The organism is Antarctobacter heliothermus, from assembly GCF_002237555.1.
Taxonomy (GTDB): Bacteria; Pseudomonadota; Alphaproteobacteria; order Rhodobacterales; family Rhodobacteraceae; genus Antarctobacter; species Antarctobacter heliothermus_B.
In genome coordinates, this window is the sequence record NZ_CP022540.1 from 1244601 (window position 1) to 1302271 (window position 57671).

At 61.4% G+C, this 57671-nt stretch carries 42 protein-coding genes, 1 tRNA gene and 2 pseudogenes (2 of these 45 cut by a window edge); 31 read left to right on the top strand and 14 right to left on the bottom strand.

The window, feature by feature from the left end:
- The 10 genes from leuB to ANTHELSMS3_RS05940 form a co-directional block, all read left to right on the top strand.
- Window positions 1-844: the 3' portion of a 3-isopropylmalate dehydrogenase gene (leuB, locus tag ANTHELSMS3_RS05895; RefSeq protein ID WP_094034072.1), read on the top strand. 260 nt of this gene lie to the left of the window's left edge; only the last 844 of its 1104 coding nucleotides appear in the window; its start codon lies beyond the left edge, outside the window; the stop codon is at window positions 842-844.
- Between the two features lie 193 nt (window positions 845-1037).
- The gene (locus ANTHELSMS3_RS05900; RefSeq protein WP_157733408.1) at window positions 1038-1304 is read left to right on the top strand and encodes a hypothetical protein; all 267 of its coding nucleotides are present in this window, start codon (window positions 1038-1040) and stop codon (window positions 1302-1304) included.
- A 110-nt stretch (window positions 1305-1414) separates the two neighbouring features.
- Complete coding sequence (locus ANTHELSMS3_RS05905; protein WP_094034074.1) at window positions 1415-2389, top strand: DMT family transporter; 975 nt, start codon at window positions 1415-1417, stop codon at window positions 2387-2389.
- 44 nt (window positions 2390-2433) lie between these two features.
- Window positions 2434-2510: transfer RNA gene (locus tag ANTHELSMS3_RS05910), tRNA-Pro, on the top strand.
- Window positions 2511-3358: 848 nt separating this feature from the next.
- A complete protein-coding gene (locus ANTHELSMS3_RS05915; protein ID WP_157733409.1) occupies window positions 3359-8686 on the top strand; it encodes a hypothetical protein in 5328 nt (1775 codons plus the stop codon).
- Window positions 8687-8914: 228 nt separating this feature from the next.
- Window positions 8915-9724 carry a hypothetical protein gene (locus tag ANTHELSMS3_RS05920; protein WP_094034076.1) on the top strand — a complete coding sequence of 270 codons (810 nt, stop codon included), beginning with the start codon at window positions 8915-8917 and terminating at the stop codon, window positions 9722-9724.
- Window positions 9721-11007, top strand: a complete 1287-nt coding sequence (locus tag ANTHELSMS3_RS05925) for a TolC family protein (protein ID WP_094034077.1) — start codon at window positions 9721-9723, stop codon at window positions 11005-11007. The genes ANTHELSMS3_RS05920 and ANTHELSMS3_RS05925 overlap by 4 nt, the downstream gene beginning before the upstream one ends.
- Window positions 11008-11038: 31 nt before the next feature.
- Window positions 11039-13174: a type I secretion system permease/ATPase gene (locus ANTHELSMS3_RS05930; RefSeq protein ID WP_094034078.1), complete on the top strand. Its 2136-nt coding sequence runs from the start codon at window positions 11039-11041 to the stop codon at window positions 13172-13174.
- Window positions 13171-14343 (top strand): HlyD family efflux transporter periplasmic adaptor subunit, encoded by a 1173-nt coding sequence (locus ANTHELSMS3_RS05935; RefSeq protein ID WP_094034079.1) that lies wholly within the window; start codon window positions 13171-13173, stop codon window positions 14341-14343. The genes ANTHELSMS3_RS05930 and ANTHELSMS3_RS05935 overlap by 4 nt, the downstream gene beginning before the upstream one ends.
- Before the next feature lie 46 nt (window positions 14344-14389).
- Entirely contained in the window at window positions 14390-15700 is a 1311-nt protein-coding gene (locus tag ANTHELSMS3_RS05940) for a BamA/TamA family outer membrane protein (RefSeq protein ID WP_254694858.1), read from the top strand.
- On the opposite strand, the gene ANTHELSMS3_RS05945 is transcribed toward ANTHELSMS3_RS05940, so the two are convergent.
- From ANTHELSMS3_RS05945 to ANTHELSMS3_RS05955, 3 genes are all read right to left on the bottom strand, one after another.
- Entirely contained in the window at window positions 15684-16925 is a 1242-nt protein-coding gene (locus tag ANTHELSMS3_RS05945) for a glycosyltransferase (RefSeq protein ID WP_094036959.1), read from the bottom strand. The two genes, ANTHELSMS3_RS05940 and ANTHELSMS3_RS05945, sit on opposite strands and share 17 nt — an antisense overlap.
- Before the next feature lie 138 nt (window positions 16926-17063).
- Window positions 17064-17702, bottom strand: coding sequence for a response regulator transcription factor (locus ANTHELSMS3_RS05950; protein WP_094034080.1), 639 nt, complete (start codon window positions 17700-17702; stop codon window positions 17064-17066).
- Between the two features lie 147 nt (window positions 17703-17849).
- Entirely contained in the window at window positions 17850-19898 is a 2049-nt protein-coding gene (locus tag ANTHELSMS3_RS05955; RefSeq protein ID WP_198319887.1) for a hybrid sensor histidine kinase/response regulator, read from the bottom strand.
- A 905-nt stretch (window positions 19899-20803) separates the two neighbouring features.
- Here ANTHELSMS3_RS05955 and ANTHELSMS3_RS05960 point away from each other — a divergent pair.
- From ANTHELSMS3_RS05960 to ANTHELSMS3_RS25935, 8 genes and pseudogenes are all read left to right on the top strand, one after another.
- Entirely contained in the window at window positions 20804-24166 is a 3363-nt protein-coding gene (locus ANTHELSMS3_RS05960) for a BapA prefix-like domain-containing protein (protein ID WP_094034082.1), read from the top strand.
- A 136-nt stretch (window positions 24167-24302) separates the two neighbouring features.
- Window positions 24303-25295: a response regulator gene (locus ANTHELSMS3_RS05965; protein WP_094034083.1), complete on the top strand. Its 993-nt coding sequence runs from the start codon at window positions 24303-24305 to the stop codon at window positions 25293-25295.
- Window positions 25286-25501: a hypothetical protein gene (locus ANTHELSMS3_RS25415; RefSeq protein WP_157733410.1), complete on the top strand. Its 216-nt coding sequence runs from the start codon at window positions 25286-25288 to the stop codon at window positions 25499-25501. Before ANTHELSMS3_RS05965 ends, ANTHELSMS3_RS25415 begins: the two co-directional genes overlap by 10 nt.
- A 620-nt stretch (window positions 25502-26121) precedes the next feature.
- The gene (locus tag ANTHELSMS3_RS05975) at window positions 26122-26388 is read left to right on the top strand and encodes a hypothetical protein (RefSeq protein WP_094034085.1); all 267 of its coding nucleotides are present in this window, start codon (window positions 26122-26124) and stop codon (window positions 26386-26388) included.
- Between the two features lie 12 nt (window positions 26389-26400).
- A complete protein-coding gene (locus ANTHELSMS3_RS05980; RefSeq protein ID WP_094034086.1) occupies window positions 26401-26727 on the top strand; it encodes an efflux RND transporter periplasmic adaptor subunit in 327 nt (108 codons plus the stop codon).
- 175 nt (window positions 26728-26902) lie between these two features.
- Window positions 26903-27508: pseudogene (locus ANTHELSMS3_RS25925) on the top strand (efflux RND transporter permease subunit).
- Window positions 27509-27519: 11 nt separating this feature from the next.
- On the top strand, window positions 27520-27594 hold the full coding sequence (locus ANTHELSMS3_RS25930; RefSeq protein WP_254694913.1) for a hypothetical protein: 75 nt from the start codon (window positions 27520-27522) through the stop codon (window positions 27592-27594).
- A gap of 41 nt (window positions 27595-27635) precedes the next feature.
- A pseudogene (locus tag ANTHELSMS3_RS25935) lies at window positions 27636-29086 on the top strand (efflux RND transporter permease subunit).
- 261 nt (window positions 29087-29347) lie between these two features.
- Here the strand turns inward: ANTHELSMS3_RS25935 and ANTHELSMS3_RS05990 are convergent.
- Window positions 29348-31147: an NAD(P)/FAD-dependent oxidoreductase gene (locus tag ANTHELSMS3_RS05990; protein WP_094034087.1), complete on the bottom strand. Its 1800-nt coding sequence runs from the start codon at window positions 31145-31147 to the stop codon at window positions 29348-29350.
- A gap of 145 nt (window positions 31148-31292) precedes the next feature.
- Window positions 31293-33053: a sigma-54-dependent Fis family transcriptional regulator gene (locus tag ANTHELSMS3_RS05995; protein ID WP_094034088.1), complete on the bottom strand. Its 1761-nt coding sequence runs from the start codon at window positions 33051-33053 to the stop codon at window positions 31293-31295.
- 249 nt (window positions 33054-33302) lie between these two features.
- On the opposite strand from ANTHELSMS3_RS05995, the gene ANTHELSMS3_RS06000 reads away from it, so the two are divergent.
- The 3 genes from ANTHELSMS3_RS06000 to arsH are packed head-to-tail and all read left to right on the top strand — an operon-like array spanning window position 33303 to window position 35456.
- Window positions 33303-33674, top strand: a complete 372-nt coding sequence (locus tag ANTHELSMS3_RS06000; RefSeq protein WP_094034089.1) for an ArsR/SmtB family transcription factor — start codon at window positions 33303-33305, stop codon at window positions 33672-33674.
- Window positions 33671-34708 (top strand): ACR3 family arsenite efflux transporter, encoded by a 1038-nt coding sequence (arsB, locus tag ANTHELSMS3_RS06005; protein WP_094034090.1) that lies wholly within the window; start codon window positions 33671-33673, stop codon window positions 34706-34708. The genes ANTHELSMS3_RS06000 and arsB overlap by 4 nt, the downstream gene beginning before the upstream one ends.
- Before the next feature lie 28 nt (window positions 34709-34736).
- Complete coding sequence (gene arsH / locus ANTHELSMS3_RS06010) at window positions 34737-35456, top strand: arsenical resistance protein ArsH (RefSeq protein WP_094034091.1); 720 nt, start codon at window positions 34737-34739, stop codon at window positions 35454-35456.
- Window positions 35457-35468: 12 nt separating this feature from the next.
- Here the strand turns inward: arsH and ANTHELSMS3_RS06015 are convergent, their stop codons facing one another.
- From ANTHELSMS3_RS06015 to ANTHELSMS3_RS06025, 3 genes are all read right to left on the bottom strand, one after another.
- Window positions 35469-36233, bottom strand: a complete 765-nt coding sequence (locus tag ANTHELSMS3_RS06015; RefSeq protein WP_094034092.1) for an SDR family oxidoreductase — start codon at window positions 36231-36233, stop codon at window positions 35469-35471.
- A 69-nt stretch (window positions 36234-36302) separates the two neighbouring features.
- A complete protein-coding gene (locus ANTHELSMS3_RS06020) occupies window positions 36303-37361 on the bottom strand; it encodes an ABC transporter ATP-binding protein (RefSeq protein WP_094034093.1) in 1059 nt (352 codons plus the stop codon).
- Between the two features lie 16 nt (window positions 37362-37377).
- A complete protein-coding gene (locus ANTHELSMS3_RS06025) occupies window positions 37378-38160 on the bottom strand; it encodes an IclR family transcriptional regulator (RefSeq protein WP_094034094.1) in 783 nt (260 codons plus the stop codon).
- Between the two features lie 126 nt (window positions 38161-38286).
- Between ANTHELSMS3_RS06025 and ANTHELSMS3_RS06030 the strand changes: the two genes are divergently transcribed.
- From ANTHELSMS3_RS06030 to ANTHELSMS3_RS06070, 9 genes are all read left to right on the top strand, one after another.
- On the top strand, window positions 38287-39537 hold the full coding sequence (locus ANTHELSMS3_RS06030; protein ID WP_198319888.1) for an ABC transporter substrate-binding protein: 1251 nt from the start codon (window positions 38287-38289) through the stop codon (window positions 39535-39537).
- 155 nt (window positions 39538-39692) lie between these two features.
- Window positions 39693-40595, top strand: coding sequence for a carbohydrate ABC transporter permease (locus ANTHELSMS3_RS06035; protein WP_094034095.1), 903 nt, complete (start codon window positions 39693-39695; stop codon window positions 40593-40595).
- A gap of 53 nt (window positions 40596-40648) precedes the next feature.
- On the top strand, window positions 40649-41497 hold the full coding sequence (locus ANTHELSMS3_RS06040; RefSeq protein ID WP_094034096.1) for a carbohydrate ABC transporter permease: 849 nt from the start codon (window positions 40649-40651) through the stop codon (window positions 41495-41497).
- A complete protein-coding gene (locus ANTHELSMS3_RS06045) occupies window positions 41494-43557 on the top strand; it encodes an alpha-galactosidase (protein WP_094034097.1) in 2064 nt (687 codons plus the stop codon). The genes ANTHELSMS3_RS06040 and ANTHELSMS3_RS06045 overlap by 4 nt, the downstream gene beginning before the upstream one ends.
- Complete coding sequence (locus tag ANTHELSMS3_RS06050) at window positions 43554-44453, top strand: 2-dehydro-3-deoxygalactonokinase (protein WP_094034098.1); 900 nt, start codon at window positions 43554-43556, stop codon at window positions 44451-44453. Before ANTHELSMS3_RS06045 ends, ANTHELSMS3_RS06050 begins: the two co-directional genes overlap by 4 nt.
- Complete coding sequence (locus tag ANTHELSMS3_RS06055) at window positions 44450-45055, top strand: 2-dehydro-3-deoxy-6-phosphogalactonate aldolase (RefSeq protein ID WP_094034099.1); 606 nt, start codon at window positions 44450-44452, stop codon at window positions 45053-45055. Before ANTHELSMS3_RS06050 ends, ANTHELSMS3_RS06055 begins: the two co-directional genes overlap by 4 nt.
- A 43-nt stretch (window positions 45056-45098) precedes the next feature.
- Complete coding sequence (locus tag ANTHELSMS3_RS06060) at window positions 45099-47006, top strand: beta-galactosidase (RefSeq protein ID WP_094034100.1); 1908 nt, start codon at window positions 45099-45101, stop codon at window positions 47004-47006.
- Window positions 47007-47228: 222 nt separating this feature from the next.
- Complete coding sequence (locus tag ANTHELSMS3_RS06065) at window positions 47229-47909, top strand: ABC transporter ATP-binding protein (RefSeq protein WP_094034101.1); 681 nt, start codon at window positions 47229-47231, stop codon at window positions 47907-47909.
- Window positions 47910-47946: 37 nt separating this feature from the next.
- Window positions 47947-49260, top strand: a complete 1314-nt coding sequence (locus ANTHELSMS3_RS06070) for an ABC transporter permease (protein WP_094034102.1) — start codon at window positions 47947-47949, stop codon at window positions 49258-49260.
- 17 nt (window positions 49261-49277) lie between these two features.
- Here the strand turns inward: ANTHELSMS3_RS06070 and cueR are convergent, their stop codons facing one another.
- The 4 genes from cueR to ANTHELSMS3_RS06090 form a co-directional block, all read right to left on the bottom strand.
- The gene (gene cueR / locus ANTHELSMS3_RS06075; protein WP_094034103.1) at window positions 49278-49667 is read right to left on the bottom strand and encodes a Cu(I)-responsive transcriptional regulator; all 390 of its coding nucleotides are present in this window, start codon (window positions 49665-49667) and stop codon (window positions 49278-49280) included.
- Window positions 49664-52132 carry a heavy metal translocating P-type ATPase gene (locus ANTHELSMS3_RS06080; protein WP_094034104.1) on the bottom strand — a complete coding sequence of 823 codons (2469 nt, stop codon included), beginning with the start codon at window positions 52130-52132 and terminating at the stop codon, window positions 49664-49666. Before ANTHELSMS3_RS06080 ends, cueR begins: the two co-directional genes overlap by 4 nt.
- Before the next feature lie 80 nt (window positions 52133-52212).
- Entirely contained in the window at window positions 52213-53397 is a 1185-nt protein-coding gene (gene rlmN, locus ANTHELSMS3_RS06085; RefSeq protein WP_094034105.1) for a 23S rRNA (adenine(2503)-C(2))-methyltransferase RlmN, read from the bottom strand.
- A gap of 144 nt (window positions 53398-53541) precedes the next feature.
- Window positions 53542-54069 (bottom strand): invasion associated locus B family protein, encoded by a 528-nt coding sequence (locus ANTHELSMS3_RS06090; RefSeq protein WP_094034106.1) that lies wholly within the window; start codon window positions 54067-54069, stop codon window positions 53542-53544.
- Window positions 54070-54237: 168 nt separating this feature from the next.
- Between ANTHELSMS3_RS06090 and ANTHELSMS3_RS06095 the strand changes: the two genes are divergently transcribed.
- Complete coding sequence (locus ANTHELSMS3_RS06095; RefSeq protein ID WP_254694859.1) at window positions 54238-55233, top strand: asparaginase; 996 nt, start codon at window positions 54238-54240, stop codon at window positions 55231-55233.
- Window positions 55234-55339: 106 nt separating this feature from the next.
- On the opposite strand, the gene serB is transcribed toward ANTHELSMS3_RS06095, so the two are convergent.
- Both serB and ANTHELSMS3_RS06105 read right to left on the bottom strand, forming a co-directional pair.
- Window positions 55340-56209 carry a phosphoserine phosphatase SerB gene (serB, locus tag ANTHELSMS3_RS06100; protein ID WP_094034107.1) on the bottom strand — a complete coding sequence of 290 codons (870 nt, stop codon included), beginning with the start codon at window positions 56207-56209 and terminating at the stop codon, window positions 55340-55342.
- 135 nt (window positions 56210-56344) lie between these two features.
- Window positions 56345-57671, bottom strand: the 3' portion of a protein-coding gene (locus tag ANTHELSMS3_RS06105) for a Y-family DNA polymerase (RefSeq protein WP_094034108.1). It continues 329 nt past the right edge of the window; the window shows 1327 of its 1656 coding nt (coding positions 330-1656); its start codon lies off the right edge, out of view; its stop codon occupies window positions 56345-56347.

The following is a 57671-nucleotide window of genomic DNA, read 5'->3' on the forward strand; positions in this document are numbered from 1 at the left end:
CAAACCAGAGCGCGGATTGCTGCGCCTGCGCAAGGAAATGGATCTATTCGCCAACCTGCGCCCGGCCCAGTGCTTTGACGCACTTGCGGATTTCTCGTCGCTGAAAAAAGACGTGGTGGCCGGTCTGGATATCATGATCGTCCGTGAACTGACATCCGGCATTTACTTTGGTGAGCCGCGCGGCATCATCGAAGAGGGCAACGAACGGGTCGGCATTAACACCCAGCGGTACACGGAATCGGAAATCGACCGGGTCGCACGGTCGGCGTTCGAGTTGGCGATGCGCCGGGGCAAAAAGCTGTGCTCGATGGAAAAGGCCAACGTCATGGAGTCCGGCGTGCTCTGGCGCGAGGTCGTGACCGAGGTGGGCAAGGATTACCCCGAGGTCGAGCTGTCGCACATGTATGCCGACGCTGGTGCCATGCAGCTGTGCCGCTGGCCCAAACAGTTCGACGTGATCGTGACCGACAACCTGTTTGGTGACCTACTGTCCGACGCCGCCGCCATGCTGACCGGCAGCCTTGGCATGTTGCCTTCTGCGTCGCTGGGCAAGCCGATGGCAAACGGCCGCCCCAAGGCATTGTACGAACCGGTCCATGGGTCGGCACCGGACATCGCAGGGCAGGGTAAGGCGAACCCGATCGCCTGTATTCTGTCGTTCGCAATGGCGCTGCGCTACAGCTTTGACAACGGGGACGAGGCCACGCGTCTTGAGGATGCGATTGAAAAGGTGCTGGCCGACGGTTTCCGCACCGCCGATCTTCTGGGCGAAGAAGGCGTTGACCCGATATCGACCACCCAGATGGGCGATGCCGTCATTGCGGCACTGGACGCCTCTTTATAAAGACGCGCTTTGCGCACTGGACGGCGGTGCAGCGGTTGGTCAGGCTGGTTCTGACCAACCGAAAGGATTCCTCATGCGCCGCCTTCTTTTGTCTGCTTGTCTCTTGGCCAGTCCTTTGGCCGCCCAGACAGTCCAGATCCTGCCTGGGTATTCCGATTTCCGACTTCCGGCGACACAGGTCGTTGATCAGCCCATGACCCTGATGATGAATTGGCTGCTGTCCTTTCCCGAAAGCGCCGAGGGGCGCCCCCAGATTGACCTGTTGGCGAAAGTCGAGGAGGGGCGTCTGGCGATCGTGTTCACCGACTCGGGCGGTGGTGACGATTCGGTGAAGGCAATCCAGCGACGGATGGAATTTCTCCAAACCGAAGACTGGAGATGGCGACTGGTGGCCTATGGCTTTCGGCAGCAATGCTGGCGTGGCGAATCCGACGATTGGACAGACCGCCCCTGCCCTTGAACAGGCTGCGAGACGGAAAAAGCCGCCGCCCCCCTTGCCATCGGTGCCCGTCCCGCATGTGATTGCGGTAACATGCGCCTCGGCACCGACTCTAGTTCACGGAATCCCCTATGTCCCCGAATGCCAAAGGCGCTGTGATGGCGCTGCTCGCTTTTGCTACATATTCGTTTCACGATGTAATCGTGAAATTGCTGGGGGCGAACTATAGCCCAGTGCAGATTGTGTTCTTTAGCGGACTGTTCGCCTTTCCTCTGGTGACCCTGATTCTGATCCGCGATTCTCAACCCGGAACCTTGCGACCGGTCCATCCGTGGTGGACGTTGACGCGGACTGTGTCCGCCGTGATCACCGGTTTTTCTGCCTTCTACGCCTTTTCGGTCCTGCCGCTGGCACAGGTCTACGCGATCCTCTTTGCCGCGCCGCTGGTGATTACCCTGCTGTCGATCCCAATTCTGGGCGAAAGGGTCGGCATACGTCGTGGCGCGGCCGTGATGGTCGGCCTGTGTGGCGTCCTTGTTGTGTTGCGACCGGGGGCCACGGACTTCAGCCTTGGGCACCTTGCTGCGTTGGCGGCGGCCTTTGCCAGTTCATTGGCCTCGATCATCGTGCGCAAGATCGGGCAGGACGAGCGCAGCGTCGTTTTGCTGTTCTACCCGATCCTGTGCAACTTTCTGGTCATGGGGGCGGCGCTGCCGTTTGTTTATGTGCCGATGCCGGCGATCGACTTGGGTGGCATGGCGCTGATGTCGGCGATGGCCTTTGCCGCCTCGGCGATGCTGATCATGGCCTACAAGTCTGGTGAGGCGGTGGTCGTCGCGCCGATGCAGTATTCGCAGATCATCTGGGCGGCCTTCACAGGGGCGTTTTTCTTTGATGAGTTTCCCGACAGGTGGACCATGGTAGGTGCTGGGATCATCATTGCCAGCGGCGTCTACATCGTGCTGCGCGAGGGGGGCAAATCACAGACCAACCGCCCGGTTTTGCGGTCGCGTACGCGGTTTGAGACCGGCATAATACCGCGCGTCCGGTTTTTCCGACGCGACCGGGGCGAAGGCTTGAAAGACAGCGGTCCCAAAGTCGATTGAGCCTTGCCAAAACACCGTGGCTCGGCTATCCCGCCCGCCACGGTCGGAGTGTAGCTCAGCTTGGTAGAGCACTGTCTTCGGGAGGCAGGGGCCGGAGGTTCGAATCCTCTCACTCCGACCATTTAGACAAGGGTCTCATTAGGCCCTTTTTTGTGGCGGGTGTTTTTTTTGACCCTATCTGCGAGTTGTATTGGTCGCAAGCTGGGTAAACTCGCGCGCCTCCATTGAAAATTCGAGTCACCACGATCTCGGCAAATGGGCCATCGCAACCTCCTTTAGAACTGCGTCGTTCCAATAGCGCATGCGGTTTTGGAGTGCGGTTCATGTTTCCTTGGAACGTGTCTTTCCTTGTTGTGCGGTCCCAAACTTTTGACAGCGTGCGGGACCGCAAGGAATGCGTCTTGCTCTGTCGGTATGGCGTCCTCGACCGGATTCTCAATTCCTCAGCGCGTTCGCCTCAAATTGACGAAAATTGGATCGTCTGGGACGTATGCTGCTTGCGATTTCTGATCGGTGCCAGCTGCAGACTGCTTGCCTGAACCTTGATGTCGGTCATTGTGCGCGGGTCCTTGAAATCGTTTTGCTTATTCCGTTGGCTTTGTCCCTTTTTTGCAAGGCAAGCCCAACCTGATACATACTAAAGAATGTGGACATGCTGGGTTGGGCTCTGTATGCATACGAAAGAGGGCTGTTCCGTAAGGTTTAGGCAATCGATTCTGTACGAGCTGTGATCCGAAAGTGGACCTTAGAGAAAGGAATGCCCAGTTGGGTGCCAGCAGGGATAAAAACGACTCGACGAGCAAACCGCTCGCGGTTGAGGGGTCGCAAGATCTGCCTTATCTGGCCCGCGATCGCGATGGCTCTGCTTCCACGCGTGTGGAGTCCGGCCAGTCCGGGATAGCAGCCATCTCCGGTGCGGTTGGAATGGGTCTGGCCACGCAGAGCGCAACTGCTGAGGGTCAAATTGCTTTGCAGGGCGCTCCCGTTGCGGATGAGGTGCCCCACAAGAAGGTAGCTCCGCAGTCCGGCTCCAAAGGACCCGACGGTGTCGGGGTCAAGGGTGACGCGGTCGGAGTAGGCGGCCATGATCCGTCGGAGTCGCTGGCAGGGCCTGATGTTGCGCGTCCTGCGCTGGAAGCTGCCGAGATAACCTCAGATGACACGATCGAGATTGATGTCGGCGCGGGACCTTTTCCATTCGCAGATGTGAGGGATGAAGACGATCCGACGCCGGTAGACATCGCAAGGGCCGCAGTGGCGGATGCGATCGGCGCGGTTCCTACTTCGAAAGCTCCGCTAGAGGTGGCCGCGGATGTGCCACCCGTAACCGGTACTGCCGACTTGGATCTCCTAGAAGAAGTTGAGATCGCATCGGTTCAATTGCCTAAAGCCGAACCGAAAACGAGTATCGAACCCATCGCCGACAAGGCGGACATCGTTGTGGGCGACGATGGCGTTCTGGACACGGTGACCGGTGACGGCGGCATCGTCGACGCGGTTGTCGGCGAAGACGGTCTGCTGGACGGAGTTGTTGGCGAGGATGGCCTCGTGGACAGCGTTCTGGACACGGTGACCGGTGATGGCGGCATTGTCGACGCGGTTGTCGGCGAAGACGGTCTGCTGGACGGAGTTGTGGGCGAGGATGGCCTCGTGGACAGCGTTCTGGACACGGTGACGGGTGACGGCGGCATCGTCGACGCGGTTGTCGGCGAGGACGGTCTGCTGGACGGAGTTGTTGGCGAGGATGGCCTCGTGGACAGCGTTCTGGACACGGTGACCGGTGATGGCGGCATTGTCGACGCGGTTGTCGGCGAAGACGGTCTGCTGGACGGAGTTGTTGGCGAGGATGGCCTCGTGGACAGCGTTCTGGACACGGTGACCGGCGACGGCGGCATTGTCGACGCGGTGGTCGGCGAGGACGGTCTGCTGGACGGAGTTGTTGGCGAGGATGGCCTCGTGGACAGCGTTCTGGACACGGTGACCGGCGACGGCGGCATTGTCGACGCGGTGGTCGGCGAAGACGGTCTGCTGGACGGAGTCGTTGGCGAGGATGGCCTCGTGGACAGCGTTCTGGACACGGTGACGGGTGACGGCGGCATCGTCGACGCGGTTGTCGGCGAGGACGGTCTGCTGGACGGAGTTGTTGGCGAGGATGGCCTCGTGGACAGCGTTCTGGACACGGTGACCGGTGATGGCGGCATTGTCGACGCGGTTGTCGGCGAAGACGGTCTGCTGGACGGAGTCGTTGGCGAGGATGGCCTCGTGGACAGCGTTCTGGACACGGTGACGGGTGACGGCGGCATCGTCGACGCGGTTGTCGGCGAGGACGGTCTGCTGGACGGAGTTGTTGGCGAGGATGGCCTCGTGGACAGCGTTCTGGACACGGTGACCGGTGATGGCGGCATTGTCGACGCGGTTGTCGGCGAAGACGGTCTGCTGGACGGAGTTGTGGGCGAGGATGGCCTCGTGGACAGCGTTCTGGACACGGTGACCGGCGACGGCGGCATTGTCGACGCGGTTGTCGGCGAGGACGGTCTGCTGGACGGAGTTGTTGGCGAGGATGGCCTCGTGGACAGCGTTCTGGACACGGTGACCGGTGATGGCGGCATTGTCGACGCGGTTGTCGGCGAAGACGGTCTGCTGGACGGAGTTGTTGGCGAGGATGGCCTCGTGGACAGCGTTCTGGACACGGTGACCGGTGACGGCGGCATCGTCGACGCGGTGGTCGGCGAAGACGGTCTGCTGGACGGAGTTGTGGGCGAGGATGGCCTCGTGGACAGCGTTCTGGACACGGTGACCGGTGATGGCGGCATTGTCGACGCGGTTGTCGGCGAAGACGGTCTGCTGGACGGAGTTGTGGGCGAGGATGGCCTCGTGGACAGCGTTCTGGACACGGTGACGGGTGACGGCGGCATCGTCGACGCGGTTGTCGGCGAGGACGGTCTGCTGGACGGAGTTGTTGGCGAGGATGGCCTCGTGGACAGCGTTCTGGACACGGTGACCGGTGATGGCGGCATTGTCGACGCGGTTGTCGGCGAAGACGGTCTGCTGGACGGAGTTGTTGGCGAGGATGGCCTCGTGGACAGCGTTCTGGACACGGTGACCGGCGACGGCGGCATTGTCGACGCGGTGGTCGGCGAGGACGGTCTGCTGGACGGAGTTGTTGGCGAGGATGGCCTCGTGGACAGCGTTCTGGACACGGTGACCGGCGACGGCGGCATTGTCGACGCGGTGGTCGGCGAAGACGGTCTGCTGGACGGAGTCGTTGGCGAGGATGGCCTCGTGGACAGCGTTCTGGACACGGTGACGGGTGACGGCGGCATCGTCGACGCGGTTGTCGGCGAGGACGGTCTGCTGGACGGAGTTGTTGGCGAGGATGGCCTCGTGGACAGCGTTCTGGACACGGTGACCGGCGACGGCGGCATTGTCGACGCGGTGGTCGGCGAAGACGGTCTGCTGGACGGAGTCGTTGGCGAGGATGGCCTCGTGGACAGCGTTCTGGACACGGTGACGGGTGACGGCGGCATCGTCGACGCGGTTGTCGGCGAGGACGGTCTGCTGGACGGAGTTGTTGGCGAGGATGGCCTCGTGGACAGCGTTCTGGACACGGTGACCGGTGATGGCGGCATTGTCGACGCGGTTGTCGGCGAAGACGGTCTGCTGGACGGAGTCGTTGGCGAGGATGGCCTCGTGGACAGCGTTCTGGACACGGTGACGGGTGACGGCGGCATCGTCGACGCGGTTGTCGGCGAGGACGGTCTGCTGGACGGAGTTGTTGGCGAGGATGGCCTCGTGGACAGCGTTCTGGACACGGTGACCGGTGATGGCGGCATTGTCGACGCGGTTGTCGGCGAAGACGGTCTGCTGGACGGAGTTGTGGGCGAGGATGGCCTCGTGGACAGCGTTCTGGACACGGTGACCGGCGACGGCGGCATTGTCGACGCGGTTGTCGGCGAGGACGGTCTGCTGGACGGAGTTGTTGGCGAGGATGGCCTCGTGGACAGCGTTCTGGACACGGTGACCGGTGATGGCGGCATTGTCGACGCGGTTGTCGGCGAAGACGGTCTGCTGGACGGAGTTGTTGGCGAGGATGGCCTCGTGGACAGCGTTCTGGACACGGTGACCGGTGACGGCGGCATCGTCGACGCGGTGGTCGGCGAAGACGGTCTGCTGGACGGAGTTGTGGGCGAGGATGGCCTCGTGGACAGCGTTCTGGACACGGTGACCGGTGATGGCGGCATTGTCGACGCGGTTGTCGGCGAGGACGGTCTGCTGGACGGAGTTGTTGGCGAGGATGGCCTCGTGGACAGCGTTCTGGACACGGTGACCGGTGATGGCGGCATTGTCGACGCGGTTGTCGGCGAAGACGGTCTGCTGGACGGAGTTGTTGGCGAGGATGGCCTCGTGGACAGCGTTCTGGACACGGTGACCGGTGACGGCGGCATCGTCGACGCGGTTGTCGGCGAAGACGGTCTGCTGGACGGAGTTGTTGGCGAGGATGGCCTCGTGGACAGCGTTCTGGACACGGTGACCGGTGATGGCGGCATTGTCGACGCGGTGGTCGGCGAAGACGGTCTGCTGGACGGAGTTGTTGGCGAGGATGGCCTCGTGGACAGCGTTCTGGACACGGTGACCGGTGATGGCGGCATTGTCGACGCGGTTGTCGGCGAAGACGGTCTGCTGGACGGAGTTGTTGGCGAGGATGGCCTCGTGGACAGCGTTCTGGACACGGTGACCGGCGACGGCGGCATTGTCGACGCGGTGGTCGGCGAGGACGGTCTGCTGGACGGAGTTGTTGGCGAGGATGGCCTCGTGGACAGCGTTCTGGACACGGTGACCGGTGATGGCGGCATTGTCGACGCGGTTGTCGGCGAAGACGGTCTGCTGGACGGAGTTGTGGGCGAGGATGGCCTCGTGGACAGCGTTCTGGACACGGTGACCGGCGACGGCGGCATTGTCGACGCGGTGGTCGGCGAGGACGGTCTGCTGGACGGAGTTGTTGGCGAGGATGGCCTCGTGGACAGCGTTCTGGACACGGTGACCGGTGATGGCGGCATTGTCGACGCGGTTGTCGGCGAAGACGGTCTGCTGGACGGAGTTGTGGGCGAGGATGGCCTCGTGGACAGCGTTCTGGACACGGTGACCGGCGACGGCGGCATTGTCGACGCGGTGGTCGGCGAGGACGGTCTGCTGGACGGAGTTGTTGGCGAGGATGGCCTCGTGGACAGCGTTCTGGACACGGTGACCGGTGATGGCGGCATTGTCGACGCGGTTGTCGGCGAAGACGGTCTGCTGGACGGAGTTGTTGGCGAGGATGGCCTCGTGGACAGCGTTCTGGACACGGTGACCGGTGATGGCGGCATTGTCGACGCGGTGGTCGGCGAAGACGGTCTGCTGGACGGAGTTGTGGGCGAGGATGGCCTCGTGGACAGCGTTCTGGACACGGTGACCGGCGACGGCGGCATTGTCGACGCGGTGGTCGGCGAGGACGGTCTGCTGGACGGAGTTGTTGGCGAGGATGGCCTCGTGGACAGCGTTCTGGACACGGTGACCGGCGACGGCGGCATTGTCGACGCGGTGGTCGGCGAGGACGGTCTGCTGGACGGAGTCGTTGGCGAGGATGGCCTCGTGGACAGCGTTCTGGACACGGTGACGGGTGACGGCGGCCTTCTGGGCGGTCTTTTGGGCGGCGTGTTGAATACAGTGAAGGGCGACGGCGGTCCGGTGGACGTGGCTCTGGGCGAGGACGCGCCGCTTGGCGCCGTTGTTGGCAGCGACACGGTCGAGACCTCAGTTGTGGACGACATCGAAAGTGTCGATGACGAAGGTTTTGTCGATACGCTGATCGCCTCTGACGGTGAAGAGGATATCCTTACCGGGTTGGTCGGGGACGATGACGTTTATGGAATAGATGTAGCGCCGGACCCCGTGGACAACGTAGACGACCTTTCGGCAGGCCTGCCTTGGCGGGGCGGATCGCTGGTCGATCAGGGTCTTCTGTCCGACACTGTCGCAACGGACGATGAAATCGACGGTCTGCTGAATGAGATCCTTGGCAGCGCGGTAGATGGCGATGTTTTGAGCAGCGGGCCGGGGACTTTCGACTTGCTGGTTGAGGAAACGGACCTTCCCGGGGATGCTATGGTCGACACCGGCGATTCCAGTCTACTGGGTGATACTGCGATCGACGATGCGATGTCGTCGTTGTTCGACACTGGCGAAAGCTTGCTTGGTGGTGGTTTGCTGGGCGGCGGATTGCTTGGCGGATTGTCGTCGCCGGATGACGAGAATGCCTAGAACCGGTGCCCAGCAGTCAGTTTGCTGGGCAACATGTGAATATTATGCAACTTTTAGGCGTAGATGTTTACAAGGGGGCTTGCAGCAAATAGTTCTATCGCGAACCATCCGTAAGCACGGGACGAAATTCGAACCAGAACGATCTAGAGGTGTGTAAACTTTGTTCTTTTTCGATGAGTTCCCGACTGGCCCTGACGTGATAGGTCTTGTTTCGTAGGGAGTGGCTGAATGTCTATCGAGCTGTCCGTGCGCGGAATAGGGCAAGATCAATCGCAATCGCTGGTTGTCGACACTGGAATTGCATTGTCGCGCGCGACAGAGATCACGCTCCCTACGGGTACTCCCGCCATTGTCCGGCATGAGAAGTTTGGTCGCGATCTTGCTGTTCAGTTCGAAGATGGACAAACGCTGCGCATCGAGAATTTCTTCGTTATGGATCCCGAGGGCGAGTTCAGCCGGTTCCTAGATGAGGACGGGGGTACGAAAGTCACAGGACTGATCGCTCCCGAACCCTCGATGGAAGACATGGGCGATGGGATCGAAGCGGATCCTGCTGGCGGGAGCGAAGGGGGTGACGCCACGCCGCAACACGCATTTGTGCCCGGCGCGGGCGACGATGGCGGTGGCGGATTTTTCGGCGAAAGCTCGACGATCCTTAGCGCCGGAGCGGGGCTGGCCGCGGGGTACGGCTCGATGAGTCTATTGTCTTCTGAAGGAGATGATGGCGATAGCGAAAGCCGCAGCGCGTCGACCGCAGCCGCAGTTCCAAGCGATGACGACGCCGGTTTGTTAGAGCAAGACCTAGAGGCGCTTCTGGGTGCACCGGCGGCCGAGGATGACCTGATGCTCGCCTTGGCAGCCGAACTCGAGAGCGCGGCTTTTGTCGACGACGCCCTAGGTGCGCCCGGTGATTTGGTCGCTCCCCTGCTAGATGGCGGCTTGGCCGGGCCGTTATTTGCAGAAACCTCTCCGATGCCGATCGAGATGCACGCCGAATCTGATCTGCTTCTGCCTCTGACCGCCGAAGGTGACACATGACGCCACGCCGCCCCAAAACAATCGCTAACAGCCTGGCCGCGCGCTGTGCCCGGCTGGTCGCGGCATCGGTGTTGGCCGCAGGCCTTTTGTCCGCCCCGGCCTTGGCGCAGATGTCGCTGAAAGAGGCGGCTCAACTTGCGCCAGAGTTGGATCCTAACGTGACCGCGTTGCGACAACAGGTTAGCAGCCGCACCCTTGGTATAAAACAGGCGCGCGACGGCTATTACCCTTCTGTCAGCCTGTCCAGCGACACCAGCACCACGGATGCGGACGGTCCGGGAATTTCTTTGACGATCTCGCAGGTTCTGTACGATTGGGGCTTGATCCGAAGTGAGATCAAGGCCGCGACGCAGGCACGCGTGCAGGCAATCTCTGATTTGAAGACTTCGGTCGAAGACCTTACTCTTTTAGTATCCGAGACTTTTCTTGACGTAGAAATCGCCCAAAATAAGATACAGCTAACGCGAGAGTACATGGCGTTCGCCAATCGTTTGTCAACTCAGGCCGAGGTCCGCGCCCGTGCCGGGTTGGGCGACAACGGTGAAGTGGCGAGAGCCCGGCTAGAAGTGGCGCGGGCGCAGGACCGGATGAACAGCCTGGTGGCCGACCGGGACATGAGCCTCGCCCAGATTTCCTTTCTGACGGGACGCAAGACGGTGGCCGTACTACCGCCCCCTGCGATCAATTATGCCCAGCGGTACAACAGCGCGGCAAAGATCCAGTCTGCTGTCCGCATTGCACCGGATTACATCGCAGGACGTGCCCGCGCGGCCGAGGCAGAGGCGAACGTCGATCGTGCCAAGGCCGCACGGCTACCGACCATTCAGCTGCAGGCGCAGGGCCGGACCGACCTGAACGGCGGGCGCACCAGCACGGCGTTGGGGTTGTCGGCGGGTGTCGATCTCAACGCCGGCGGTCTGGGAGGGCGTGCCATTCAGGTGGCGCGCGCTGACGCTGCTGCTGCGGCATCCTCCCTGCGCGGAATCGAGCGCCAGATGACCAACACTGCGCAGACCGCGCTGAAGCACATCGCGACTTTGCGGACGGCTGAACGGTCCCGGGTCACACAGTTGGAACAGGCCGCGCGCGTACTGGCGAACTACGAGGATCAGTTCGTAGCCGGGCAGCGAGAGTTGATCGATGTCCTGACCACGGGGCGCGATTTGTATGATGCAAGGATCGACCAAGTTGACACCTATGAAGAGCGAAAGCGGACAGAATATCAGGCTGCACGCGATCTAGGTGTGTTGGGCACACTGATCCTCGCCTCCAGCGGTTCTTAGGGGGCAAAATGTTGCGCGGGAAAGACCAAACATGAACGTCCACCAGCACTTTGACCCACTTGTCGACGGTTTGATCGAACTCTGCCGTGCGCAGGGTATCGCCACGTCGGCGGCACGTTTGACCGACGGGCTTGGTTGGTCGCCGGATACGCCGATGTCCACCGACATGGCCCCGCAGGCGCTGCGCCGTATCAACATGAGCTGCCGCGTCACCTCGGCACCGCTACGGTCATTTCCGAACCACAGCCTGCCTGTGCTGCTGTTCCTCAAGGATGGCCGGACCGCCGTTCTGGAGAAATGGGCTGAAGAGGACGCGCAGATGATTCTGCCCGAAACCTCGGGTGGTCGCGTTTTCTGGAGCAGGCAAGAACTGGCCGCTCAGCACGACGGGCGCATCCTCGTGTCCAAGCCGATCGACATCGTGTCGGACCGGCTGGATGAGCCGAACCCCAGTCGCTCCCACTGGATGACTGGGCCGTTGCTCAAGAACTGGTGGATCTATCGCGACGTCGTTTTCGCCTCATTTGCGGCGAACCTGCTGGCAATCGCCACGGCGCTGTTTTCGATGCAAGTCTATGACCGGGTCGTGCCCAGCAATGCATTCGATACCCTTTGGATTCTTGCAAGTGGCGTCGGGCTCGCCATCGTGTTGGAACTGATTCTGAGGACGACACGCGCCGCACTGGTCGACGTTTCGGGCCGCGATCTGGATTTGCAGCTGTCGTCGCAACTATTCGACAAGGTTGCCAATATGCGGCTGGCCCATAAACCGGCGTCGACCGGGGTCTTCGCCAACCAAGTTCGCGAATTCGCAACGGTTAGGGAGTTCTTTACCTCCGGCACCGTGACAGCGCTTTGCGATATCCCGTTTGTGGCAATTTTCCTTTTGGTGATCTGGTTCATCGGCGGGCCAGTCGCCATCGTGACTCTACTTGGGGTCATCATGACGATCGTTCCGGGCATGCTAATGCAGGGGCGTCTCGCCCGCGCCTCGCGCGAGAACGCAAGGGAAGCAGCGGCTTTGAACGGCCTCCTTCTGGAAACGATCTCCAACCTTGAGACGGTTAAGGCTTCGCGCGCCGAGGGCCGGCTACAGCGGTCCTACGCGCAACTTTCAGCGACCATGGCGAACACGGCGGTTCGGACCCGTGGTCTGACCACCACGATGACCCAGTTGGTCAGCGGCGTACAGAAAGTCACCTATGCAGGTGTCATTATCGCCGGCGTCTATCTTATAAGCTCTGGTGCTCTGACTGTCGGCAGCCTGATCGCCTGTACGATCCTATCAAGCCGCACCCTGACGCCTATGGGGCAGGTGGCTGGCTTGCTGGCCCGTTGGCAGCAGGTCCGTGCGGCGTTGGAGGGACTGGACCGGATCATGGGATTGCCCCAAGAACGTCCCGCCGACCGACATTTCGTGCGCGCCTCCGACCTTCACGGAGAGTTCAAGTTGGAAGACGTGGTCTTTCGCCACGATCCGGCGGCCCCTCCAGTGGTCAATATCCGAGAATTGCACATCAAACCCGGAGAGCGGATCGCGCTTTTGGGCGGAAACGGTGCAGGGAAGTCCAGCTTCATGCGGCTCATTGCCGGGTTGGTCGATCCGCAGGAGGGCTCTGTCCTTCTCGACAGTCTTGCGCTCAGCCAGATCGACCCGATCGACCGGCGTCGCCAAATCGGCTATCTGCCACAATCGGTGGCGTTGTTTCAGGGTACGCTGCGCGACAACCTTCTGCTGGATCACGGCCTGCATTCCGACGACCAACTGCTAGAGGCGCTGGACGCCGTCGGGCTGGGTGCCTTCGTCCGCCGCCATGTCCGGGGGCTGGATCTTGTGATCCATGGCAACGGCAACGTTTCGGGCGGTCAGCGCCAGGCCATCGGCCTTGCGCGGATCCTGCTTCAAGATCCCAAGATCGTGTTGCTGGATGAACCCACTGCCGCCTTTGACCACATCACCGAAAAGCAGGTCATTACGCATCTGAACACATGGCTCGAAGGCCGCACGGCGATCATCTCGACCCACAAGCGCGAGTTGCTTGCCCTGACCCAACGGACACTGGTTCTGAAAGAAGGCAAGATCGCGCGCGACGGTGATCTCTTGCAGATCCTGAACAAGGCTCGCTCCAATACGGTCCAGAAAACGCAGGTCAAAGCGGTGAAATGAGCAGTTCAGAGCTCTTTGATCCTAGCCATGTGGACGGCAGTTATCGGCAGCAGACGCTCCGCAAGTCGCGTCTGACGATCCATATTGTTGTTTTCTCTCTCATTGCGGCCATCGCCTGGGCCACGATTGCACAGGTCAACGAGGTTACGCGGGGCGACGGCATCGTTATTCCGGCTCGGCGCATGCAGACGATTCAAAGCCTCGAAGGCGGAATCCTTGGGGAATTACTGGTGGCCGAAGGGGACATCGTCGTCGCGGGACAAGTATTGGCGCGACTGGATGCCACGCGGTCGCGCTCTGCCTTCATGGCTGCCGAAAGTCAGATCACTGCCCTGACGGCCGAGGTTGCCCGATTGGAGGCTGAAGTGCTGGAACAGCCCAGGTTGGATTTTGGCCCGACCCCCAACGCTGCCGAACAGACCGAACTACGGCTTTTCACGGCGCGCCGGACCAAGTTGGAAGCCTCGCTTGCGGCACTCAACAGTGAGCGCGCGGCAATCGAAGAGCAGATTGCTATCACTGCACCGCTTGCCGAAAGCGGCTCTGTCAGCCGAATCAACTTGTTGCAATTGCAGCAAAAAAAGGCAGAGCTTGACGGCAAAATCGGGGACACTCGAAACGCCTACGTGCAGGACGCTTATAAGGATCTCGCGCAGCGCCGCTCACGTCTCAGCGCCTTGTCCGAAGAGGCCGTGCAGAAACAGGACGAATTACAGCGTACGTCGATCCGCTCTCCTGTGGCCGGGCGCGTGAATGATATCGCGATTACCACGCTGGGCGGCGTCATTCAGCCGGGTGAGCCGATCATGGAAATCACGCCTATCGATGACCAGTTGGTGATCGAGACAAAGGTCCTGCCGCGAGATGTGGCCTTTCTTGCTCCCGGCATGCCCGCAAGCGTCAAGATCACCGCATATGATTTTGCCACTTACGGCGACCTGCGCGGCACGGTTATGCGGATCTCTGAAGACACGGTAGAGGAAGATACGCGGCAAGGGCCGCAAAACTTCTACCGCGTCATGATTGTGACCGATCACAACTACCTTGAACGCGCAAGCGAGAAATTTGCGATCCGGCCCGGCATGGTGGCACAGGTCGATATCGAAAGCGGCAAGCGGTCGGTTCTGAGCTATCTCACGCGTCCGTTGTTGAACGCCCGCCTCCGCTAAAGTAGGTCCCTCCCACGAACTGCCGTGAAGTCAAAGGAATGCCTCTGTGCCGCGCGTCTGCCAAACCCCTCTTCGCCGGGAGCTTTTGCTTGCCCTCGCTCTGATGTCTGTGACTGCCCCAGTATCTGCACGTGTGTTCGAAACGGTCGAGGTTCGCGGAGCCCAATTCATTCCTGCCGAAGATATCCGCATGACCTGCGGCGCTATGCCAAACATCGACTACGCATCTTACGAATTGCGTGCGATAGAGGATTGCCTCATGCTCACTGGTGTTTTCGAAGCCGTGAGCCTGTATCCAGAGGGCGACGCGCTGATCATCGACGTGGCCGAGATTGACGACCGACCCGGCCGGATCGAAGCGGCGTTGTCCTATGTGTCGGACCACGGGGTCGTGGGCGAGTTGTCCTTTGAGCAGTACAATCTTTTTCCCGGCACATACGGTGCACTCAACCTGTCGTTCAATTCAGAGGTAAAGTCACTCGAAGCGCACTTATACCGCGCCGACGCATTCAATGAGACGCTGGATTTTGGCGTTGACCTGTTCGCGCTCGAGTCGGATCTGGATGACACCGGCTATTCCGAACAGGGCGTCCGGGCAGAGCCCTACTTGGCGTGGACGCCGTACGACCATGCACGGTTGGAAATGGGCATAGGATGGCGCAGCTACCGGATGTACGATGTGGATGCCTCTGCTAGCGCCCTGTTGTTTAAAGAGGAAACTGACGAGATTTCTGCTCCCTACCTGCGAATTTCGGCAGTATATTCCGGTGGGGGAGAACAGCAGGATGTGCCTGATGGCGTTGAAAGCCTGGAATACGGGCTGCGTCTTGATCAGTACTTGTGGAATATCGGTAGTGAAGACGTGCTTTCCGACAGCCGGCTGGAAGCAAACCTGATACAGCCTTTTGGAGAGGGCTATCGTTTTCTGGGCACGCTGCGTGCAGGCAGCGTCACCGGCCTATCGGGAAACGATACGCGTGCCATCGATCGGTTTTTCCCGGGTGCGGACACCTTCCGCGGTTTCGCGCCACGCGGCATCGGCCCACGCGACGGCGGCGGCAGTTTGGGCGGCAACCACTACCTTGTGGGGTCGATTGAAGTGCAGCGCGACATTGGCCACGTGTTGTCCATGCCAATGCAAGCCGGTCTCTTTGTTGAGGCTGGAAGTTCTTGGGGCCTTGACGATACCTTGTCTGGTCGCATCGACGACAGTTGGCACAGCCGTGTCAGCACGGGCCTGTCCCTGACTTTTGAGGTCGCTAATACACCTGTGTCCCTTTACGTCGCCACTCCGCTACGCAAGTTTGCCGGCGACACAACACAGACCTTTGGCCTGAGCTTTACGACCCGTTTCTGATCCGGGCTTGCCGCTTTTCGGCGGCCAGCCGGAACAGCCCAAGGTAGCGCGGCGCGACAGCTTGGACGCTATATAAAAGACGCGCCCGGGCGCGGGCTGCCTGCCCATATCGATACCGCCGCTCAGGATCTTCTGACAGGGCGATGATCTCTTGGATCCACGCGCCATCGTCGTCCGGCAAAAGGCGTCCGTTGACATCGTCCTGAATTAGTTCGGCGGGATAGCCTCGGTCTGGCGCCAGAACGCAGCCACCTCGCCCAAGGATCTCAACTAGGCCCCAGTTCGCGACGCCGAACCGCAACGGATAGAGAAAGATATCGATGTCGGCGAGCTTTTGGACAAAGTCGTCATAGGGTAACTTGCCCGGGAATTCGATCACCTCAGCGGCGCGCGGATAGATCTTCATCAGGTGGTCCCGAAAGCTGTCGACGGCACCGCTATACTTTCGTTCAACCCATTGCTGTTCATAGCCATAGGTGCTGCCCGTGCTTCCACCGAGGGCGACGAAATTGGCTTTCAGACCCCGTTCAACCAATTTGTCGACAAGCCGCACGTAGGTGTCAAACCCCTTGGCATTCGACAGGTCGCGGGCGGAAAAGCCGATAGTCAGGGGGGCGGAACGTTCTTTCAGCTCTAGTGCTTTGGTGTCCTCAAAAGCAAAGCCTTCTAGCTGCACCTCGATGTTGGATTGGAGGGCCTCAGGGAACATGGATTTGGCGTGCTGACTTGGGCAGATCACCAGATCGCTGCAAAGGGCTTGGTGAAAGTTGAGCATTTCCGTGTTGCGGTCGACCATCCGCTGCGCCTGATCCGGGGGGTAGGCTGGGTCCCATCCATGTGCCCGAAAGCTGGGAAATTCAATGTAGCTGACAATGGCGGCATCGATCTCATCGTATAGAAAATGCGGGGCACCCCACAGTGAGTGTGTCACGACCACGTCGATCTTTTTGTGCCTTTCAAACTGCTGCAGCGCACTGAGCAGCCCTCGACCAATATGCGCAGAGCGTTCCAGCTTTGCCGTATAATAGTAGCGTTGCGCCCCGGTCACCGGGCCGTCGGGCTTGAAACCTAGGATATGCTTGCCGCGATGCGCATTCTTTGCCTGATGGCCCGGCGTCGTCAGAAAATAGGTCTCAGCTAGACCTGCCGCGCGCAAGTAGTCGCACAAGGCCCCGAACTGGCCGGGGTAGACCGCTCCGGCGAAGACGATCACTGGTTTTGCCATTTGCACGTTTCCCATATCCGAACCACGACAGTCGGGCGCGCGCGGCGCCCGGTCTTGCCTGTCTAAGGGAGAATGGAACCGAGATACATACTTTAGGTGGTGGTTTCTCGTGTCGATCACTTCCGGTGCACCGGTGGATCAGATCATATTCATGTCCCGGGCGACGATCACGGCTTGGGTCCGGTTGCTGGCCTCCAGCTTTGTACAGACCGCTTTGACATGCATCTTGACCGTCGCTTCCTTGAGGCCAAGCGCTGTACCTATGTCACGGTTTGATTTGCCCTCAGACAGTTCAGCAAGCACGTCCATCTCTCTTTCTGACAGAGGGACGTTCACGTGATCCTTAGGGACAACGCGTTTACGCTCGATCAGCTCGACCGGGATATAACGTTCTCCCGCAGCCATAAAGCGCACTTCATTATAAAAGCTGCGCAGAGACGTTGTTTTCAACACGAACCCAGCACCGCCCATGTCTAGCACTTCGGGCACGAGATGGGCGGGTGGATTACTGGTCAGCAGTGCAACCGGCTTTCCGCCGTTCCGCGCGATTGCCTCGCGCATGCCATCAAGACCGTTCATGCCGGGCATGTTGAGATCGACGAGCACGAGATCGAAGGCGCCTTGGCTGTCGATAATATCCAGCGCGGTATTAAGGTCCGGAGCCGTCATCGCGGTCACGTCAGGAACGCCGGAGATGAATTGCTCGAACATCTCCAGCACCATCGCGTGATCGTCCGCGATCAGGATTCTGATCGGTGCGGTTTCCTCTGAGACCATTTCTCTACTTTCGTACTCTGGCGGCGTTCTGCGTGCCTCCCAATCATACGGTGGGCGGCACGACGGTCGCGTTTACGTTCGTCAGGTAGGTAGGGCAATACTGCCCGAGTCACGCCTATACAGGAAGTGTACACTGCGGACCTCACGTCAACTGGTTTGTGGCTCGGTTCCCAGCGCCTTGATGGCCTTGGCTGTGCGGGTCAGCGCATCGGTCACGGTTGCGATTTCTTCAGATAGGTCGGTCTTGCCCGACTTCACCGCATCCTCCAGAACACGCATGCGCGTGTCTAAAAGGGCCAGTCCAGTCAGGCCGCAAGCGCCGGTTGCAGCATGCATCGTGCAGTCGATCCGGTCGGTCACCCCATTACATTTCAGGCTGACCAACGCGGTGCTGGCTTCCCCCAGGGCACGTGACATGAATTTCCGAGCCCCTTCTGGCCCTAGGCCAGAGACAAGTTCCGTTACCACACTGTCGTTGAGTACCGCACCTTCTTGTCGCGGCGGCTTCGCGGCCTTGGTCTTCTTCGACACCTTGGCGGGTGGGGGCGACGTGGGAGGCATAGGGGCGGGTATCGTCGGCGCATCCAAAGCCTCTCGGGCCGCGTGGCACAGCGGCCCGGGTCGAATCGGTTTTTCCAACACGCGCTGCATTCCTGCCTGAAGACACGCATCCTGGATACGCTCGTCGATATGCGCCGTCAGGCCCAAAACGCGGGGGGCGGGGTTGATGCTGCCTGACGCAATACCCGATGCAATGCGTCGCGCCAGTTCGACACCGCTCATCTGCGGTAGGGTGACGTCGGACAGGACAAGGTCGATGCCGCGCCCCGTCGGATTCTCTAAGACGCTAAGCGCAGCTTTACCGCTGCCAGCGACCTGAACCTCGGCCCCGGCGGCTTGCAAGACGTGGCTCAGCCACGCTTGGCTTGCAGGGCTGTCCTCGACCACCAAAAGGGTCTTGCCGCGTAGCAGTCCGTCGGTGTCCTGCGGCATTGTTTCGATTGCGGCTGTCTCGGACGTTTCGGCGGCTGGCAGGCTGAACACCGCCCGTAGGATGGTGCCCACGACCTCTTCGCCCTCAGAAACGGCTCGCTCGCCGTCTGCGCCGCGGTCCAACAGGCTCAGATGCCCGCCAAGTTGCGTCAACGCGTGGGCTAGGACATTCATGCCGCCAGAGGGGCGTTTCTGTGCCTCTTGTGGCGCGGGTGACGTGACGCTGCCGCCCTGACCAAGCGCTTGGCGCAGCCGGTCCTTCTGATTCTCAGGAAGGCCGCCGCCCTGATCGCGAACCTCAAGCGTGATTTCCAGACGCGATTCCTTGGCCCGCAGGTCATCTATCCCGGCGCGCAGCGGTGCCACGGTCAAGGCGACCTCGACCGCCGCGCCGCCGTGTTTGACGGCATTATCGATCATGTTCTGAAACAGTGCGCGGACGAACCGCACGGGACCAATAACGCGCGTATCTGAGTCCTCGGGCAATGAAAGCGTCATGGATACATTGCGACGGTCGGCGATGGGATGGATGATGTCGATCAGTTGGCCAAGCTCATCCTTCAGCGAAAAAACCTCGTCCCGGCGGGCCGCTGCTGCGCTTTGTTCGCCGCGGATCACTGCGAGGACATTGCTGATGTGATCCAGCGAAAGGTCCGCCACTCTGCGCAGCCGATCTAGGGCGTCGTCCCCGCGGTCCTGTTGCTGGAGCAATATCTCGGCACTGGCAAGAAGGGATTGAATAGGCGTGCGCAGGTCATGCGTAACGCGCAAAAGCGTCGCCGCGCGCGCCCGGTTCCGTAGCCACAGCGCCTCGTCATCGGTTTCGGAGAGACGCAAATAATAGCCCGAGGCGGGCCCCAGCGGTAAAAGCACCAACTCGCCTTCAAGGGCGACCCCTTCAATAGAGACGGAAACAGATGCGCTTCCGGCGCGTTTCACAACAGTGCAGAGATCGGGCCAATCGAGGTGTTTCCGCAAGTCCCGATCAAGGCCAAGCCGCTTGGCCGGGGCGTTTGCCAGCAGGACTTCGCCGGCCTCGTTGGCCAAGAGGACGGCGCGCCGGTCTGACGCGATCAAACGGGCCACCGTCTGCAGGACCGGGCGATAGGATGCGTGAACTCCATCGACAGCCTTCGCGGGTTTCGGTCCTTGATCGATGCCCGCCTCGGGCGTTTCGCCGTTTTCATTTCCTGGTGTGCTCAAGCCGGTTCCTCCGCTCTGCGCGTGGCCACCCGGTGACGGCACCGGGGTGTCCCGGTGGCGCACGGCGTGGTGGCGGCAGGTCAAACAAGCCGCGTTGCCTGCAGGTACAGCCAGAGCGGGTAGCGCCGAAACGACTTCATGTACAGGAAAATTACGCCTTGGACATGCGCCCGGTGAGAATATAGCCATTTGTGTGACATTTACATACTTAAGTTTGTCTTTTGATGTGTGCTCGGCACCCTGGCTGGCGCTCAGGTGAACGGGTTGGCCACACTATTTGCGTCGCGGTCGGGCGCGGGGGCGTACTTCCCATCGTTCCGACGACGTGGCTCGCCAACCGCCGGGCGGCAAGGCGGTGGTGTTCGGAACGGCCTCGGGCGAGTCGAATCGCGAGCCGGAAGTCCATACGCTGACAGCCTCGGTATGGCCGCCGACACATCGGCCGACTTGAAGAATGTCGATTGCACGTCTCCCTGTACGCACCTGACGAGTCGGGTCCATATAAGCAGCTGTCAAATAAGTATATTGTCTTGATCAGGGTGCTGAGGCTGACAGCCTGTTTGAGTCAGTGACCGACAACGATAGCGCCCTCAGTTTCTTTAGTTGGGGCCCAAAGGACGCATTGCAACGTGACTGGTTTGGATTGTTCAGCTGGATACGGGGTCGGGCACGACACAGCTCTGGGCCGAGGGCGACGCGTAGCGGTAGCCAGTTCGACGCCGATGTGACGGGTGAAACCGGCAAACCGAAGTGATGCGTCCAAAATCAGAAACAGATAATTTCACCGGACAGCTCTCGTGGAGGTTGACGATACATACTTTAGAGTGTTCATTACCGACTAAAGGCGACTCTTGCGCTTTCTAACATGTGCGCCGTGGCGCGCAAACGGGACAGAGGAAAGAACAATGGCTGACAGCGTGATCCAGACCGGGTCTGAAATTGCAATTCGAATTGATGCAGATCGGGCGGATATCTCGCGCTTTCTGCGGCAGGGAGACGATTTGGTCGTCGAATTGCGCAATGGCGACCGGATTATCGTGCAGGGATATCATGTCCCTCACGAAAGCGGTTCCCTGCACAGCCTCGTCTTTGGCGACACTGTAGTGACGGACGTTGAGATTGAAGAGGGTGGCGCGGGTCTTGGCTTGAACATGGAAGACGGACTGGCACTTGCTGCAGCGGGTGTAAGCGGTCTGGGCCTGGCTCTCAGCGGCGGTGGTGACGGTGATAGCGACGGTGACCCGACCGATTTTACTGACTTCACGGACCCGACCGATGGCACGGACCCGACCGATGGCACGGACCCGACTGACGGTACAGACCCGACTGACGGCACGGACCCGACTGACGGTACAGACCCGACCGATGGCACGGACCCGACCGATGGCACGGACCCGACCGATGGCACGGACCCGACCGATGGCACGGACCCGACCGATGGCACGGACCCGACCGATGGCACGGACCCGACCGATGGCACGGACCCGACCGATGGCACGGACCCGACCGATGGCACGGACCCGACCGACGGTACAGACCCGACCGATGGCACGGACCCGACCAACGGTACAGACCCGACCGATGGCACGGACCCGACCGACGGTACAGACCCGACCGACGGTACAGACCCGACCGATGGCACGGACCCGACCGATGGCACGGACCCGACTGACGGTACGGACCCGACTGACGGTACGGACCCGACCGATGGCACGGACCCGACTGACGGTACGGACCCGACTGACGGTACGGACCCGACTGACGGTACGGACCCGACTGACGGTACGGACCCGACCGATGGCACGGACCCGACCGACGGTACAGACCCGACCGACGGTACAGACCCGACCGATGGTACGGACCCGACTGACGGTACGGACCCGACTGACGGTACGGACCCGACTGACGGTACGGACCCGACCGATGGTACGGACCCGACCGATGGTACGGACCCGACCGACGGTACGGACCCGACTGACGGTACGGACCCGACTGACGGTACGGACCCGACCGATGGTACGGACCCGACCGATGGTACGGACCCGACTGACGGTACGGACCCGACCGACGGTACAGACCCGACTGACGGTACGGACCCGACCGACGGTACAGACCCGACCGACGGTACGGACCCGACCGACGGTACAGACCCGACCGACGGTACAGACCCGACCGACGGTACAGACCCGACCGACGGTACAGACCCGACCGACGGTACAGACCCGACCGATGGCACGGACCCGACCGATGGCACGGACCCGACTGACGGTACGGACCCGACTGACGGTACGGACCCGACCGATGGTACGGACCCGACTGACGGTACAGACCCGACTGACGGTACGGACCCTGCTGGCGAGCAAGGTTTCCTGGATCCGATCATTGGCGATGAGGGCTTGCTTGGCGACCTGACCGGCAATGACGGCCTGCTGGGAGATGTCACCGGATCCGACGGCCTGCTGGGCGATCTTGTCGGCTCGGACGGTGCGCTTGGCGACCTTGGGGAAGACCTCTTGGGTCAGCCAATACTGGGCGACGGAACTGTATCGGAAGACATCGGCCTGCTTGATGGCATCATCGCTGATGAGGGCTTGCTTGGCGATGTAACCGGCAACGACGGTCTGCTTGGCGACATCACCGGATCGGATGGTCTGCTGGGTGATCTGGTCGGCAACGACGGAGTGTTGTCCGACATTACCGGAAGCGACGGCCTTGTCGGCTCCCTGACCGGGACTGGTGTGCTAGGAGACGATACGGTCACCGGTGACGACGGCGGCCTGACCGACGGCTTGCTGGGAGAAGACGGCCTTGTGGGCGGTCTGCTCGGTGGAGACGGAGGCCTGCTCGATGGTGTGATCGCGGACGGTGGTCTGCTCGGCGATGTGACCGGCAACGATGGCTTGCTTGGAGACGTCACCGGTTCGGATGGCCTGGTCGGCGATCTGGTCGGCGATGACGGTCTGCTGGCAGATGTGACTGGCAGCGACGGGCTTGTCGGCTCTCTGACCGGAGGCGGTCTGCTGGGTGACGGAGGTGATCTGACTGACGGACTGCTGGGCGACGATGGCCTGGTCGGTGGTCTGCTGGGTGATGACGGCCTGGTTGGCGGTCTGCTCGGTGGCGGCGATGGCCTGACCGATGGTCTGCTGGGTGAGGACGGCCTGGTTGGCGGTCTGCTCGGTGGCGAGGATGGCCTGACCGATGGCTTGCTGGGTGATGACGGCCTGGTTGGCGGTCTGCTCGGCGGCGGCGATGGCCTGACCGATGGTCTGCTGGGTGAGGACGGCCTGGTTGGCGGTCTGCTCGGCGGCGGCGATGGCTTGACCGACGGTCTGCTGGGTGAGGACGGCCTTGTAGGTGGTCTGCTCGGCGGCGGCGATGGCCTGACCGACGGTCTGCTGGGTGAGGACGGCTTGGTTGGCGGTCTGCTCGGTGGCGAGGATGGCCTGACTGACGGCTTGCTGGGTGACGATGGCCTGGTTGGCGGTCTGCTCGGTGGCGAGGATGGCCTGGCCGACGGCTTGCTGGGTGAGGACGGCCTTGTAGGTGGTCTGCTCGGCGGCGGCGATGGCCTGACCGACGGTCTGCTGGGTGAGGACGGCCTTGTAGGTGGTCTGCTCGGCGGCGGCGATGGCCTGACCGACGGACTGCTGGGTGAGGACGGCCTGGTTGGCGGTCTGCTCGGTGGCGAGGATGGCCTGGCCGACGGCTTGCTGGGTGAGGACGGCCTTGTAGGTGGTCTGCTCGGCGGCGGCGATGGCCTGACCGACGGTCTGCTGGGTGAGGACGGCCTTGTAGGTGGTCTGCTCGGCGGCGGCGATGGCCTGACCGACGGACTGCTGGGTGAGGACGGCCTGGTTGGCGGTCTGCTCGGTGGCGAGGATGGCCTGGCCGACGGCTTGCTGGGTGAGGACGGCCTGGTTGGCGGTCTGCTCGGCGGCGGCGATGGCCTGACCGACGGTCTGCTGGGTGAGGACGGCCTGGTTGGCGGTCTGCTGGGTGAGGACGGCCTTGTAGGTGGTCTGCTCGGCGGCGGCGATGGCCTGACCGATGGTCTGCTGGGAGAAGACGGCCTGGTTGGCGGTCTGCTCGGCGGCGGCGATGGCCTGACCGACGGTCTGCTGGGTGACGAAGGCTTGGTTGGCGGTCTGCTCGGTGGCGAGGATGGCCTGACCGATGGCTTGCTGGGTGACGATGGCCTGGTTGGCGGTCTTGTGGGTGGCCTGCTTGGTGGCCTGTCCGGCGATAGTTCTGAGGAGTTCAGCTAACCCACTCACGGATGTTGAACTCCCGGCCTGTCCCGACCCCCAATACCCCCAGATGGGGCAGGCATCCGGACAGGGCAAACTTTTTGCCCTGTCCGGGACAACTCCCAACGCGTGCAACCAATGATAGGAGCCGGACATGAGAATTCTCGCGGTAGACGACAGTCCCATTTCCCGAGACTTGATACCTATGATTTTCGCGACTTCCGGTTTCCCACCCGTTCACGTTGCCGAAAGTGGCCATATGGCCTTGTCCATCCTCAGCAACGGGGATGAGCAATTCGATTGTCTCGTTCTGGATATCGAAATGCCGGAAATGGACGGGATAGAACTGTGCGCCCGTATCCGGAGGCTGCCACGCTATCGTGACACGCCCATTATCATGCTTACGGCCCGCGACGACGCTGACACCATCGAAGCCGCCTTTGCCGCCGGAGCAAATGACTACATTTTCAAACGCTCTACCGCGAAAGACTTGGTCGGGCGCGTACACGTCGCAAAGCGGATGTTGCACCGCAATGACTGCATGGTATTGCAGAACATGGACCGCGATCACGGCCCTCAGGCCCGATCCCTCCGCTCTGGCCGCCACAAGTTCGCTCTTTCGGACAGTCTTTTGGTGGAGGGTGTCGAAAGACTGATCCTTCCGTTCTCGCTAGGTAACTACCTGACGCAGCTGCCCAGCGAGGCCTTGTCGGACGTCCGCCTCTTTGGCGTCCAGATCGAGGATCCAATCCGTCATTACTACGACAATACAACACCGGATTTTGTCGACATCCTTGAACGGTGCGCTGGCGGAATTCGGGCGACCGTAAACACCGAGCGCCTGTTGATGGCATACCAAGGGAACGGGGCTTTTTATTGCATCGCACGCAATATCGACCCGGGTTATCCGCCGGAGCTGGAAGCAGGCATAAACAGCTACCTCGAAACCTGCGAGAATGCGAGCGCACTCGCGGCGTTGCAATCCGTGAGGGTTTGCGTCGGAACGCCGATCACCCCCAATGCACGACGTGGACAACGTGTGCGCCTGTCCTTCGATCGTGTGCAAGAGCGTATGGATGCTCGGACCAAGATAGGCGCTACAATACAGCCGCTTCAATCAGAACAGGAGACTGCAGGATGGCGATAATCATTTATATGCTCAGTAGCTTCATCGGCTTGTTCGCCGCCATCGTCGGGTATGTGTTTTTTGGACTAAATTTTGCAGATGCCTTTCTGGTCTATAGCGCCGGTTCTATCGCATTGGGAACTCTGATTGTTTCGGGCAGTCTCTTGCTGGGTGAGACGCCACATTCAAGTGCTCATGACCACCGAAAAAGGCAGACGACTTCCTGAACTCGCTCCCCTCATGTGCCCGAACTGAGGCTACGCTCCTCTTCGAATTTCGGGCACAGACAAAAGCTATGATTTTCCTAATCGCTGGTCTTCGCCGAGAAGAAGCGCGAGCCAGCAAAAATGATCCCATAGAAGGGTCAATCGACGTCCAAAACGACAGGCATAGATCGATGGTCTTCATACTCCCTGGCCGTCGGACGTTAGTTTTGGATTTTGCGTGCGTGAACGATTTCCAGGATCGCCGCGCAAGCTGATACGACAAGACGCCTATCGAGCAGAACTTGCATGAGTTGCGGCACAGCGTTCGCAAGATCATTCGGGCAGCCAGCAATGAGCTGACCTACGGGCGTAGTCCTCATTCCGCCTACGGCTGTCCCAAGGCAGCACAATAGTCTCACTTCACCCACCGGCCACAAATGCTCTGCAGACAGAATGTCCGAGTGATTTGGGTAATCGTGGCGGAGCTCTGCGCGTTTTGCGCGCGCTAGATTAAAATCCGGCGGAAGAGGCAAAGAAAGCCATTTTACTGCGACGGGAACCTGTGCGTCTAGAGTAGAGCTCCTAAAAAACCACTTGGTGGCCAATTGGCGCCGGCATGGCAATTCTGCGGACCAACTTGAATGAAAACGATTATCTCCAGCTTGGTTGGGGTGGCAATTATTGCGCTGGCTTGGGTCCTGACTTTTGGGATGCCCGGCAAACAGGCGGATGCGGCTGCGGCCAGCGGACCCGTTGGCGCATCGGCAACGTCTGGTGCGCTTGGGCCCGGCGAGGATGGCGGTCGCCGTGGCGGCGGGGCCACCGTTGTCACGGTCCCCGACCAGTCGGTCCTGACGGTTGAGTTTGGTCTGTCGGATCGCGCGGCGCCGGTTGTTCAGGTGGGGTAAAAGGTCCGGTTGATGACGGCCTCCTTGCCGGGGCGCGTTTTCGAAGGGATCGTGGAGGGGTTCGAACGGCAGATCGACAGCACCACTCGCACGATCAAGGTTCGCGCTACGGCCAACAATGCAGAAGGGCTGATGCTGCCGGGCATGATTATTAACGTAGTTCTGTCGCGCGACAATGCACCGCTGCCGAGTGTGCCTGCAGTTGCCCTGACGTGGAGCCGTGCGGGCGCGCCGGTCTGGGTTGTCGAAGACGGCAAGGCCCAGACTGTCAGCGCTGCCATTCGTCATCGAGCTAACGATACTGTCTGGCTAGAGGCCGATCTGAAACCGGGCCAGTAAGTGGTTGTCAAGGGCGTTCAAAAGCTGCGCGAAGGGGCTGCGGTTGTCACTGGGAGTGGACCACATGCGTCTGGACCCGCTGACATAAGCGATGCGGGTGCGCCACCTGCCACGAGCCGGCTGTTGACGCGTCACAATTCGGGACCCCTGACACGCTTGCCAAGCGCGTGAACTGATGTCGATTCAACAGATCCGCAGCGGGATTGCCGATACATTTGTCGCGCGTCCCGTGCTGGCCATTGTGCTGAACCTTGTGATCGCCTTCGCCGGGTTTGCGGCGCCGAACGGCGTCGAAGTGCGCGAAATGCCCAATGTTGATCAACCTGTGCTGTCTGTCACGGTAACATGGGATGGCACCGCGCTGGAAACGGTCGATGCCGAGGTCACTGCAGTCATTGAGGACGTTTTGGGGTAGCTTGATGGTATGAAATCTGTTTCGGCCTCTTCCAGCTATGGCCGCAGCAGGCTGACGATTGATCTCAACGACGGCAATATCAATATCGCTGCCAGCGAGGTCAGTGAAATCTTGACCCGAACCGAACGGCAACTGCTTGAAGGGATCGACGACCCAACAGTCACAAAGAACGATTCTGACGTCGCTCCCATCATCCGCCTCGCCCTCATGGGAGATGCGTCGATGAAGGATTTGACGGACATGGCCGAGAGTCTGATCACCGAGCGGCTTTCGTCATTCGCAGGCATGGCGGAATTTCAGGTGGCAGGTGCCCAGGCGAATGAATTCCCGATCGGAGTACCGCTGCCCTCACTTCCAACACCATAACATTGTTGGCGTTGGTTCTGGCGACCGGCATGGTGGTGGATGACGCCATCGTCGTGATCGTAAACATCGTGCGCCGTCGCCATTAGGGTATGGGGGCACGCGTGCTGCGGCCAGCGGCACAAATGAGGTGTTTTTCGCCGTAATTTCGACCACTGCAACGCTTGCAGCAGTGTCTATCCCGATTTCGCTTTTGCCGGGGCAGGCAGGGGGGATCTTTTCCGAATTTGGGTTTGTCCTCGCGTTCTGCGTGTTGCTGTCGTCTTTTGTTGCGCAGACGTTGGCGCTGGTGCTTGCCGCGCCAGCCATCGCGATCGGCGCCGACGTCGCCTTTGCCATCGTGTCGTTTGGCACCTATTCAAATCTGTCGTCGACGCTGACCCCGGCCGAGGACCGCGGCGCATTTTTAATTCGCGGCACTGCGCCGTCGGCTGCAAGCCTGTCTTTCACGGACGAGCAGATGCAAAAGGTCGAGGCCTTTTTGCAGCCCTATGTTGACAGCGGAGAGATCGCAGCCGTGCAAACGCTGATCGGCCGGGGCGGAACGTCCAGCGCGACGGTCATAGTGCGCCTTACCGATTGGGAGGACTGCGACCGCAGCCAGCGAGAAATTCTAGCCGAACTGAATCCAAGGTTAAGCACCATACCCGGCATCTCTGTCTTCGCGATTTCGCCCAACAGACTGGGTATCCGTGGCGCCGGGCGGGGGTTGCAGTTTGCCTTTTTGGGCAACGACTATGCCCGCCTTGCCGCCGAGGGCGACGCGCTTGTCGCGCCGATGGAGGCGGATCGCGCCTTGTCAAACCCGAACCTGCCCTATGACGCGACCACGCCGCTTATGAACGTTGAAATCGACCGGGAAATGGCGACGGAACTTGGTCTGTCGCCCGCCAGCATCGCAACAACAATCAACACGCTGACTCAGGGCATTACAGCAACAGAGGTCTTTGTCGAGGGTGAGAAAACGGATGTTCGGCTCGTGCCCGGCGGCAAACCGATCCGGGACCCGTCAGACATTGAGAACGTCTGGATCCGCAGAAAGGACGGTGCCTTTGTGCCCCTTTCAGCCGTTGTGACACTGACACCGACCTCAACCGTGTCCAGCCTTGCCCGCGAGGATTTTGCTTGCGCGGTTCCGGGCGAGACCAATCTGGGCGCTGGTGTCAGTCTGGGGGTGCCGCCGCGCGCGCCGAGGTACTGGCCGCAGAGGTCCTGTCCAACGATGTGCGCTTTGTCTTTCGCGGCGAGGCGGTGACGCTGGAAGATGCGCAATCCGGCACGGCCATGGTCTTTGGTATCGCGCTTGTTGTTCTGCTGGTGCTGGCAGCCCAATTCGAAAGCTTTGCCTCTGCGGTAGTCATCATGCTGACTGTGCCCTTTGGGCTAGGCGCGGCGGTGCTAGCGATCTGGCTGACAGGCGGGACGCTCAACTACTACAGTCAGATTGGCCTTGTGATTCTGAACGGGATCATGGCCAAGAGCGGTATCCTGATTGTCGAGTTTGCCAATCAGTCGCGAGAGCAGGGCCGTGATCTGGACAGCGCAATCCGCGATGCGATGCGGTGCGCCTGCGCCCGGTGATGATGACGGCGGTGTCGACAGTTGTCGGCGGGTTGGCTTTGCTACCGTCTTCACCCTGTTCCTGACGCTGGTCTTTTTCCGTCTCATTGCCCCGTTGGGGGCAACCCCCGGCCGTGCGGCGCATAAACTGACCGCTGAAAAGGACGCAGTATTGGTCGGAACGTAATGTTGCGGAAGGCCCAAGTTTGTCCTGAAATGCTGACTCCTGGTGGCAGGGGCAACATAAATCGCCCCGGGTTTTGACCCGGGGCGATTTATGCGTCAGCTTAAATGATGCACCTCTTGTAGACCGTAGACCGGCGTTTCCAGCCCCTCTAGCCGCGCTTTCAATTGCAAGGCCAAATATAACGAATAATGCCGCGATTGGTGCAGGTTGCCGCCGTGCATCCATAGGTTCTGCTGCTGAGTCGGTTTCCACATGTTGCGCTGTTCACCTTCCCAAGGACCGGGGTCTTTGGTGGTGTCCGATCCCAGCCCCCAAACCTTGCCAATCTTGTCCGCGACGTCCTGACTGATGAGGTCGGCGGCCCACCCGTTCATTGATCCGTAGCCCGTTGCCATCACCACCAGATCAGCTTCCAACCGGGTGCCATCTGCAAGAACGACAGCATCCGCCTCGAAGTGATCGACCTGTCCATGAGCCAACTTTATCTCGCCATCAATGATCAACTGGCTTGCGCCGACGTCGATGTAGTATCCCGACGCCCGACGCAGGTATTTCATGAACAAGCCCGAACCATCGTCGCCCCAGTCATGCTCAAACCCGGCTTTTTCCAGTCCGGCGTAGAACTCTGCGTCGCGCTCGCGGATCTGGTCGTATACGGGGATCTGGAATTCATGCATGATGCGGTAGGGCAAAGAGGCAAAGATCATATCCGCCTTTTCCGTGGTCACACCATTGGCCACCGCTTCCTCGGAATACAGCGCACCAAGCCCGATCTCCATCAACGATTCTGACCGCACGATATGGGTCGAGGACCGCTGAACCATCGTCACATCGACATCGTGTTCCCACAGCGCGGCACAGATATCATGCGCCGAATTGTTGGAACCAATGACGACCACCTTTTTGCCGGTCCAGGCATCCGGCCCGTCGTGTTGCGAGGAATGCTGGATCGTGCCGGCGAAGCTTTCCATGCCCGCGAACTCTGGCACAAAGGCCTTGCCCGACATGCCGGTCGCAAGCACCAGTTGTGTCGGTTTCAACACCACTTTTTCGCCGTCACGATTAACCTCGATGGTCCATTCGTTGGCGACCTCGTCAAAGCTGGCTTTGGTCACTTCTGACCGCGACCAATAGTTCAGCTCCATCACTTTGGTGTACATTTCCAGCCAATCACCGACCTTGTCCTTGGGGGTGAAAACCGGCCAGTTGTCGGGAAACTTGAGATAGGGCAGGTGATCGTACCAGACAGGGTCATGCAGGCTAAGCGATTTATAGCGGTTGCGCCATTGGTCGCCGGGACGGTCGTGCTTGTCCAAAACGATTGTCGGCACGCCGAGTTGGCGCAGCCGTGCGCCCAAGGCGATGCCGCCCTGCCCGCCGCCGATGATCACGGTGTAGGGCTGGGTGTCATAGCCAAGGCTCGCGGCTTCAGCCTCTCTTTCCTCTTTCCACGTGGTGCGGTTTTTGCCCGCCCCGTGTTTCGCCCCCATCGGGCGCCGTTTACCGCGCGGTTCCTCAAACCCCTTGAGTTCCTGCAAGGCTGTCAGCAGCGTCCAGATGCGTTCGTCTTTCAGTCGCATCAGGCCCCAGCCGCGTCCTGTCGCGGTTTCAAACGTGATCCACGCTGTGGTGATCCCGCCCTCCTCCGTGGGGACCTCACCGTCTTGCAGCTGAAAGTTTTCGGGTTTGACTGTCGCCAATTGGCTGTGCAGCATCGCACCGATGTCATCTGGGCCCTCGGCCGTCTTGAGGTTCCATGTAAAGGCAACCAGATCGCGCCAATAGCTGTCGGTTGCAAACTGCGCCTTGATCCGGTCCACGTCTTCAGCGGCAAATGCCGCGTTCAATGTGTCCAGCACCTCCTGCGTGCGGGTCGTCACTGTGGTATCGAGCATCGCGTCTCCTCCTCATTCGCGCCTCTGATGCAGGACTATCCGGCACGACTGTCCCGTCGCGCTACAGCGATGGGCCGAATTTTCAGATGCAGCGTGAGAAAAGCGGGGCAGACGTTGCGCGCGCAACGTCGTGCAACATCCGCAATCAGGCAGGTGCGATCAGACCGGCGCGGCGCATTCGGCGCAACACGGTTGACCGATTGACACCCAGTCGCCGGGCAGCCTGCGCCATGTTCCATCCGCAAGCATTCAGCACCTCCTCCAGAGAGTCGCCGCCGGTGGGCGCGCTGACATCCGTGGCCGGAGGCGGTAAATCGGGTAGGTCGATCACATCGCCGTCCCGCAGGGCGATGGCGGCATCCAGAACGCGTTCCAGCTCATGCAGGTTGCCGGGCCAGACGCGACCGGTCAGATCAGCCCGCGCAGCGGGTGACAGGCGCAGGTCATCAGGAGCGCGGCGGCGCAGAAGTCGGTCGACCAACCATCCCAGATCCTGCCGTTTTCGCAGCGGAGGCAAGGCAAGTGGAGCACCAGACAGGCGATAGAACAGCGGTTTGTGAAAAGAGCCGTCGCGGATCATTTGCCCCAAATCAACGCAGGACGTGGCAACCGTGCGCAAACCGGGTCGCTCGTCCAGAAGTGACGGCAACAATGCTTGCGCATCTGGGGGCAGGTCTTCGATGCGGCGCAGAAGTACTGTGGCAAGGGTCGGGCCCGACGGCCCCAGTGTTTCGATCAGACGGCCAGCGGTTTGCGCCGCGCATTCGACGGTCACCAAGCGGCGGTCCGGGCCGGCTGCGACGTGGATCGCGCGCGCCAGCCTTGTCTTGCCGGTTCCGGTTTCTCCGGTCAGCAGTAGGGGCACATCCGTCAACGCCAGTCGTTCAGCCTGTTTCAACAGACGCTGCATCACTGGATCTGGGCCCGCCAGACCGCCCAGTGCGCCCCCGCTCTGGCGTTGTCGCCCGGTCAGAGGCCCCGGCGATCTGGGCGCTTTGGGCGCGATGGCATGACCGAACAGCGCGCCACCCTCGCGGATATTGACCACTCGGTCTTCGGTCGGACGGTCCCGCATTAGATCGGGCAGATCGTCGACCGAAAGATCCAGAATGGAATCGATCCTCTGTCCCAGCAAAGAGCCGGTTTCGCCCCTGAACAGCATGTCGGCGGCACGGGTAAACCCGATGATCCGCCCCGATCCATCCAGTGTCAGCGCGGCCTCGGGGTCGACATCCAGAAATTCAGGGCTGGCAGACAAGCGCAGCACCCAGTCCCGCCGACTTTGCGCCATCAGGTTGGCCATTTCGACCCGACGGGCCGAGGCGGTCACCAGGCTCATCGCAAGGTTCTGGCTGGACTTTGGAGAGGGGGATTGCAGCAGTGAAATGTCCAGCACGGCCGCTAGTTGGCCCATACTGTCATAGATCGGGGCAGCTGTGCAGGACAGGGCCGTATGGGCGTTGCCGAAATGGTCATCCTGATGAATGGTCACGGGCTCTCCGGTGACGATACAGGCCCCGGCGGCAGAGGTTCCGGTCAGATCCTCGGCCCAATGCGCGCCCATAAACAGCCCGGAGGTGCGCAGTTCTCGCTCAAATTCGGGATCGCCGAAGAAGTCGACACAGACGCCTTTGGCATCGGTCAGAAGCACGGTGTAGTTTTGACGGGCCACCTGTCGGAACAGGTTTTGCAACCCGGATCGTGCAGAGGAAATCAGTCGCTCCGCCTGCATGCGGTGCTCTTTGAGTTCGGTTTCGGTAACGATATGCGCCGGATCCGTCCGCGCTGGGTCCAAGCCATAGATCTCGACGCATCGCTTCCACGAGTCAGCAACCTGACGGTCGCGTCCCGTGGTGCGCCCTTCCAGAACGCGTTCTATTTCCTCGACGTGATGACGTGTTATCATGTCTTCCGTCCAAAAATTTGCTGCGAAAGTTAAGCACGGACAGGCAGGCTTGGCGACGCGCCTAAAGTCGGTGTTGTTTTGGGCGCCTCCAAGAGGTCCGCATATGGGGAACGTCCAAGATCATGGGATCGCCATCGGAACAGGCGATCAGGGACGCGCAGTGCCGTCTGGGTTCTCTGTGGTGACATGACTGCCATGCACGGCCATTCGGGGTCTTGCTAAGATCATCAGTTCCATTATACATGAAGTATGGAAAAGATGGACGCAATCTCTAGCCTCGCCGCACTTGCCCACGACATGCGGATTGATGTTTTCCGCCTGTTGATCCGGGCCGGGGCCGACGGTGTCGCCGCCGGTCAAATTGCCAAGACGTTGCAAATTCGCCCGAACACGCTGTCCAACAACCTCACTATCCTGTCTGCAGCGGGCCTTGTCACCTCACAGCGCGAAGGCCGATCGGTCCGGTATTTTGCCAATATGGACGGGATGCGCACGTTGCTGTCCTTTTTGATGGAGGATTGCTGCGGCGGGCGGGCGGAACTGTGCCAACCCGTCCTTGACCAGATCGCTTGCCCATCCACCGCTAACTGCAAGATACGACCCAGGGAAACCGAAATATGACTGATACGACCCCCTCTGACAGTGCCCTTGGTACCTTTGAACGCTATCTGACCTTGTGGGTCGCGCTGGCCATGATCGCCGGGTTGGCGATCGGCACGCTGGCCCCCGGGTTGGTGCAGGCTATTGCGGCGGCCGAGGTCGCCAACATCAACTTGGTCGTCGCTGTGCTGATCTGGGCGATGGTTTACCCGATGATGGTGGGCGTGGATTTCGGTGCCGTGGCGGGCGTTGCCCGACAACCGCGCGGCTTGATCGTGACACTGGTGGTCAATTGGCTGATCAAGCCCTTCACCATGGCGCTGCTGGCGGTTCTGTTCTTTAACTACGTCTTTGCGCCATGGATCGCGCCCGAGGACGCCGCCCAATACACAGCCGGGTTGATCCTGTTGGGGGCGGCCCCCTGCACGGCGATGGTCTTTGTCTGGTCGCAACTGACGCGCGGGGACGCCACCTATACGCTGGTGCAGGTATCTGTGAACGATCTGATCATGGTTGTCGCCTTTGCGCCCATCGTGGCCTTTCTACTGGGCGTGACAGAGATATCAGTGCCGTGGGAAACACTGGTTCTGGCGACGGTGCTTTACGTTGTACTGCCGCTGGTCGCAGGTTTGCTGACACGGCGGGCGCTGGGCAGCCCGAAGGCGATTGAAGCGTTCACCGCGCGGGTCAAACCGTGGTCCGTGGTCGGCCTGATTGCAACCGTCGCCATCCTGTTCGGTCTGCAAGGCGAGGTGATCCTATCGCGCCCATTGGTGATTGCCCTGATCGCTGTGCCAATCGTTATCCAAAGCTATGGCATTTTTGCGCTGGCCTATGGCGCGGCCTACGCGCTGAAGGTGCCGCACAAGATCGCTGCCCCCTGCGCAATGATCGGCACCTCCAACTTTTTCGAACTGGCCGTAGCCGTCGCGATCAGCCTGTTCGGCCTCAACTCTGGTGCGGCGCTGGCCACTGTTGTCGGCGTGCTGGTCGAGGTGCCGGTGATGTTGTCACTTGTCTATTTCGCCAACCGCACGCGCGCCCGTTTCGCCTGAAATTCTCTCAATTCCCGGACTGACCTCGATGAATGATATGCCCCAACTGAACGACGATAGCGTTTTGCCAATCACGGTCGAGACTTTGTTTCCCAAGACGCCCAGCACCCATGCGCCGCGCATCCTGATCCTGTACGGATCGCTGCGCGAGCGCAGTTATGCCCGCCTTAGCGCTGAAGAGGCCGCGCGCATCCTAACCCGCTTTGGTGCAGAGGTGCGCGTCTTTGACCCGCGCGGACTGCCGCAGGTCGATACAGAAGAGCCAGATCACCCCAAGGTCGCTGAGTTGCGCGAACTCGTCACATGGTCTGAGGGCATGGTGTGGTCTTCTCCTGAACGGCATGGCGCGATGACCGGGCTGATGAAATCGCAGATTGACTGGATTCCGCTGTCGATGGGCGGCGTGCGTCCAACACAAGGCAAGACACTAGCCGTGATGCAGGTCTGCGGCGGTAGCCAAAGTTTCAATACCGTCAACCAGTTGCGCATCCTTGGCCGTTGGATGCGCTTGCTGACTATTCCGAACCAATCGTCGATTGCGCGGGCATGGGATGAGTTTGATGATGCGGGCCGGATGAAGCCCTCGCCTTTTTACAACCGGATCGTCGATGTGATGGAGGAACTGGTCAAGTTCACCCTGCTCACGCGCGATATCCGCGACCATCTGGTTGATCGCTATTCGGAACGGGTCGAAAGCCGGGCCGAATTGTCAAAGCGGGTCAATCAGGCTCAGGCGGTCGGCAGCTAACCGGGGAGGGGATCACAGCGAGGCTGTGATGCCTCCATCCACATACAACGTGTGCCCGTTGACAAAGCTCGACGCGTCCGAGGACAGGAAGACACAAGCGCCCACCAGTTCCTCAACGTTGCCCCAGCGACCTGCGGGCGTGCGTTTTTCCAGCCATGCGGAAAACTCGGGGTCATCAACCAGCGCCTTGTTCAAGGGTGTGTCGAAATAACCGGGCGCAATCGCGTTGCACTGCAACCCGTGTCGCGCCCAATCGGTTGCCATGCCCTTGGTCAGATTGCCGACTGCGCCCTTGGTCGTGGTGTAGGGCGCGATGCCGGGACGGGCGAGCGCGGTCTGAACAGAGGCGATATTGATGATCTTGCCGCGCCCGCGTTCGATCATGTGACGGGCGCAGGCCTGCCCGACGTGAAAAACACTGGCCACGTTGGTTTGCAGCAGCTTTTCGAACATCTCTGCGGGGAAATCTTCTAGCGGTGTGCGGTGCTGCATCCCGGCGTTGTTCACAAGGATGTCGATGGCCCCGTGGTCCGCCTCAAACCCGTCAACAGCGGCGCGCACGCCCGCGTGGTCGGTGGCGTCGAACGCGAGTTCAAACACTGTTGCGCCCTCATCCCGCAGGGTTGCGGCTGCGGCGGACAGCTTGGCCGTGTCGCGCCCGTTCAGCACAACCTCGGCGCCCGCCTGTGCCAGCCCGCGCGTCAGCGCCAGCCCGATGCCTTGTGATGATCCGGTGATCAGCGCGCGCCGACCGTTCAGCGAAAACAGACCTGACATGAAACCCCTCCTCATTTTCCTTGCTCGGGATTGCGCGCAGCGCCGAGGAGGGATGTCAAGCCGAAGGTGTTACCGCAAACGGGCCTCTGTCGAGCCGTCAAAGAACAGCGCATCGGCCGGGTCAAAGGTCACGTCCACCGCGCTGCTTTCCGGGATGTCCTCGTCGCCGCGCGTCTCAACAATCATCTTGCCGCCATCCGGTGTCAGAATGTGGTCATAGGCCACGCCCCCCAACCGCTCACGGATGTCCAGTGTCAGGCCACCGCCCTCCACAACAGTCAAGTTCTGCGGGCGGACCCCCACCAGCACCGCGCTGCCCTCGGCGGGCAGAGTGACATTGGCGGATACCTCACGGCCCCCCAACGCGGGGACCGTCACCGCGTTGCCCGTCACCGTTCCGGCTAGAAAGTTCATGCTGGGAGAGCCGATAAATCCGGCGACAAAGCGGTTGTCCGGGTCTTTGTACAGATGCATCGGCGCGCCGACCTGTTCAATCTGGCCGGCGCGCAGCACCACGATCTTGTCGGCAAGGGTCATCGCCTCGACTTGATCATGGGTGACATAGATCATCGTCGCACCGATTTCCTTGTGCAGGCGGGCGATTTCCACCCGCATGTCGACACGCAGTTCAGCGTCTAGGTTCGACAGTGGCTCATCAAACAGGAATACCTCTGGCCCGCGCACAATGGCGCGCCCGATGGCGACCCGCTGGCGTTGACCACCGGACAGCGCCTTGGGCTTGCGTTTCAGGTAATCGTCCAGTTTCAGAATGCGCGATGCTTCTGCCACCTTTTCCTTGATCTCGGCCTTTGGGTGGCCGTTCATCCGCAGCCCAAACCCCATGTTTTCCTCGACCGACATGTGTGGATACAGGGCGTAGGTCTGGAACACCATTGCCACGCCGCGCTCTGCTGGTTCGGCGCGGGTTACATCCCGCACGCCGATCTCGACCTTGCCGTCAGTCGTCTCTTCGAGACCCGCGATCATCCGCAACAACGTCGATTTTCCGCAGCCCGATGGACCGACAAAGACGCAAAATTCCCCTTCCTCGATCCCTAGCGAGACTTCGTGGATGACTTTTGTCTCCCCGTATTTCTTGACGACGTTCGTCAAAGTGACACCGGACATGGGCGCTCCTCCCCCGTTAACCCGGAAACTGCCAGGTGCTGGCAGCCTCGGAAATCTCTTCGGCCGTTTTCAGAAGGGCGGGCCGAAATGCGGCCAACCCCTCCAGCGAATTGCGTTGTGTCGAATTGGTGATCGACAGCGCGCCAATCACCCGCCCCGCGCCGGACAGGATCGGGGCGGCGATGCAGATGATGCCCGGCTCATGTTCTTCGCGGTCATAGGCGATGCCCGCCTCCCGGATGGCATCCAGTTCGGCGCGAAATGTGGCGGCATCGGTCAGGGTTGCGGGTGTGTGGCGGTAAAAGGACTGTCGCGCGATCGCGGTTTCCCGGTCCGGCTCTGCTAGGTGGGCGATCATCGCCTTGCCGACGCCGGTGCAATAGCCCGGTCCCACCTTGCCAGCAGCGGAAAACATCTCGATCGGGCGCACGGCGTTGCGTTTGTCGACATACAGCACCTGCCCCTCGTCCAACTGGGCCAGGTGGATCGTTTCCCCAACCTGTCGCGACAGATCATCCAGAAACGGTCGCGCCACCGGGGCCAAAGAGCTTTGCCGCCACGCGGTATGCGCCAGCCGTACCAGCCGTAGCCCCGGCGCATAGGTCTGCGAGGCGTCGTCGTAACGCAGCATCCCTTGGTTCACGAGCGTTTGCAGCAGGCGGTATAGCGTGGCCTTTGGGTGGTTCGATGCCTCCAGAACCTCGCCGAACCGTACGGGACGGTCAAACCCGGCCACCTGTTCCAGCACCTCAAGCGCCTTGCCAACGGTGCCGTCGCCCGCGCGTCCTTGCTGGTTCATGGTGTCCTCCCCTGTCGCCGGTCGAGCCGACGAGACTGTTGACAGCGATAGCCTGAATCGGTCATGGTTTCAATAGTTGGAAATAGGTTTCATTATGTGGAACCGTCCGGCATTTGGGAGGATACCATGCTGAAGACTTTCACGCGCGCCGCCGGTGCGCTTGTTCTGACCACCGCGCTTGCACAACCGGCCTACGCCGATCTGTCGGGCACACTCCGGATCATGTCGGACATGTCGAACCCGGCGCCCCGCGCCATCATCGAAGGGTTGGCCGCTGATTTTGACGCGATGCACCCCGATCTCACGGTTGAGGTTGACGTGGTCGACCGCGAGGCTTGGAAAAGCCAGATCCGCAATGCTCTGACCGCCGATGCGCCAGATGTAATCAACTGGTACGCCGCAAACCGCATGGGCCCCTATGTCCGCGCGGGCCTGTTCGAGGACATCACGGACATGTGGGAAAACGGCGATCTGACCGGCCTCGACAGCGTCAAGGGCGCGATGACGATGGACGGCAAGCAGTGGGGCGTGCCCTATACCTACTACCAGTGGGGCATCTACTACCGCGAAGACATCTTTGATGAACTCGGCCTGACAGAGCCTGCGACCTTCGAAGAAGAGATCGCCAACTGCCAGAAAATCCTCGATTCAGGTCGCAAGTGCTACACCATCGGGACCAAGTTCCTGTGGACCGCGGGCGGCTGGTTCGATTACCTCAATATGCGCACCAACGGCTTTGACCACCACATGGCACTGGCCCGGGGTGAGTTGTCATGGACAGAGGACGAAGGCGTGCGCGCCACCTTTGCCAACTGGCGCAAGCTGATCGACATGGGCGCCTTCATCGACGATCACCAAACCTATTCTTGGCAAGAGGCGCTGCCCTTCTTCGTCAAGGGTGAGGCAACGGCCTACCTGATGGGGAACTTCGTGGTGCCGCACCTGCGCGAGGCTGGACTGACCGACGATCAGATCGACTTTTACCAATTCCCCAAGATCGGCGATCATCCGATGGGCGAAGACGCACCGACGGACACCTTCCACATCGCGTCGAACGCCAAGAACAAAGAGGCCGCGCGCGCCTTCCTGCAATATGTGACCTCGCCCGAGGTGCAGACCAAAATCAACGCCGCCGATGGTCTGGGCCAACTTCCGGTCAACTCAAACGCAACCGTTGGCGACGATGAATTCCTGCAGCAGGGCTTTGTCATGCTGTCGCAAAACGCGACCGGCGGAATTGCCCAGTTCTTTGACCGCGACTTCCCGGCAGAGATGGCCAAGACCGGCATGGAGGGCCTGCAAGAGTTCATGGTGTTCCCTGACAACCTTGACGACATCCTTGAGCGGCTCGAGTTCACCCGGCAAGACGTCTATTGACGGCGCGGCGGGGCAATCCCGCCCTCTCGTCACGGGTCCGGACATGTGCCGGGCCCGTACATCTTCCCCGGCAGCCATTTCTTCTTGGCTCAAATACTCCGGGGGTTTGGGGGCTGGCCCCCACACCGACACCTCCAAACGCGCAGGGTCCGTTCATGTCGATCGTCAAAGCCAACCGCCGCTGGAATCCCCAGATCGTCACACCGATCCTGTTCCTGCTGCCCGGAGTGCTGTTCTTTCTGCTCTATGTGATCATTCCCATCGGGCAGAGCTTTAACATCTCGTTCTATAAATGGGACGGGTTGGGAGAGGCCGAATGGGTCGGTCTGCGCAACTATGAACGCCTGATGCAGGACCGCGCCTTTGAGGTATCGCTCTGGAACAACATGAAATGGTTGGTGCTGTATCTGCTGGCGATCCCGGCGGGCCTGTTAATCGCTCTGTTCCTCAACCAGACAGTGACCGGCATCCGCCTGTATAAATCACTGTTCTTCTTTCCCTTTGTCATCAGCCAAGTGGTCGTGGGTCTTGTTTTCTCGTGGTTCTACTTGCCACGAGAGGGGTTGTTAAACGCAGTCATCACCACCTTTGGGATGGAGCCAATCAATGTACTGGGTGATCCAGTCCTGGCCACATACGGCGTCATCGCCGCCGGGCTTTGGCCGCAGACCGCCTATTGCATGATCTTGTATCTGACAGGTCTGAACGCGGTGGACCCCGAACAGATCGAGGCCGGTCGGTTGGACGGGGCCAAGCGTTGGCGGATGTTGTGGCATATCATCCTGCCGCAACTGCGCCCTGCAACGTTCATTGCCTTTGTCGTTACGATCATCGGTGCGTTGCGGTCCTTTGACCTGATTTCGATCATGACCAACGGCGGACCGTTCGGATCAACACGCGTGTTGTCGTTCTACATGTTCGAAAAGGCGCTGTCGGAATACGGGTTCCGCATGGGCTACGGCTCGGCCATCGCGGTGGTGCTGTTTCTGATCATGCTGGTCTTTATCGCCTACTTCCTGTGGTCGATGTGGCGCGAAGAACGGGCAGGGCGGCACTGATGGCACCGTTGCAGATGAGTATTTTTGCCAAGAAGAAGCAGGGGGCCTGAGCCATGTTTCCAACACCGATCCAGAAACAGAGCACGGCGGTGCAGGTCTCTTATCAGGCGTTGTTGCCACTGGCGTTGATCATGTGGCTGCTGCCGTTGATCGCCGTGGCCCTGTTTTCGATCCGCCCCTTGGCGGATTTCACCAACGGCAACTATTGGGGCATGCCCTCGTCGTTCGAATTCTTCGAGAACTACGGCAAGGTGTTTTTTGAGTCAGACATGCCGCGATACCTGTGGAATTCGGTGCTGATCACTGTGCCGACGGTGATCGGCGCGGTGGCGCTATCCTGCATGACGGGTTTTGCGCTGGGCATCTACCGGTTCAAGGGCAACCTGCTGATTTTCTTCATGTTCATTGCGGGCAACTTCGTGCCGTTCCAGATCCTCATGGTACCGGTGCGTGACCTGACCGTGTCGATTGGTTTGTACGATACAAAACTGGGTCTGATCCTGTTCCATGTCGCGTTTCAGACCGGGTTTTGCACGCTCTTCATGCGGAACTTTATCCGAGCGTTGCCACATGAATTGATCGAGGCGGCGCGGGTCGAGGGCGTCGCCGAATGGCGTATCTTCTGGTTTGTGGTGCTGCCGCTCATGCGGCCCGCCATCGCGGCGCTGTCAGTGCTGATTTTCACCTTTATCTGGAACGATTACTTCTGGGCGTTGGTGTTGACGCAAGGGCCAGGGGCGCAGCCTGTGACTGCTGGCATTACCTCGTTCAACTCCCAGTTTGTGGCGCAGTATCATCTGATGAGCGCGGGCAGCATCGTGGCCGCCCTGCCGCCAGTGGCGATGTTCTTTCTGATGCAGCGGCACTTTATCGCCGGGCTGACCCTAGGGGCCGTCAAGTGAAGGCATGGAGGCTGGATGATCCGGGCCAGACGCTTGTTCTGGTGCAAGAAGGCTCGGTGCTGCCCGGTGTGATCTATTGGGGCGCGCCTTTGCCAGCGGATGAGGATCTGGCGACACTGGCCGCGTCACAGCGGCTGGATGTGACGGGTGGCATGATGGACGCCAACGCTCGCTTGTCGATCTGTCCAGAGGCGCGGCAGGGCTGGGCCGGTCAACCTGGTTTCGTGCTGATTGGCAGGGATGGGCGGCGTGTGATGCCGACATTTAGCGCCTCTGTTGAAGCAAGGGAAAGTGAGCTGCGGATCACGGCCAAGGATGCGGACTGCGGTGTCGTCTATCACGCGCAGATCGCGCTGACCGATGACGGCATGTTGCAGACCTGGGCAAAGATCGACGCGCCGGGTTTGGCGATCGACTGGCTGGCGACGCCTGTGCTGCCGGTCTCGAGTGCCTCTGACGGGCTGATCGATTTCTCGGGTCGGTGGATTGGTGAGTTTCAGCGTCAACGCCATGACTGGCGTCCCGGTGTCCATATGCGCGAGGCGCGTATGGGGCGGTCCGGGCACGAACACCCGCCGTTCGCGATCCTCACCACACCCGGTACGACCAATTCGCAAGGCGAGGCTTGGGCGTTGTCGTATGACTGGTCCGGCGGCCACCGCATGGTGGCCGAGGAACTGCCCGATGGGCGTCGCCAAATCCAGTTTGGTCATGCCCCTGGCAGCCATACATCCGGGCAGGCCTGCACGGCCGCGCTGACCGCTTGCTATAGCGCCGATGGGCTGAACGGTAGCGCGCGCGCCTTTCAACGCCACGTTCGCGGCCTGACTGAAGGGAATGCACGGCACCCCCGTCCGGTGCACTACAACTGCTGGGAAGCGATCTATTTTAACCATGATCCCGCCGAATTGCAGGACATCGCCCGCCGTGCCGCCGATCTGGGCGCAGAACGCTTTGTGCTGGACGATGGGTGGTTCGGGATGCGGGATGACGACACCACCAGTCTTGGCGACTGGGCCGTTGATCCGCGCAAATGGCCGGACGGATTACGTCCCTTTGCAGAGTATGTGCAGGCCCTTGGGATGGAGTTTGGCCTTTGGGTTGAACCGGAGATGATCAACAAGGATAGCGACCTGTTTCGCGCGCATTCCGATTGGTTGCTTGGACCCGTTGATCAGACGCCGGGGCGGCAGCAATTCGTTCTGGACCTGTCGCAACGGGCGGTCTGCGATTACCTCTTTGATCGGCTAAACGCAGTGCTGAACGACGCGCCAATCGGCTATCTGAAATGGGATCACAACCGGTTGTTGCCGGTCGTCGATGAGCGCCAAGTGCTGATGCTGAACGCCTTGTTGGGGCGTCTGCGCACCGCGCATCCGGGGGTTGAGATTGAAAGTTGCGCCTCTGGCGGGGGGCGGATTGACCTCAACATCCTGCAACACACAGGCCGCGTCTGGTTGTCTGACAGCAACGACGCAGCTGAACGCCTGCGGATCCAGCATGACGCCGCGCTGTTCCTGCCCGCTAGCGTCACCGGCAGCCATGTCGGCCCGCGCAAATGCCACACGTCGGGCCGTATCCACGACATCCGGTTCCGCGCCTGGGTGGCCGCGCAACGCCACATGGGGTTCGAGATGGACCCGCGCGAGCTGACCGAGGAAGAGGCGCAGGTGCTGAAATCCGTTACGGCCTGGTGGAAGTCCAATCGCGATTGGCGCATGGACGCCGCCATTCTCCAGCTGGATCATGCCGACCCGGCGGTGATTGCCGAATTGCAACTGGCGCAGGACGGCAGTCGCTTTGTCGCCTTTGTCGGGCAGTCAGCGACGTCATCCCAAATCTTGCCGCGTCCGCTGTGCCTGACCGGGCTCGACCCGCAGGCGCGCTACCGGATCACCCTGCTCAATGCTGATGAGGCACCGGGCTTGTCGCGCGGCGCGCCTGCACTGAAATACGACTCCCTGACGTTATCCGGGCAGGCGCTGATGCGACAGGGCGTGGCCTTGCCCTGGCGCTTTCCGGATGGGATCTGGGTGCTGGAAGGAGAACGCCTGCCATGACCGAGACACCAAAATGGATTGCGGCCGATTGGGGTACTTCGCATCTGCGACTCTGGCCGATGGGAAATGACGACCGACCGCTGCGTCGGATAGATTCAGACCTTGGTATGTCGCGGCTGTCGTCAGAGGACTATGAACCTGCTTTGCTCAACCTGTTGGGGGATGATCTGCCCGAAGCGTTACCGGTGATCATCTGCGGCATGGCCGGATCGCGGCAGGGATGGGCAGAGGCGCCCTATGTCGAAACCCCCTGTGCCGTCCCGTTTGAGGGGACGCAGGTGACCACACGCGACCCGCGGTTGCGCCTCCATATCCTGCCTGGGATCAAGCAGATGCGCCCGCCGGACGTGATGCGCGGCGAGGAGACCCAGATCGGCGGGTTTCTGGCGAAAGAGCCCGGTTTCGATGGGGTGCTCTGCCTGCCCGGCACACACAACAAATGGGTGCATATCAGCGCCCATGAGATTGTTTCTTTCCGGACCTTCATGACCGGAGAACTGTTTGCCCTGCTTGGCGGCCAATCGGTTCTGCGCCATTCACTGGGCGGGGAAGGGTGGGACAGCGCCGCCTTCGCCGATGCGGTCAGCAACACGCTTTCGCGCCCCGCGACGCTGACGTCTTCTCTGTTCACACTGCGCGCTGACTCTTTGCTGAACGGCACCGGGGCAGATGTGACCCGCGCGCGCCTTTCGGGCCTGTTGATCGGCGCGGAACTGGCGGCGGCGCGGCCCTATTGGTTGGGGCAGGACATCGTCATTCTGGGCGAGGACGCAGTGGCCGCGGCTTATCGCGACGCACTGGCCGCGCAGGGGGCCGCCGCACGGCTCGTGCCTGCGGGCGACATCACGCTGGCGGGTCTGACCGCCGCCTACCATCATCTGAAAGACAAGATATGACCCGAGAAATTATTGCCATCCTGCGCGGACTGACAACGGCGGAGGCTGAACCGGTTGCCGACGCGCTGATCAATGCCGGCATTACCAAGATCGAGGTGCCGCTGAACTCTCCCGATCCGTTCGAAACCATACGCCGCATGATTGTGCATGCGGGGAATCGCGCGTTGATTGGTGCGGGTACGGTACTCGACCCCGTACAGGTGGGGCAGCTGCGTGAGATAGGGGCCGGGATGGTTGTTTCCCCCGACTGCAATCCACGCGTGATTGCAGCGACCAAGGCAGCGGGAATGCTGTCTTATCCGGGCGTCATGACCGCGACAGAGGCGTTTACCGCTCTGCGCAACGGGGCCGACGGGCTGAAATTCTTTCCGGCGTTCAAGCTTGGACTGGACGGGCTGTCCGCGCTCAAGGCCGTTCTGCCGCCAGAGGCCGCCACTTATGCGGTCGGCGGCGTCGGTCCGGCAGAGTTCGGCGCATGGCTCAAGGCCGGGATCACGGGTTTCGGCATCGGGTCGGCGCTGTTCAAACCGGGCATGTCCGTGCCCGAGATCGCCGACCGAGCTGCTGAAATGGTGGCAGCATGGGACGCGGCGACGGGTTGACCGCCTGTCGCACCCGTAAGACCTGTCCGCGAAAGACGCCCCGATGAAACGTACACTCGGCACCTGCTATTATCCCGAACACTGGCCCGAAGAGATGTGGGAGGCGGATGCCGCCCGCATGGCTGGCCTTGGTCTGACTTGGGTCCGGATCGGAGAATTTGCATGGTCGGTGATCGAACCCGCGCCGGGCGATCTGCGGTTCGACTGGCTGGACCGTGCGATCGAGATATTGGGGCATCACGGGCTAAAGGTGGTGCTGGGCACGCCCACCGCGACGCCGCCGCGTTGGATGCTGGATCGCTATCCCGATATGGTGGCTGTCGATGCTGAGGGGCGCGCGCGCGGCTTTGGCTCACGTCGTCACTACTGTTTTTCGCACAATGGGTATTTCGAGGAATCGAAACGCATCACCCGTTTGTTGGCAGAACGGTATGGTCGCAATCCCCATGTGGCCGCATGGCAGACGGACAATGAATACGGCTGCCACGACACGACGCTGAGCTATTCCGATGCGGCACGCCGGGCGTTTCAGGACTGGTGTGCGCAGCGGTATCAATCGACCGATGCGTTGAACCGGGCGTGGGGCAACGTCTTTTGGTCGATGATTTACGATGACTTTGACCAGATCGGCCTGCCCAACCTGACGGTGACGGAGCCCAATCCAGCGCATGTGATGGCCTTTCGCCGGTTTTCGTCCGATCAGGTGGTCCGTTTTAACCGCGCGCAGGTGGACATTATCCGCGCCCATTCCGACGCGCCGATTGCGCACAACTACATGGGGCGCGTGACGGAATTCGACCACTACAAGGTGGGCGCCGATCTGGATATCGCCTCATGGGACAGCTATCCGCTGGGATTTCTGGAGGACCGCGTTGGGCGCCCCGTCGCGGAGCAACGCGACTATGCGCGTCAGGGGGATCCGGATTTTCAAGCTTTCCATCACGATCTGTACCGCGCCGTGGGCAGGAACGGGCGTTGGTGGGTGATGGAACAACAGCCCGGTCCGGTGAACTGGGCCCCTTACAACCCCTCGCCGTTTCCCGGCATGGTACGTCTTTGGACGTGGGAAGCCTTTGCTCACGGGGCAGAGGCGGTGTGTTATTTCCGGTGGCGGCAGGCCCCGATGGCGCAGGAACAGATGCACGCGGGCTTGTTACGCCCTGACAGCGTCGAGGCCCCCGCCTGTGACGAGGTGCGACAGGTCGCTGTCGAGATTACCGATGCGCCCGAGGTGTCCCCCGCGCAGGCGTCTGTCGGGCTGGTCTTTGACTATGAAGCGGAATGGATGTGGGCGATTCAGCCTCATGCCAAGGGCGCGTCCTACTTCTCGCTTGTCTTCGACACCTACCGCGCGTTGCGGCGGGCCGGGCTGGACGTGGATATACTGCCACCTCAGGCCAAGTCGTTGGCGGGCTACAAGCTGCTTCTTGCGCCGGGGCTGATGCATCTGCCGGAGGCGTTGCAAACGGCGCTGCTGGCCAGCAATGCGCAGGTTGTGCTGGGGCCGCGCACTGCCGCGCGTGACGTGGATTTCCGCATTCCTCTGCCCCTGCCGCCCGCAGTTCCCGGCCTGCCAGTGACGGTGACGCGAGTCGAAAGCCTGCGGCCCGATATGCCAGTGCCGTTGCGCGGTGGCGGTGCGGTGCAGACGTATCTGGAAGAGTTGGAAACCACCGCCGAACCCTTGCTTGAGACCGAAACCGGTACGCCCGTCGCCGCCGGGGTAGACACTATGATCTACTTGGGCGGCTGGCTGGACGATGCGGGTCTGGATCGCTTGACGCGGGCATTGTGCGCACGCGCCGGTCTGGAGACGGTCGATCTGCCCGAAGGTGTGCGCACCCGCACCACCACGATGGAACGTTTCTGGTTTAATCACAGCTTGCAGGATCGGCAGGTTGCCGGGATCACCTTGGCACCAGCGGGCGTTCTGCGGGTGCCATTGGCGTGATCCACTGCCTGTCCCGGGGCCTTTTTCTTTGTACCGCGCTGGCCTAAGACTGCGGCGGCTCATAGCTGACTTTGGGATATTTTCCATGCGGAGTTTCTTCCGGCCGGCGGAAATGGGGTCTACGGATGCCCAGTTCCCATTTGACGCGCGTTGCGCACGCTCTAACCGGCGGTCACGGACTGGTTCGTCTGACGGGCGCAACATTCTTAGAGGTTTGAGTGGATGAGCCTGTCGTTGAATCTGTCTGACCTGACCGTTGTCGCGGGCGCGCGGACCTTGCTGCGGGTGCCATCGCTGTCGCTGCCCGCGGGATCGTTGATTGGTGTGCGCGGACCATCTGGCGCCGGCAAATCGACGCTGCTTTACGCGCTCAGCGGGCTGCTGGCGGCCAAAGGCAGCGTGCGCTGGGGGCAGACCGATCTGGCACAATTGTCTGCTGAACGGCGCACCGCCTTTCGGGCGGCGCATATGGGGCTGATCTTTCAAGACTACCTATTGTTCGAAGAACTGTCGCCGCGCGCAAATGCCAGCCTTGCGGCGCTGTTCTCGACATCCGGGGATCGGGCGCAGGTCAATGCTCGTGCCGCGGATCGGCTGGATCGGTTGGGTGTTCCACGGGACAGCCGTTCGGTGGCGTCGTTTTCCGGTGGTGAACGGCAGCGCGTGGCGGTGGCGCGCGCCTTAGCAACCGATCCGGCAATCCTGCTGGCAGACGAACCGACCGCCAGCCTTGATCGCCCGGCTGCGGACCAGTTGATCGACGATCTTGTGGCGTTGGTGCGTGACAGCGGCAAGACGTTGATCGCAGTAAGCCACGATTTGCATCTGCTTGACCGTTTAGACCGAGTGTTGACCATCCGGGACGGTCAATTGACTGACGACACCAGGGTTGGCACCGCATGATCGGCCCGAATACCCATTTCAGAAGTGATCCGACCGCATGACAGAGTACGGGAACTCGTTGCCCGTCCTTGCGCAGGACATGCTGATTGCTGCTGTATTGCTGTTGCCGTTGTTGGGTGTCGGGGTCGCGCTGCTGCGCGGTTTTCAACCCATGCCTCTGGTGGGCGCGCTGCTCTGGCGGTTTCGCTGGGCCAACGTGATGTTCGTTGTGCTGATTGCAGTGTCTATTGGTATGGGCATCGGGTTGATCGCTCAGGAGCGGGGCCTTCGCGTGGGCAGCGCGCGGGCGGCGGAAAAGTTTGATCTTGTGGTGGCCGCCCCCGGCTCTGAGTTGACGCTGATGCTGGCCTCGGTGTTTCTGCAATCCTCTGCGGTGCCGTTGCTGGATGGCGCGGTCTATGATCGGATTGCCAGCCATCCGAGGGTCGAGATCGCGGCCCCCATTGCCTTTGGCGACAGTCATAACGGCGCGCCAGTTGTCGGAACCATCGCGGAGTTTGTCACCTATCTGTCCGACGGTCAGATAGAGGGGCGCCTGTTTGCCCGCACCGGCGAGGCGGTTGTCGGCGCTTCTATCGACCTGCAAGTGGGGGACCATTTTTCGCCGGCACACGGAGTGGGTGATGAGGCCGAACATGACTCGCACGAAGCGTTTGAAATAGAGGTGGTGGGCCGAATGGCGCGCAGTGGATCGCCATGGGACCGTGCCATCCTGATCCCGATCGAAACGGTATGGGAGGTGCACGGACTAGCCAATGGCCATCCGTTTGAGGAAGGCGACAAGATCGGCCCGCCCTTTGATCCGGCCCTGTTCCCCGGCACGCCAGCGGTGATCGTGCGGGCCTCTGATATGTCGGCAACCTACGCGCTGCGGTCCACATTCACCGAGGCAGGAGAGACCATGGCGTTTTTTCCCGGCACGGTTCTGGCCAGCCTGTATCGGGTGATGGGCGATGTCCGGCAAGCCATGCAGGTTATGTCGATCGTGACCCAGATGCTGGTCGCGGCCTCGGTCCTGTTGGGAATGTTCATACTGTCGCGACTGTTTCAACGGCAACTGGCCATGCTGCGCGCGCTGGGCGCGCCGCGCCGATTTGTGATGGCGGTGGTCTGGGGCTACGGCGTTTCACTGCTGGCGGCAGGGACGGCGTTGGGTCTGGTATGTGGGTTTGGTGCGACCGCTGTGCTGTCACGGATCGTGACGGCGCGCACCGACATCCTTGTTTCGGCGACGATCACCTGGTCCGAGGTCAACCTTGCGCTTGGCTTTCTCTCGGTCACCTCGATCTTGTCCCTGCTTCCGGCACTGCTCGTGCTGACCCGACCGGTTGTGCAGGGACTCCGGCACTGAAAGGCCCTTGGGAGGGATCACGACCCTTCGGCGAGATCCTGCAAGATAGGACAGTCGGGCCGGTCGTCGCCGTGGCAGGCCTGAACCAGAGTCGACAGTGTCGCGCGCATGCCCTGTAGCTGGGCAATTTTGTCGTCGATGCTGGCGAGATGTTCCAAAGCCAGCTGTTTGACGTCCGCGCTGGCGCGGCTTTCATCCTCGTACAGACCCATCAGCAGGCGGCATTCCTCGATCGAAAAGCCCAAGGCACGGGCACGGGCGAGAAAGGCGAGCTTGTGCAGGTCGGCCTCTCGGAAGGCGCGATAGCCGTTGGTGTCGCGTGGCGGTGTTACCAGGCCAATGTCTTCATAGTAGCGGATCGTCTTGGCGGGCAGGCCCGAGCGTGTGGCGACCTCTCCGATGTTCATGCGGTCACCTCCTGCGGTTTGATTGGGTCTGGGGCGGCGGCCTCATTCTGCGCGCTTTGCAGGCGGCGCAGACGCAGGGCGTTGGTCAAGACAAAGACGGACGACAGCGCCATCGCCCCGGCGGCCAGCATCGGGGACAAAAGCAGGCCGGTAAATGGATAGAGCACCCCCGCCGCCACTGGGATCAGTGCCACGTTATAGCCAAAGGCCCAGACAAGGTTCTGCCGGATATTACGCATCACGGCGCGGCTGACGTGAAGCGCGTTGACCGCGCCTGCAACCGCACCTGACGATAGCACGACATCTGCGCTTTCAATGGCGACGTCGGTGCCGGTGCCGATTGCAAGGCCAACCTCGGCCTCCGCCAAGGCGGGCGCATCGTTGATACCATCCCCGACAAAGGCCACAGGTCCGAATTTTTCGCGCAACACGCGGATCGCGTCGACTTTGCCCTCTGGCAACACCTCGGCCTCGACGTGGTCGATGCCCAGATCTCGGGCGATGGCCTCTGCCACGGCGCGGGCATCGCCCGAGATCATGGCAACCTGAATGCCCTCATGTTTCAAAGCAGCTATCGCAGCCCGTGCGCCGGGTTTGACCTTGTCCGCGACGGCAAAGGCGGCGGCAATGACCCCGTCCACCGCAACAAGGACAGGTGTCTGCGCGTCGGTTTCCATATTGTACAAGGCGTCGGACACCCCGGTCATGTCGACGCCTTCGCGCGCCATCAAGCGGGCGTTTCCGACCAGCAGGTCCTGCCCTTCGACGCGGGCGCGCAGGCCGTGGCCGGGGATGGCCGTGACCTCTTCGGGGGCGGGGGCGTTCTGAGTTGCGTCCAGCAGGGCACGGGCGATGGGGTGCTCGGAGCCTTGTTCGGCGCTGGCGGCGAGGCGCAGGACCATGTCGGCGTCGAAACCAGTCGCAGCGACGGCGCGGACCAAGGCCGGGCGGCCCTCTGTCAGCGTGCCGGTCTTGTCAAAAGCCATGACGCGGGCCGAGTCGAGCCGTTGCAGCGCCTCGCCCTTGCGGAACAATACGCCAATTTCAGCGGCGCGCCCGGTGCCGACCATGATCGACACCGGCGTGGCAAGACCCATGGCACAAGGACAGGCGATGATGAGAACGGACACCCCGGCGACCAGCGCGTGCGTCAGGCCGGGGCCAAAGGCCAGTAAGATACCCACCGTCAACGCGGCGATGACCAGCACGGCGGGCACAAACCACAGCACCACCTTGTCGGCCAGCGCCTGAATGGGCAGCTTTGCGCCCTGCGCCTGTTCGACCATGGCGACGATACGCGACAGTACGGTGTCCGCGCCAACCGCTTCGGCCTGCACCCGCAAGGCACCTGCGCCGTTGACCGTGCCGCCGATCACCTGCCCGCCTGCCGATTTCTCGACCGGGGCCGGTTCGCCAGTGACCATGCTTTCCTCGACATAGGACCGGCCCGTGAGGACAACGCCGTCGGTGGCGATACGCTCACCGGGTCGGATTTGCAGGATGTCGCCCTTTTGCAGGTCGGCAAAGGGGATCTCGACCGTGGTGTTGTCGCGTTCGACGCGGGCCAGATCGGGCCGCAGGTTCAGCAGGTGGCGGATGGCCGCGCCAGTGCGACCCTTGGCGCGCGCCTCTAGCCAGCGACCCAGTAGGATCAGTGTGACGATGACGGCTGCGGCCTCGAAATAGACGTCTCGGGCGGTTTCGGGCAGTAGGGTTGGGGCAAAAAGGGCCACTGTCGAATAGCCCCATGCGGCCAGCGTGCCCAATGCAACCAGCGAATTCATATCCGGCGTGCCCTTGGCCAGCAGCGGCAGGCCGATGCGATAGAACCGCCGACCGGGGCCGATCAGGACCAGCGTTGTCAGGACAAATTGCACCAACCACCACCCGGACTGTCCAAGTGCACCGTTGATCCAGTGGTGAAGCGCAGGAACCAGATGCCCGCCCATGACCCCTAGGAACACGGGCAGCGTTAGTGCGGCGGCGATCAGGGTCTGGCGTTTCAGCGCGGTGGCCTCGGTTGCCTGACGTTCAGCGGCATCGGGGGCGCTGTTACCTTCCAGCGGTTGTGCCGGATACCCGGCCTTGGTGACTGTATCAGCAAGGGACTGTGCCGTGACGGTTCCGGTCAACACCTGAACATCGGCGGTTTGCGTGGTGAGGTTCACGCGGGCGGTCAACACTCCGGGCAGGTTGGACAGCGCCGTTTCGACGCGGCCCACGCAAGAGGCACAGCTCATGCCGTCGATGGTCAGGCGAATGTGGGTTTCCGCAGCGGGGTAGCCAGCGGTCTTCAGCGTGTCGCGAAGGTCACTGGCGGGCCGGTCAGTGTCCACTGTCGCCATGCGATTGGCGAGATTGACAGAGGCGCTGGTTACGCCCTCGACCCCGACCAACGCACGTTCAGCCCGTCCGGCGCATCCGCCACAGGTCATCCCAGTTACTTCGAAACGTAAAACAGCCATCTGTGGTGCCTCCTGCGACTGGATATAGGGGTTCCAGTCACGGGAAGGTAAAGGCCCGCGCGCAATTTATTTTCGCCGGATCAGGAGAGGCCGGTTTCCTGCGCGATTTGGGCGCGGGACTTGCGCGCGCGCTCTGTCGCCGATTTCAATTGTCCGCAGGCGGCCATGATGTCCTCGCCGCGCGGGGTGCGGATGGGAGAGGCGTAGCCCGCCTTGTAGATGATGTCGGCGAACTTTTCGATCCGCGACCAGTCGCTGCGCTGGTATGGCGCGCCGGGCCATTCGTTGAAGGGGATCAGGTTGATCTTGGCTGGAATGCCCTTGATCAGGGTGACCAGACGCCGCGCATCGTCGTCCGTGTCATTCACGTCCTTCAGCATCACATACTCAAAGGTGATGCGTTCCGAATTCGACAGGCGCGGGTATTCACGCAGCGTGTTCAGCAGAGTTTCGATGTTCCACCGTTTGTTGATCGGCACCAGCTTGTCGCGGACCTCATCGGTGGTGGCGTGAAAGCTGACCGCAAGTTGACAGCCGATTTCCTCGGCGGCGCGGGCGATTTCCGGCACCACACCTGAGGTGGACAGGGTAATGCGGCGACGCGACAGGGCGATGCCCTCGCCGTCCATGGCGATTTTCATCGCGTCACGAACGCCCTCAAAGTTATATAGCGGCTCTCCCATACCCATCAGGACGATGTTCGACAGAAAACGCGGGCCGTCTACACCGGTGCCGGTGCCCGGTGCGGGCCATTCGTCCAGATCGTCGCGCGCCAACATGATCTGGCCGACGATTTCGCCGGGCGTCAGGTTGCGGACCAGTTTCTGCGTTCCAGTGTGGCAGAAGGAACAGGTCAGCGTGCAGCCCACCTGGCTGGAGATACACAGCGTGCCGCGATCCGCCTCGGGGATATAGACCACCTCGACTTCATGTCCGCCGGCGATACGCACAAGGTACTTGCGCGTGCCATCGGCAGAGACCTGCTTTGACACCACCTCTGGCAAGGCGATCACAAAGTTTTCGGCCAGCATGGCGCGGTACGGCTTTGCCAGATTGGTCATCGATTCAAAGTCGCGTACGCCCCAGTGGTACAACCACTGCCACAGCTGGTTGACCCGCATCTTGATCTGTTTTTCCGGCGTGCCAGCGGTCAACAACGCCTCACGCAACAGCGGGCGGGTCAATCCGATCAGGTTCACGGGCCCCTCCGGCAGCTTGCGGGGGATGGTTACGAGATCCTGAGTGATGGGCGTCGTCGCGGTCATGCGAGGGGCTCCTGTCTGGCGCGAAGCCTGCCGTATACAGGATTCGCGGGCGAATGCCAAAGGGCCGGATGACACGAGGTCATGCGGCCCTTACTGTGTTTGTCGTCATATCATCATCCGATCCGAATTGGGCCGGACGCAGTGTCAGGAACAGCGTTTGTCCGCGTCTTCGATCGCAGCGGTAAAGCCAAGCAAGGAAAAGGTGTCCTTGGTCTCTGTCCCGCGGCTGGACACGGCGGTGACAACGGCATCAGCACCACGTTTCATCGCGGTGATCAGTTTGACGTCGTCCTGCGGGGTCGCGGGCCAGGCCCATTCACCTTCGGTGTACAGTTCAAACTCGGTTTCGCCGATGGCGATGTTGACTGTCGATCCGGGAGCAAAGGGATACCCGCCGGTAAACGCCACCTGGCCTTTTACGCCCGCTTCTGGGCGGTAGAAGACCATCAACAGGATCTCGCCCCGCGTCACGGCAACGACGCGACCGTCCTTGGTGTTCACGCTTTCCTTGTAGGTGGTCACCGCCCAGCATTCGCGCGGGCTGGCCTCTTCAAAGACCGACCAGTCCGTCATGGCGTCCACGCGCGCCGTGCTGCTATCCTGAGCGCCTGCTGCGGAGGCGCTCAGCACCACCGCCAGTGCGCCCAAACCCCGACCAAGACCTGACATCATTCCTGCCGCCTCCAGCGTTCTCTACCTCAAATGTCCCGCACGTTCCGCACGTCCCGAATGCAGGATGCATTACTGGGTTTTTATCTCGACGGCGGGACAATAGCCTGAAAGAACCGAGGCGTAAAAGCCCCAGTGGCAGATATTCGCTCAAGTCTTGGAGGTCATGACATGACAGCGGTTCCGATGGTCGAAATTCATCGCGGCCCAGTGGTCGAAAGCTGGCATTCGGGGCATGCGGTGATCTGCGACGGGACGGGGCAGATTGTCGACTGTTGGGGGGATCCGGGGGCTGTAGTGCTGCCGAGAAGCTCTTCGAAGATGATTCAGGCGTTGCCACTAGTGGCGTCGGGGGCGGCGCGTGAGGCTGGACTGGGCGCGGATCGGCTGGCGCTGGCCTGCGCCAGTCATGAGGGCGCGCCACTGCACACGCGGCTTGTCGGGGCGTGGTTGGCAGAGCGTGGCTTGTCCGAGGATGATCTGATTTGCGGCCCGCAAGCCTCCAGAGACAAGGAATTGCGCCACGCGATGATTCGCGAGGGGCACGCACCCGGACGGGTGCACAACAACTGTTCGGGTAAACACACCGGTTTCCTGACGTTGACGCAGCACCTGAAGGCGGGAGCGGACTATGTCGATCCCGCGCATCCGGTGCAGATCGCCTGTCGCACGGCGTTCGAAGAGGTGACGGGCGAAGCCAGCCCCGGTTTCGGGATCGACGGGTGTTCGGCCCCAAATTTCGCCACCACCATGACCGGCATGGCACGGGCGATGGCATTTTTCGCCAGCGCCGGGGCGCGGGGCGATGCCCAGTCGCGGGCGGCGGCGACGTTGGTCGACGCGATGATGGCCTATCCGCTGTTGGTGGCCGGTGAGGGACGAGCCTGCACGCTGCTGATGCAAGCCGCGACAGAGCCTGTCGCCATCAAGACCGGGGCTGAGGGCTTTTTTGTCGCGATCCTGCCCAAACGCGGCATGGGGATCGCGGTCAAGATCGCCGACGGCGCGACGCGGGCAGCGGAATGTGCGATCGCGGCCTTGCTGGTGCGGCTAGGCGTGCTGGAGGCCGGGCACCCGGATGTGGGGCGGTTCCTGAACCCGCCGGTACGTAACTGGGATGGGTTGGTTACCGGTGAGATCCGGCCTGTGGCCGGGTTGGCGGGGTAAGGTTTGCGGCTCGCGCCTCGGGCTTGACCCAGGGCCTGTGCCAGCCTTGTATAGGGATTGTCCGGCGCACTGTTGAGGCCCCGGATCAAGTCCGGGGCGTGGGGCGTCAGGTCTTGATGAAATCGCTTTTGGCGTAGCCTTGCAGGTACAGCAGCGCCGTCAGATCGCCGTGGTTCACCCTTAGATCACATTCTGCCTGAACGCTGGGTTTGGCGTGCAGGGCGACACCCATGCCCGCGCGGCCCAGCATGCCAAGGTCATTGGCACCGTCGCCCACGGCGATGACATCCGCCTCTGTGATGTCTTGCCGGGCGGTGATCTCGGCGAGGGCCTGAATCTTGGCTTCACGTCCCAGAATTGGGCGTCCGACTTCACCCGTGAGTTTGCCGTCTTTGATGAGCAGCGTGTTGGCGCGGTGTTCGTCGAAACCCAGCAGGGCCGAGACACGGCTGGTGAAGGCGGTGAACCCGCCTGAGACGAGCACACAGCGCGCGCCCCGCGCGTGCATCGTGTCCAACAGGGTCTTGCCACCGGGCATCAAGGTGATGCGGGTTTGGACCACCTTGTCGATCACTGATTCCGGCAAGCCCTGCAGGAGCTTGACCCGTTCGATCAGCGCTGCCTCGAAGTCCAGTTCGCCGTTCATGGCGCGGGCGGTGATGTCCTTGACGTGAGCACCGACGCCGGCCTCTTCGGCCAGCTCATCTATGCATTCCTGCTGGATCATGGTGCTGTCCATATCCGCCAGCAGCATTTTCTTGCGTCGGTTTTCAGCGGGCAGGATATTGAGATCGGCCATGTCGGCGATTGAAGTGCGGATTTCTTCGAGGTTGGCGGGCGATGTTTGCAGCGGAAATTCCGCAGCCTCATCGGGGCAAAGCCAGTCCGCACTGCCGCCGCCAAGCGCGTTGCGCAGGGTGTCTACCAACGTGGGATCGAGATGCCCGGGTTTGGTGATGAGTGAGGCAATGAACATGGACGGCGCTCCTTTTGTCGGAGCGCTTTTGGCATGGGTGGACGTGCTTGGCCAGTGGCGGCGGGGGCGCTGCCCCCGTCTCCCTTTGGTCGACTCCCCCGGGATATTTCAGGACAGAAGAAGCGCGGTAGGTCGTCAGGCAAAACTGCCGTGGCAGAACCAGCCGGGTGAGGTGCTGCCGCCGTGGGCGTAGAACAGCCAGAGCCGGTCGCCGCGGTCAGTGTCGATGCGCCAGTAGTCGCGCGGGCCCGAGCGCCATTCGGGAGTGTCGAGCCACCATTCCGGCGCGATCCGTTCCGGCCCGCTTTGCGCCTTGGACTGCCAGTTGCGACCGCGCCAGCGAAAGGCCTGTGGCGGGTTGGGGCGATCAGATGTGGACACCGGCTCTGGCGGCCAGAGCAGCAGCGGGCGGGTCATGTGTGGTGTGGGCCAGTCGTACGCGGCCTCTGACCATGCGGCGGCGAGGATCAGGGCGGATTTCTCGGGGATATGGCTGGCCGCGGGGGCGCGGCGGGTGATCGCCTCCATGCCCAGCCGTGCGCCGAGGCGGCTGGTCAGATCCTCCAGTGCGGCACCGCTTTGCAAGCGGCGGGTGCCGTGTTGGGCGGCCTCCAGGTGGCCGCTGCGGGTGAGGACGTGTTGGGGTTCATGGTGGGCGGCCTCTATCCGGAGCATGTCGATGCCGGGGCCTGCGTCAATCTGGTCAAGCTTGAGTCGGATGAGCGGCATCAGCCGGTGCGCTTGTGCGTTGGCGGTGGCACTGGTGACGGTGAACCATTGCATCAGGTGGTCACAGCGGTGCGCCTCTATCCGCAGGGTGCGGACGCCGCGCGCCTTGGCGTCGAGCGTGGCGCAGAGCCTTTGTGTCATGCGCGAAAGGGCCTCTGCCACGTCGTCCTCTAACCCGATAGGATCGGGAAAGGACATGCGCACGGCAAAGCGGTCAGGCGGGGCGGCGGGTGAGACGGGTTCGGGCACGGCCCCGGTGGCCTGATCCAGACGGTCCACAAGACCCTGGCCAAAGCGGCGGGCCAGAGGCGCGCGGGGCTGAATCAGCAGATCACCGACGCGGCGCAGCCCGAGGCGGGCAAGCTGTTCGGTCACCGGCGGGTCAAATCGGAGCGCAGCGACGGGCAGGGGCACCAGCGCATCGCGGGTTTGGCCGGTCGGGGCGATGCGGGAGTTCGTGTCGAGGGATGTCCGAGATGTGGGGACGGTGCCGCCGCGGTCCCAGTGGCGGCGTTTGCCCGCCCGGGCGCGAGTGGCGGGGGCCTCTTGATCGATGGCATCGCCAGAGCGGGCGTGGCCTGCGTCCTGTCTTGAGAACCGCGCCAGTGCCCAGGCCCCGCCCAGCGTGTCGGCGATACCAAAACAAACCGTCAGGCCCAGATCGGCGCAATCCTGTGTCACCTGTTTTGCCAGTCCCTCCTCTCCGCCAAACAAATGCGCGCAGCCGGTGAGG

Coding starts and splice junctions, on each gene's coding strand:
- rlmN (WP_094034105.1), bottom strand. CDS start 53,397: ATGACCGCGACGACGCCCATCACTCAGGATCTCGTAACCATCCCCCGC.
- ANTHELSMS3_RS06055 (WP_094034099.1), top strand. CDS start 44,450: ATGACCCGAGAAATTATTGCCATCCTGCGCGGACTGACAACGGCGGAG.
- cueR (WP_094034103.1), bottom strand. CDS start 49,667: ATGAACATCGGAGAGGTCGCCACACGCTCGGGCCTGCCCGCCAAGACG.
- ANTHELSMS3_RS06080 (WP_094034104.1), bottom strand. CDS start 52,132: ATGGCTGTTTTACGTTTCGAAGTAACTGGGATGACCTGTGGCGGATGC.
- ANTHELSMS3_RS06000 (WP_094034089.1), top strand. CDS start 33,303: ATGGAAAAGATGGACGCAATCTCTAGCCTCGCCGCACTTGCCCACGAC.
- serB (WP_094034107.1), bottom strand. CDS start 56,209: ATGTTCATTGCCTCACTCATCACCAAACCCGGGCATCTCGATCCCACG.
- ANTHELSMS3_RS05990 (WP_094034087.1), bottom strand. CDS start 31,147: ATGCTCGATACCACAGTGACGACCCGCACGCAGGAGGTGCTGGACACA.
- ANTHELSMS3_RS05930 (WP_094034078.1), top strand. CDS start 11,039: ATGAACGTCCACCAGCACTTTGACCCACTTGTCGACGGTTTGATCGAA.
- ANTHELSMS3_RS05960 (WP_094034082.1), top strand. CDS start 20,804: ATGGCTGACAGCGTGATCCAGACCGGGTCTGAAATTGCAATTCGAATT.
- ANTHELSMS3_RS05950 (WP_094034080.1), bottom strand. CDS start 17,702: ATGGTCTCAGAGGAAACCGCACCGATCAGAATCCTGATCGCGGACGAT.
- ANTHELSMS3_RS05995 (WP_094034088.1), bottom strand. CDS start 33,053: ATGATAACACGTCATCACGTCGAGGAAATAGAACGCGTTCTGGAAGGG.
- ANTHELSMS3_RS05925 (WP_094034077.1), top strand. CDS start 9,721: ATGACGCCACGCCGCCCCAAAACAATCGCTAACAGCCTGGCCGCGCGC.
- ANTHELSMS3_RS05980 (WP_094034086.1), top strand. CDS start 26,401: ATGACGGCCTCCTTGCCGGGGCGCGTTTTCGAAGGGATCGTGGAGGGG.
- ANTHELSMS3_RS06070 (WP_094034102.1), top strand. CDS start 47,947: ATGACAGAGTACGGGAACTCGTTGCCCGTCCTTGCGCAGGACATGCTG.
- ANTHELSMS3_RS05905 (WP_094034074.1), top strand. CDS start 1,415: ATGTCCCCGAATGCCAAAGGCGCTGTGATGGCGCTGCTCGCTTTTGCT.
- ANTHELSMS3_RS06035 (WP_094034095.1), top strand. CDS start 39,693: ATGTCGATCGTCAAAGCCAACCGCCGCTGGAATCCCCAGATCGTCACA.
- ANTHELSMS3_RS05935 (WP_094034079.1), top strand. CDS start 13,171: ATGAGCAGTTCAGAGCTCTTTGATCCTAGCCATGTGGACGGCAGTTAT.
- arsB (WP_094034090.1), top strand. CDS start 33,671: ATGACTGATACGACCCCCTCTGACAGTGCCCTTGGTACCTTTGAACGC.
- ANTHELSMS3_RS06015 (WP_094034092.1), bottom strand. CDS start 36,233: ATGTCAGGTCTGTTTTCGCTGAACGGTCGGCGCGCGCTGATCACCGGA.
- arsH (WP_094034091.1), top strand. CDS start 34,737: ATGAATGATATGCCCCAACTGAACGACGATAGCGTTTTGCCAATCACG.
- ANTHELSMS3_RS06065 (WP_094034101.1), top strand. CDS start 47,229: ATGAGCCTGTCGTTGAATCTGTCTGACCTGACCGTTGTCGCGGGCGCG.
- ANTHELSMS3_RS06020 (WP_094034093.1), bottom strand. CDS start 37,361: ATGTCCGGTGTCACTTTGACGAACGTCGTCAAGAAATACGGGGAGACA.
- ANTHELSMS3_RS06040 (WP_094034096.1), top strand. CDS start 40,649: ATGTTTCCAACACCGATCCAGAAACAGAGCACGGCGGTGCAGGTCTCT.
- ANTHELSMS3_RS06095 (WP_254694859.1), top strand. CDS start 54,238: ATGACAGCGGTTCCGATGGTCGAAATTCATCGCGGCCCAGTGGTCGAA.
- ANTHELSMS3_RS06060 (WP_094034100.1), top strand. CDS start 45,099: ATGAAACGTACACTCGGCACCTGCTATTATCCCGAACACTGGCCCGAA.
- ANTHELSMS3_RS06090 (WP_094034106.1), bottom strand. CDS start 54,069: ATGATGTCAGGTCTTGGTCGGGGTTTGGGCGCACTGGCGGTGGTGCTG.
- ANTHELSMS3_RS05900 (WP_157733408.1), top strand. CDS start 1,038: ATGACCCTGATGATGAATTGGCTGCTGTCCTTTCCCGAAAGCGCCGAG.
- ANTHELSMS3_RS05920 (WP_094034076.1), top strand. CDS start 8,915: ATGTCTATCGAGCTGTCCGTGCGCGGAATAGGGCAAGATCAATCGCAA.
- ANTHELSMS3_RS05965 (WP_094034083.1), top strand. CDS start 24,303: ATGAGAATTCTCGCGGTAGACGACAGTCCCATTTCCCGAGACTTGATA.
- ANTHELSMS3_RS06030 (WP_198319888.1), top strand. CDS start 38,287: ATGCTGAAGACTTTCACGCGCGCCGCCGGTGCGCTTGTTCTGACCACC.
- ANTHELSMS3_RS25415 (WP_157733410.1), top strand. CDS start 25,286: ATGGCGATAATCATTTATATGCTCAGTAGCTTCATCGGCTTGTTCGCC.
- ANTHELSMS3_RS05975 (WP_094034085.1), top strand. CDS start 26,122: ATGAAAACGATTATCTCCAGCTTGGTTGGGGTGGCAATTATTGCGCTG.
- ANTHELSMS3_RS05945 (WP_094036959.1), bottom strand. CDS start 16,925: ATGGCAAAACCAGTGATCGTCTTCGCCGGAGCGGTCTACCCCGGCCAG.
- ANTHELSMS3_RS06050 (WP_094034098.1), top strand. CDS start 43,554: ATGACCGAGACACCAAAATGGATTGCGGCCGATTGGGGTACTTCGCAT.
- ANTHELSMS3_RS06025 (WP_094034094.1), bottom strand. CDS start 38,160: ATGAACCAGCAAGGACGCGCGGGCGACGGCACCGTTGGCAAGGCGCTT.